At 72.5% G+C, this 57671-nt stretch carries 47 protein-coding genes, 1 pseudogene and 1 riboswitch (2 of these 49 running past the window's edge); of the genes and pseudogenes, 28 read left to right on the forward strand and 20 right to left on the reverse strand.

What is annotated here, in order from left to right; translation table 11 throughout:
• Window positions 1-813 carry the 5' portion of a glycosyltransferase gene (locus tag ACQPYA_RS10165; RefSeq protein ID WP_433532361.1) on the reverse strand. It extends 315 nt beyond the left edge of the window, so 813 of the gene's 1128 nt are visible here — the first part of the coding sequence; it begins with the start codon at window positions 811-813; its stop codon lies off the left edge, out of view.
• A gap of 262 nt (window positions 814-1075) precedes the next feature.
• Between ACQPYA_RS10165 and ACQPYA_RS10170 the strand changes: the two genes are divergently transcribed.
• From ACQPYA_RS10170 to ACQPYA_RS10190, 5 genes are all read left to right on the forward strand, one after another.
• Window positions 1076-1876, forward strand: a complete 801-nt coding sequence (locus tag ACQPYA_RS10170; RefSeq protein ID WP_433532362.1) for a S1 family peptidase — start codon at window positions 1076-1078, stop codon at window positions 1874-1876.
• A gap of 98 nt (window positions 1877-1974) precedes the next feature.
• Entirely contained in the window at window positions 1975-3138 is a 1164-nt protein-coding gene (locus ACQPYA_RS10175) for an acyltransferase family protein (protein ID WP_433532363.1), read from the forward strand.
• 90 nt (window positions 3139-3228) lie between these two features.
• Window positions 3229-3657 carry a hypothetical protein gene (locus ACQPYA_RS10180; protein WP_433532364.1) on the forward strand — a complete coding sequence of 143 codons (429 nt, stop codon included), beginning with the start codon at window positions 3229-3231 and terminating at the stop codon, window positions 3655-3657.
• A gap of 210 nt (window positions 3658-3867) precedes the next feature.
• Window positions 3868-4641: a hypothetical protein gene (locus tag ACQPYA_RS10185; RefSeq protein ID WP_433532365.1), complete on the forward strand. Its 774-nt coding sequence runs from the start codon at window positions 3868-3870 to the stop codon at window positions 4639-4641.
• A 300-nt stretch (window positions 4642-4941) separates the two neighbouring features.
• A riboswitch (cyclic di-AMP (ydaO/yuaA leader) is annotated at window positions 4942-5083 on the forward strand.
• A 225-nt stretch (window positions 5084-5308) separates the two neighbouring features.
• Window positions 5309-6187 (forward strand): C39 family peptidase, encoded by an 879-nt coding sequence (locus ACQPYA_RS10190; RefSeq protein WP_433532366.1) that lies wholly within the window; start codon window positions 5309-5311, stop codon window positions 6185-6187.
• A gap of 116 nt (window positions 6188-6303) precedes the next feature.
• Here the strand turns inward: ACQPYA_RS10190 and ACQPYA_RS10195 are convergent, their stop codons facing one another.
• The gene (locus ACQPYA_RS10195; RefSeq protein ID WP_433532367.1) at window positions 6304-7317 is read right to left on the reverse strand and encodes a hypothetical protein; all 1014 of its coding nucleotides are present in this window, start codon (window positions 7315-7317) and stop codon (window positions 6304-6306) included.
• Between the two features lie 241 nt (window positions 7318-7558).
• Here ACQPYA_RS10195 and ACQPYA_RS10200 point away from each other — a divergent pair, with 241 nt between their 5' ends.
• Entirely contained in the window at window positions 7559-8380 is an 822-nt protein-coding gene (locus ACQPYA_RS10200) for an alpha/beta fold hydrolase (protein WP_433532368.1), read from the forward strand.
• Here the strand turns inward: ACQPYA_RS10200 and ACQPYA_RS10205 are convergent.
• From ACQPYA_RS10205 to ACQPYA_RS10225, 5 genes are all read right to left on the reverse strand, one after another.
• Entirely contained in the window at window positions 8350-8892 is a 543-nt protein-coding gene (locus ACQPYA_RS10205; RefSeq protein WP_433532369.1) for a hypothetical protein, read from the reverse strand. The genes ACQPYA_RS10200 and ACQPYA_RS10205 overlap by 31 nt on opposite strands.
• Window positions 8893-8997: 105 nt before the next feature.
• Window positions 8998-10695: a CDP-glycerol glycerophosphotransferase family protein gene (locus tag ACQPYA_RS10210; protein WP_433532370.1), complete on the reverse strand. Its 1698-nt coding sequence runs from the start codon at window positions 10693-10695 to the stop codon at window positions 8998-9000.
• A gap of 35 nt (window positions 10696-10730) precedes the next feature.
• On the reverse strand, window positions 10731-12233 hold the full coding sequence (locus tag ACQPYA_RS10215) for a D-ribitol-5-phosphate cytidylyltransferase (protein WP_433532371.1): 1503 nt from the start codon (window positions 12231-12233) through the stop codon (window positions 10731-10733).
• A gap of 158 nt (window positions 12234-12391) precedes the next feature.
• Window positions 12392-13192 carry an ABC transporter ATP-binding protein gene (locus ACQPYA_RS10220; RefSeq protein ID WP_433533451.1) on the reverse strand — a complete coding sequence of 267 codons (801 nt, stop codon included), beginning with the start codon at window positions 13190-13192 and terminating at the stop codon, window positions 12392-12394.
• Between the two features lie 10 nt (window positions 13193-13202).
• A complete protein-coding gene (locus ACQPYA_RS10225) occupies window positions 13203-14102 on the reverse strand; it encodes an ABC transporter permease (protein ID WP_433532372.1) in 900 nt (299 codons plus the stop codon).
• Window positions 14103-14319: 217 nt separating this feature from the next.
• On the opposite strand from ACQPYA_RS10225, the gene ACQPYA_RS10230 reads away from it, so the two are divergent.
• The 8 genes from ACQPYA_RS10230 (at window position 14320) to ACQPYA_RS10265 (ending at window position 22313) form a co-directional block, all read left to right on the forward strand.
• Window positions 14320-14919 carry a TetR/AcrR family transcriptional regulator gene (locus ACQPYA_RS10230; RefSeq protein WP_433533452.1) on the forward strand — a complete coding sequence of 200 codons (600 nt, stop codon included), beginning with the start codon at window positions 14320-14322 and terminating at the stop codon, window positions 14917-14919.
• Window positions 14920-15123: 204 nt separating this feature from the next.
• Window positions 15124-17481: a DUF6077 domain-containing protein gene (locus ACQPYA_RS10235; RefSeq protein WP_433532373.1), complete on the forward strand. Its 2358-nt coding sequence runs from the start codon at window positions 15124-15126 to the stop codon at window positions 17479-17481.
• 148 nt (window positions 17482-17629) lie between these two features.
• Window positions 17630-17941, forward strand: a complete 312-nt coding sequence (locus tag ACQPYA_RS10240) for a hypothetical protein (protein WP_433532374.1) — start codon at window positions 17630-17632, stop codon at window positions 17939-17941.
• Between the two features lie 84 nt (window positions 17942-18025).
• Window positions 18026-18682 (forward strand): response regulator transcription factor, encoded by a 657-nt coding sequence (locus ACQPYA_RS10245; protein WP_433532375.1) that lies wholly within the window; start codon window positions 18026-18028, stop codon window positions 18680-18682.
• Window positions 18683-18692: 10 nt separating this feature from the next.
• Window positions 18693-20120, forward strand: coding sequence for a sensor histidine kinase (locus ACQPYA_RS10250; RefSeq protein ID WP_433532376.1), 1428 nt, complete (start codon window positions 18693-18695; stop codon window positions 20118-20120).
• 184 nt (window positions 20121-20304) lie between these two features.
• Window positions 20305-21189 carry an ABC transporter ATP-binding protein gene (locus tag ACQPYA_RS10255; RefSeq protein ID WP_433533453.1) on the forward strand — a complete coding sequence of 295 codons (885 nt, stop codon included), beginning with the start codon at window positions 20305-20307 and terminating at the stop codon, window positions 21187-21189.
• Window positions 21186-22049 carry an ABC transporter permease gene (locus ACQPYA_RS10260; RefSeq protein WP_433532377.1) on the forward strand — a complete coding sequence of 288 codons (864 nt, stop codon included), beginning with the start codon at window positions 21186-21188 and terminating at the stop codon, window positions 22047-22049. The genes ACQPYA_RS10255 and ACQPYA_RS10260 overlap by 4 nt, the downstream gene beginning before the upstream one ends.
• A 9-nt stretch (window positions 22050-22058) precedes the next feature.
• Window positions 22059-22313, forward strand: a complete 255-nt coding sequence (locus ACQPYA_RS10265; protein WP_433532378.1) for a helix-turn-helix transcriptional regulator — start codon at window positions 22059-22061, stop codon at window positions 22311-22313.
• A 64-nt stretch (window positions 22314-22377) separates the two neighbouring features.
• On the opposite strand, the gene ACQPYA_RS10270 is transcribed toward ACQPYA_RS10265, so the two are convergent.
• From ACQPYA_RS10270 to ACQPYA_RS10285, 4 genes are all read right to left on the reverse strand, one after another.
• Window positions 22378-23340: a TAXI family TRAP transporter solute-binding subunit gene (locus ACQPYA_RS10270; protein ID WP_433532379.1), complete on the reverse strand. Its 963-nt coding sequence runs from the start codon at window positions 23338-23340 to the stop codon at window positions 22378-22380.
• Window positions 23341-23441: 101 nt separating this feature from the next.
• Window positions 23442-24152 carry a hypothetical protein gene (locus tag ACQPYA_RS10275; RefSeq protein WP_433532380.1) on the reverse strand — a complete coding sequence of 237 codons (711 nt, stop codon included), beginning with the start codon at window positions 24150-24152 and terminating at the stop codon, window positions 23442-23444.
• A gap of 98 nt (window positions 24153-24250) precedes the next feature.
• Window positions 24251-25045, reverse strand: coding sequence for a peroxide stress protein YaaA (gene yaaA / locus ACQPYA_RS10280; protein ID WP_433532381.1), 795 nt, complete (start codon window positions 25043-25045; stop codon window positions 24251-24253).
• 64 nt (window positions 25046-25109) lie between these two features.
• A complete protein-coding gene (locus tag ACQPYA_RS10285) occupies window positions 25110-26732 on the reverse strand; it encodes a hypothetical protein (RefSeq protein ID WP_433532382.1) in 1623 nt (540 codons plus the stop codon).
• 198 nt (window positions 26733-26930) lie between these two features.
• Between ACQPYA_RS10285 and ACQPYA_RS10290 the strand changes: the two genes are divergently transcribed.
• Window positions 26931-27971, forward strand: a complete 1041-nt coding sequence (locus ACQPYA_RS10290) for an App1 family protein (RefSeq protein ID WP_433532383.1) — start codon at window positions 26931-26933, stop codon at window positions 27969-27971.
• 15 nt (window positions 27972-27986) lie between these two features.
• On the opposite strand, the gene ACQPYA_RS10295 is transcribed toward ACQPYA_RS10290, so the two are convergent.
• The 5 genes from ACQPYA_RS10295 to glgA all read right to left on the reverse strand — a co-directional run bounded on the left by ACQPYA_RS10295 (window position 27987) and on the right by glgA (window position 35679).
• Entirely contained in the window at window positions 27987-29300 is a 1314-nt protein-coding gene (locus tag ACQPYA_RS10295) for an MFS transporter (RefSeq protein ID WP_433532384.1), read from the reverse strand.
• A gap of 145 nt (window positions 29301-29445) precedes the next feature.
• Window positions 29446-29982 (reverse strand): hypothetical protein, encoded by a 537-nt coding sequence (locus ACQPYA_RS10300; protein WP_433532385.1) that lies wholly within the window; start codon window positions 29980-29982, stop codon window positions 29446-29448.
• 157 nt (window positions 29983-30139) lie between these two features.
• Complete coding sequence (gene glgB / locus ACQPYA_RS10305; protein WP_433532386.1) at window positions 30140-32242, reverse strand: 1,4-alpha-glucan branching protein GlgB; 2103 nt, start codon at window positions 32240-32242, stop codon at window positions 30140-30142.
• Complete coding sequence (locus ACQPYA_RS10310) at window positions 32230-34260, reverse strand: maltotransferase domain-containing protein (protein ID WP_433532387.1); 2031 nt, start codon at window positions 34258-34260, stop codon at window positions 32230-32232. Before ACQPYA_RS10310 ends, glgB begins: the two co-directional genes overlap by 13 nt.
• A 189-nt stretch (window positions 34261-34449) precedes the next feature.
• The gene (gene glgA, locus ACQPYA_RS10315) at window positions 34450-35679 is read right to left on the reverse strand and encodes a glycogen synthase (protein ID WP_433532388.1); all 1230 of its coding nucleotides are present in this window, start codon (window positions 35677-35679) and stop codon (window positions 34450-34452) included.
• Window positions 35680-35750: 71 nt separating this feature from the next.
• Here glgA and glgC point away from each other — a divergent pair, with 71 nt between their 5' ends.
• Window positions 35751-36983 (forward strand): glucose-1-phosphate adenylyltransferase, encoded by a 1233-nt coding sequence (glgC, locus tag ACQPYA_RS10320; RefSeq protein ID WP_433532389.1) that lies wholly within the window; start codon window positions 35751-35753, stop codon window positions 36981-36983.
• Window positions 36984-37091: 108 nt separating this feature from the next.
• Complete coding sequence (gene pgm / locus ACQPYA_RS10325; protein WP_433532390.1) at window positions 37092-38738, forward strand: phosphoglucomutase (alpha-D-glucose-1,6-bisphosphate-dependent); 1647 nt, start codon at window positions 37092-37094, stop codon at window positions 38736-38738.
• A 150-nt stretch (window positions 38739-38888) separates the two neighbouring features.
• On the opposite strand, the gene ACQPYA_RS10330 is transcribed toward pgm, so the two are convergent.
• Window positions 38889-39455, reverse strand: coding sequence for a hypothetical protein (locus ACQPYA_RS10330; RefSeq protein WP_433532391.1), 567 nt, complete (start codon window positions 39453-39455; stop codon window positions 38889-38891).
• A 237-nt stretch (window positions 39456-39692) separates the two neighbouring features.
• Here ACQPYA_RS10330 and ACQPYA_RS10335 point away from each other — a divergent pair, with 237 nt between their 5' ends.
• From ACQPYA_RS10335 to ACQPYA_RS10365, 7 genes and pseudogenes are all read left to right on the forward strand, one after another.
• The gene (locus tag ACQPYA_RS10335; protein ID WP_433532392.1) at window positions 39693-40991 is read left to right on the forward strand and encodes an efflux RND transporter periplasmic adaptor subunit; all 1299 of its coding nucleotides are present in this window, start codon (window positions 39693-39695) and stop codon (window positions 40989-40991) included.
• A gap of 97 nt (window positions 40992-41088) precedes the next feature.
• Window positions 41089-41817 (forward strand): response regulator transcription factor, encoded by a 729-nt coding sequence (locus ACQPYA_RS10340; protein WP_433532393.1) that lies wholly within the window; start codon window positions 41089-41091, stop codon window positions 41815-41817.
• A 239-nt stretch (window positions 41818-42056) separates the two neighbouring features.
• Window positions 42057-42963, forward strand: a pseudogene (locus ACQPYA_RS10345) (sensor histidine kinase); the annotation flags it as partial.
• Window positions 42923-44134: an efflux RND transporter periplasmic adaptor subunit gene (locus ACQPYA_RS10350; RefSeq protein WP_433532394.1), complete on the forward strand. Its 1212-nt coding sequence runs from the start codon at window positions 42923-42925 to the stop codon at window positions 44132-44134. The pseudogene ACQPYA_RS10345 and the gene ACQPYA_RS10350, both read left to right, overlap by 41 nt.
• Window positions 44131-44949 (forward strand): ABC transporter ATP-binding protein, encoded by an 819-nt coding sequence (locus tag ACQPYA_RS10355; protein ID WP_433532395.1) that lies wholly within the window; start codon window positions 44131-44133, stop codon window positions 44947-44949. Before ACQPYA_RS10350 ends, ACQPYA_RS10355 begins: the two co-directional genes overlap by 4 nt.
• Window positions 44946-46148: an ABC transporter permease gene (locus tag ACQPYA_RS10360; RefSeq protein WP_433532396.1), complete on the forward strand. Its 1203-nt coding sequence runs from the start codon at window positions 44946-44948 to the stop codon at window positions 46146-46148. The genes ACQPYA_RS10355 and ACQPYA_RS10360 overlap by 4 nt, the downstream gene beginning before the upstream one ends.
• A gap of 14 nt (window positions 46149-46162) precedes the next feature.
• Window positions 46163-46720, forward strand: a complete 558-nt coding sequence (locus ACQPYA_RS10365; RefSeq protein WP_433532397.1) for a hypothetical protein — start codon at window positions 46163-46165, stop codon at window positions 46718-46720.
• 80 nt (window positions 46721-46800) lie between these two features.
• On the opposite strand, the gene ACQPYA_RS10370 is transcribed toward ACQPYA_RS10365, so the two are convergent.
• From ACQPYA_RS10370 to ACQPYA_RS10380, 3 genes are all read right to left on the reverse strand, one after another.
• Window positions 46801-47730, reverse strand: a complete 930-nt coding sequence (locus ACQPYA_RS10370) for an NAD(+)/NADH kinase (RefSeq protein ID WP_433532398.1) — start codon at window positions 47728-47730, stop codon at window positions 46801-46803.
• Window positions 47731-47838: 108 nt separating this feature from the next.
• Window positions 47839-49716, reverse strand: a complete 1878-nt coding sequence (locus ACQPYA_RS10375) for a polysaccharide biosynthesis protein (protein ID WP_433532399.1) — start codon at window positions 49714-49716, stop codon at window positions 47839-47841.
• Between the two features lie 266 nt (window positions 49717-49982).
• Window positions 49983-53087, reverse strand: coding sequence for a M14 family zinc carboxypeptidase (locus ACQPYA_RS10380; protein WP_433532400.1), 3105 nt, complete (start codon window positions 53085-53087; stop codon window positions 49983-49985).
• Between the two features lie 345 nt (window positions 53088-53432).
• Here ACQPYA_RS10380 and ACQPYA_RS10385 point away from each other — a divergent pair, with 345 nt between their 5' ends.
• The 4 genes from ACQPYA_RS10385 to ACQPYA_RS10400 all read left to right on the forward strand — a co-directional run.
• Window positions 53433-54626, forward strand: a complete 1194-nt coding sequence (locus ACQPYA_RS10385; RefSeq protein WP_433532401.1) for a glycosyltransferase family 4 protein — start codon at window positions 53433-53435, stop codon at window positions 54624-54626.
• A 23-nt stretch (window positions 54627-54649) separates the two neighbouring features.
• Window positions 54650-55921 (forward strand): hypothetical protein, encoded by a 1272-nt coding sequence (locus tag ACQPYA_RS10390; RefSeq protein WP_433532402.1) that lies wholly within the window; start codon window positions 54650-54652, stop codon window positions 55919-55921.
• Between the two features lie 86 nt (window positions 55922-56007).
• Window positions 56008-57180 (forward strand): oligosaccharide flippase family protein, encoded by a 1173-nt coding sequence (locus tag ACQPYA_RS10395; RefSeq protein ID WP_433532403.1) that lies wholly within the window; start codon window positions 56008-56010, stop codon window positions 57178-57180.
• Window positions 57177-57671: the 5' portion of a polysaccharide pyruvyl transferase family protein gene (locus ACQPYA_RS10400; protein WP_433532404.1), read on the forward strand. Its footprint extends 687 nt past the window's final position; 495 of the gene's 1182 nt are visible here — the first part of the coding sequence; its start codon is at window positions 57177-57179; the stop codon falls past the right edge of the window. The genes ACQPYA_RS10395 and ACQPYA_RS10400 overlap by 4 nt, the downstream gene beginning before the upstream one ends.

Below are 57671 nucleotides of genomic sequence, written 5' to 3' on the forward strand. Positions count from 1 at the left end.
CACCAGGAAGTGGTTCACCATCAGGTCGAACAGCTCGCTGTGCCAGCGCCCGTCCGGGTAGCGCTCGCGCAGCCAGGCGAAGAGTCGGTCGTACTGCTCGAAGGCGTCGAAGTGCCGGCCGCTGCGGGTCGAGGTGATGGCGCCCTGACGGCCCTGGCGGTACAGGTAGCAGACCTGGTCCAGCACCGAGATCCGCTCCGCGCCGATCAGCAGCGGATGACTGAACGGGATGTCCTCGTACCAGCCGGGGTGGAAGCGCAGGCCCAACTCGGCCATGAACTCCCGCCGTACCACCTTGTTCCAGGCGGTGTGCTGCACGCGGAGCAGCTGCGGTCGGTCGACCAGCCGGACCATCCCGGGGGTGTCGCGCAGCAGCCAGCTGCTGGCGTCCACCTCCTGGCGTCCGCCCTCGTGCACCCGCAGGTGGTCGATCATCATCACGTCGGGCTGGTCCACGCGCAGCCGGTCGAGCACCGCCGGGATCGTCCCCGGCGGCAGCCAGTCGTCGCTGTCGACGAACCACACGTACCGGCCGGTGGCCGCGTCCAGGCCGGCGTTGCGGGCCAGCCCGAGGCCGACGTTGGCATCCAGGCGCAGCACCCGTACGCCCGGGTGGCGGCCGGCGTGCTCGCGCAGCAACTGCCCGCACCGGTCCGGCGAGGCGTCGTCCACGGCGACCACCTCCACCGCCGCCGCCTCGCCCGCCGGCACGTCGGCGTGGATCGACTCCAGGCACTGCGGCAGGTACGCCTCGACGCCGTACACCGGCACGACGATGCTCAGCAGCGGCGCTCCCGTCGGCTGATTGACCACCCAAGAACCTTGGGCCGCGCGGATGGACGGGCCTCGAACCTGATGTGGCCAGGTGCGGTGAAGTGTTTGAACAGCCGGTAAGTGCCCGGTTAACGACGGACGCCTCCGTTCTCGCTATTCGGGAAGGCGGCGAATCTTGATCGGCGCAGGTGGTGGCCGATCTCGCTGGCGGCTGGCGGGATCGGTGCGGAGAGTGGGGCGGCGGGAACTGGGGGTGACGAGAGACGATCTTCAACACTTGTCCCGAACGATGGAGGGGTTCATGAGGTTGACGGCAGTTCTCGCGGCCAACGGGGGAGCAGGAAAGGTCCGAGGCGTCGCCGCACGCCTGGCCGCCGTGCTCACCGCGCTGTTGGTCACCATCTCGCTGGCGGCGAATCCGGCGGCGGCCCAGCCGGACACCGAGCCGGACATCACGCCGATGATCGTCGGTGGTGAGCTCCAGACCGATGCCGACGGCCTCGCGGCGGTGCTCATCAACGGCAACTACAACTGTTCCGGGTCGATCGTCGACAACTACTGGGTCCTCACCGCCCGGCACTGCATCGAGGATGCCAACGGCAACCGGCACCCCAACACGGCCATCAGTGTCCGGGTCAAGAGCATCTACTGGAACTCGGGCGGGGGTGTGGTGCAGGTCGCCACCTCCCGGGTGCGCACGAGCCACGACATCGCGATGCTCAAGCTCAACCGCTCGGCCAACGCGCAGCCGGTCCGGCTGCCGTCGGCCACCACCACGGTGGGCGCCACCACCTACGCCTTCGGCTGGGGGCGGACGTGCTCCGGATGCAACCCCTCGACCACGCTGCGCCGGGCAACCCAGGACGTCCTCGCCATCAACGGGTACGTCGACTACTTCGGCGGGCGGGCGATCCGCACCAACGGCCTGAACGGCAACGCCTGTTTCGGCGACTCCGGCGGACCGCTGTTCAAGCTCGTGGACGGGCTGCGCTACCAGGTGGGCGTCCTCTCCACGATCAGTTCGGGCTGCACCGGCCTCGCGTACTGGGCGACGGTCCCGGACAGCCGGGACTGGATCCTGGACGTCATGGCGACGGTCTAGTCGCCGGGCCGGCCCGTGCGTCCGGGCCGGCCCCTCCCGTCCGTTCCGACGTCCGGGCTCGCCCGGCAGGGTGATCTTCGAGCGGGTAGGGTGCCCGGATGACCAGCTCCACCGTTGTCGATCGACCGGCACCCACTACCGGACGCGGCGACGCGAGTAGGTTGCCGTCGCTGACCGGGCTGCGGTGGGTTGCCGCGCTGCTGGTCTTCGGTTTCCACGCCGGCACCATGCGGATCATCGCCGAGCCGGGCCACCAGGCGGTGGTCAGCGAGATCTTCACGCTGGGCCTCTCCGGGGTCCAGTTCTTCTTCATCCTCAGTGGCTTCGTGCTGGTCTGGTCGGCCCGGACGGGCGCCTCGAAGCGGCGGTTCTGGCGTCGCCGGCTCGCCAAGATCTACCCGAACCACCTGCTGATGTGGGCGCTGGCCATGCTGGCGGCGCTCTGGTTCGCCGACCCGATCAACCCGGTCGCCGCGCTGGAGAACCTCCTCCTGTTGCAGGCCTGGGACCCCCGGCCCGGGTACTTCTACAGCGTCAACAACGTGAGCTGGTCGCTCTCCTGCGAGCTGTTCTTCTACCTCTGCCTGCCGCTGGCGCTGCCGCTGGTGCGGCGGGCCCGGCCGTGGATGCTCTGGGCGGTGGTGATCGCGGTGCCGCTGCTGATCCTGGCGCTCTGGCCGGGGCAGGCGCTGGTGCCGGAGCAGAGCCGGTGGTGGTTCACCCAGGTGTTCCCGCTGGTCCGGTCGCTGGAGTTCTGGATGGGCGTGGCCGCCGCGGAGCTCATGCTGCGCGGTCGTTGGCGGGGCCCACGGCTGCCCGTGGCCGGCCTGATCTTCGTGGCGACCTGGGTGGCAGCCTCCCAGTGGATCCGGGCCGAGCTCTGGGCGGCGCTGCTCTCCGTGGCGTACGTCCTGGTCATCGCCGCGGCGGCGGACGCCGACGTGCACGGGCGTCGCTCGCCGCTGCGGTCCCGGCCGATGGTCTGGCTCGGCGAGGTCTCGTTCGCCTTCTACCTGGTGCACGTCTTCGTGATCATGACGATCCTGCGACTCACCGGCGACTGGGGAACGGGGCTGCCCGGTTGGTGGGGCCCGACCGCGGTGATCGGCTTCCTGCTGCTCACCCTCGGCCTGGCCGCGCTGCTGCACCGCTATGTGGAGCAGCCGATGATGCGCGTACTGGCACCACGTCCGGCGGCGTCCGGCGGGTCGTCGCCCGCCGCGCCGGCGTCCAATCAGGACGGCCTGACGAATCGGCGGTGACCTGGGCAGCGGGGTGCCGTCCGGCGGTTGGCCGGACGCGACACGCCCGGCGCCGATGCGGTCCGGCGGCCCCGGCGGTAGCGTGATGGGGTGCTTCCCGTCGCGCCCGCCCGTTCACTGTGGTGGCTCGCGCGCTGGGCGGCGCGGCTGCTGACCGGGTTCGCGGTCGCCGCCGCGTTCACCGTCGGGGCCTGGGCGATGCCCGCCTCGGCAGGGCCCGCCGGGCAGCCCGACACAGCGGCCTCCGGCCGGTTCGACGCGGCCTCCGGCCGACCGGCCGTTACCGTCGCGCCGCAGGCGCACACCGGGTGGCAGCCGGCCGCGCTTTACGCGCCGGTCGATCACCTGGCGCAGGGCGTGACCGCCGGCACCGACCTGGACGTCGCGATCGCGGTGCCCCCCGCGGTGCCCACCCCGCTCCGGCCATCCACCACCGGCGGCCCCGCCGCCCCGGTCGCGTCGGCGTTTCCGGTGCTCGCCCCGGGCGCCGACCCCGCACGCGGCCCGCCCCGCTCCTGATCCCGTCGCCTCTCCGGCGGCGGTGACCGGCCGTCCAGCGCGGTTGTCCTGGTGACCACCACCGTCCGGCCGGACGCCTTGGAGACGGGCCACCGTGACCGGGACCCATCCCTTCCGATGCATCGCCCCACCGCTGTACCCGAACCCCGTGGCGCGGCCACGAGACGGTCCGGGTCCGCACGAGTCGTCGTCACCCGTACCAACCGGCCGATGAGGTACGCCATGGAGAGCGCAGTCGTCTACCAGTTCCTGATCGAGGTGCCACGGGCCGCCGCCATCTGGTCGGTCCTGCTCGTGCTCGCGCTCGGCGTACTCGCCGCCCTGGTCGCCCGGCCCGAGTCGGCCCGGCCGGACGACGGCGAGCCCGCCGACCCGGTCGAGGACCCCGCCGCGACCGCCGCGGCCGACCTGCGTCGCTACGCCGGTGAGGTGGCGGTGGCGGCGGCCGGCGCCGGGCAGAATGCCGCCCGGCGGCGGGACGCGTGGCGGGCCGCCCAGGCCGAGCTCGACCGCGCCTGGGCCGGGTACGACGAGGCGGAGTCCACGGCCCGGAGGCTCTCCGCCGTCGCCGCGCTGCCCGCCCCCCGCACGCCCCACACCCCCGCCGAGTACGCCGCCCGGGAGCGTTGGCTGCACCGGGCCGCGATGGTCGCCCACTGGCGCGGAGACCTGTCGGCCCGTCAGCTCAGCGACGTGCTCGCCCGCCGGGCCGGCTGGGATCCCCGCCGGCACCCGGCCGAGCAGGAGATCCTCCTCGCCCGGGTGGTACGCGACGGCCGCCTGGCCGTCTATCGGGCCGCCGCCGAACGGGAGCGCGCCGCGTGGCGAGCTGCCGAGGTCGCCGCCGACGCGGCCCGCGTCCTCTCCGCCGAGGCGTACGCCGCCGCGGAGCAGCTCCGGCCGAACCGGTTGCCGGCGCTGCGCCGGGTCGCCGTCGGCCGCCCGGCCGCGATCCTGCGCTGGCGACCGGCCCGGGTCGGTTGAGCGCACGCGCCGGGGCTGCCGGGGATTCGGTGAGCCCGGTCACAGGGCCGGGAAAAACGGTCATCTGGTGTAAGTCGGCGGATGCTTGCCGCAATTTCCGGACAATTGTTTACGGCCGGTCCGGTTGTCGCCTCAAGGTGCCCGGATGGCCGCGCATCCCATTGAGCGACGACAGTTCCCGAACGCCCGAAAAAAACTCTTCTGGATCATGTTTAAGCAGCTCACGCCGGGTTGGCAGGGTCATGACCGGCCAGTAGTGTCGGCCCGTCCGGTGCGGTAACCGATCGCAAGAGGCGACGCCGCATCGACCCGCTCAATCGTGATCTCACGAACCGGGGACCCACTGCACCACTGGGGTGAATCCGCGAGCCTCGGCCCGCGGTAGGGCGATCTTCCCGCCCGAATCCGTCAGCTAACCCGGTCGGCGGTGTCGGAAGGAGTGCTTACTTCGTGCAGCACATTTCGATCCCCCCATTGTTCCCCTGCCTCCACGGCACCGCGGTGCCCGCGCTCGCCGGCCCAGTGGTCGCGAGCTGATACCGGCCCACCGCCGCCGCCCGGTAGCCCGGGCGCACCCCGTTGAACGGCCCATCCGCGTACTCGGGTGGTCGTCGGTGACCCTGCCGACTCGACCGCCGGAGCCGGTGCGCCGCTCACCCCGAGCCCCGTGGAGGATTCCGTGAAGCACACCTTCAAGCGTCAGCTCCGTCGGCTGGCCACCGAACGTCCGTACCAGGTCGTCGCCGCGTCGGCGGCGGCACTGGTCGTCGCCTCCGGCGCTGGTGCCCTGCTCGCCAGCACCGAGGACGCCCCGGCCACCGCGCAGACCACGACCGCCGTCGCCGAGCTGCGAAGCGACACCGCAGCGTCCCGCGGGGACGCCCGGGTCGTGGCGGCCCCGTCGACCGCTGCGCCGAGCAGCGCGGCTCCGGCCAGCTCCGCAGCACCGGCCAGCGCCGCCGCCTCGCCGTCGGCGCAGGCCAGCTCGGCCGCGCCGGACCCGGACGTGACCAGTAAGAAGGCGGCGTCGAAGCCGCCGACGTCGAAGGTCCTCGACTACGACTACCAGGCCCAGACGACCGGCTACTACTGCGGCCCGGCCGCGGTGCGCAACGCGCTCAGCGCCGCTGGCATCGATCGTGACCAGGACACCCTGGCCGGCCAGCTCGGCACCACGTACGCCGGCACCAACTCGGCCGAGGACACCACCCGCGTGCTGAACGCCACGGTCAAGGGCAGCCCCTACAAGACCACGATGATCCGTGGTGGCTCCGCCACCTCGGCCCAGATGGACCAGCTCCAGGCCGACGTCGTGGCCGCCCTCAGCGCCGGGCGGGCTGTCGTGGTCAACGTCGCCGGCAGCGCCACCGACACCGACGGCGGCTGGCACTCCTTCCCCGGCGGCCACTACATCGCCGTGGTGGGCTACGACGACGAGGGCCGGCAGGTGAAGATCGCCGACTCGGCCGACCCGTCGTACTACTCGTACTGGATGAGCACCATCGATCTGGCGAACTGGGCGGCCACCCGCGGTTACTCCGCCTGATCGACTCGTCCTGTTCGACGACGGCGGGGCGTCCGGACCTTTCGGTCCGGGCGCCCCGGTCGGTGCGGTGCCCCTGATCGGTGTGCTGGCCCCGATCGGTGTGCTGGCCGGCGTGGTCAGTAGTTGATGAAGCCGTAGAGCGCCATGTGGTTCGACCTGGTGCCGGCCACGGTGTGGTCGATGCTGGACGGCTGCACGTCGCCCCTGATGAAGATGTAATCGATCTTGCTGGAGCCGCTGGTCGCCTTCGACCCGTAGCCGGTCATGCCGGAGCCGCCCAGGGTGTTCGCGGCGATGCCCGTCCGGTTCGCGTCGATGCCGACGATCCGGATCGTCGAGTTGTTCATCAGGCTGGTCGCGTCCGCGCCGATGTGGATGCCCGTGTTGCTGATGCCGGTGGTGCCGTCCCCGGCACAGGCGTTCTGCCGGTTCTGCTCCGGCAGGTGCATGGTGGCGGCGAAGACGCTGGTCCCGGTCGATTTGATGGTGAACCGGGCGGCGATGGCGCTGGTGCGCTTCCACTTGTGGGCGTTGGTGGCGCCGTCGTCGTTGTTCGGCGGCTTGTAGAGCGTGCAGCCGGCGCCGCTGTTGTAGGCCGTGCCCGGCTTCAGCCAGCCCGCGCTCCAGTATTTCGAGATGTCACCCGAGGCGAGGTCCAGCGTACGGCTGTTCCAGATGATGGCGTTGGTCTGCTTCTTCTTCAGGTCGCCGAGGGACTGGTCGCTGCACTTGTGCGTGCTGCCCCACGGCTCCGGGTCGGTCCAGGCCACGATCGCGCGATAGGTGCCGGCCGGGTAGCCGAACTTCGTGCCCAGTTGGTTCGCGTACGCCTCGGCCTGACCGGTGCCGCGCACCTGCTGCACGATCAGCAGGTCGGGGGCGGCCACTCCGGAGGTGCCCTTCTGCCCGTTGTCGTCCACCAGCATCGAGGTGAGCTGGTCCGGCCCGGAGACGCGCGTGCAGGTCCCGTCGGAGTTGTTCACCACCAGGTTCTCGATGTTGTTGTTGTAGACCCGGAGGACCCGATCCGCAGCCGCGGCGGTGCCCGCGCTCTCGTCCACTCTCACGGCGGCGGCGGAGGAGGTCGGCGCGGCAAGCGCGAGCAGCGTTACGGCCACCGTGGCAGTCATCCAGCCCGACCGATTCCTGAGATGCAACGCGTACTCCTGTCGATGGTGGGATGGCGTCCCCGCGCCACCGCTCGGGCACACTGTATATTCATCCTGATCATGGTGAGGCCCTGACGGGACAATCAGGACGGTTGCCGCGAGGCCGACATCCCGGCGGCGGACCGGTCGCCGAAGCGTCGCCCGGTGTCGGGTGCCGGTCGCCGGTATCGCCGCTGCTCTCGGGCGCTGGCAGACTGCGTACATGATCGAAGAATCGCCGGGCCGGGACGGCCGCCCCGTACTACTGCTGCTGCACGGCATGGGCGCGACCGGCGACGTGTGGCTGCCCGGGGCGTCGCTGCTGGAACAGCAGTGGCCCGGCCGGTGGTCGGCACCGGACCTGGCCGGTCACGGCGGCGCGTCCGCGCTGCCGGAATACTCGTTCGCCGGGCTCGCCGGCCGGGTCGCCGGTGGCCTGGGCGCCGGCGACCGGGTCGTGGTGCTGGGGCACTCGCTCGGCGGAGTGGTCGGCCTGGCGCTCGCCGCCGCCAGCCAGGGTGTGCCGGTCGACGCGGTGGTCGGGCTCGGCATCAAGGCGGTGTGGTCCCCGGAGGAGCTGGCCCGCGCCGGTGATCTTGCCACCCGCCCGGTCACCTGGTTCGCCACCCGGGGCGAGGCGGCCCGACGGTACCTGCGCGTCTCCGGCCTGGCCGGCCTTGTCGCTCCCGACCATCCGATGGTCGACGCCGGGCTGCGGCAGGCCGACGGGCGATGGCGGCTGGCCATGGACCCGGCCGCGTTCGCCGTCGGGGAGCCCGACCTGACCGCGCTGCTGGCCGCGATCGACGTACCGGTCCTGCTGGCTCGCGGCGAGCACGACCCGATGGTGTCCGACGCCCAGCTCAAGGAGTACGGCGTGCCGGTGGCCACCCTGCCCGGCCTCGGCCACAACGCCCACGTGGAGGACCCGGCAGCCGTGCTCGCCCTGCTCGACACCGTGCGCCCGCACCCGAAGACGTCCCGGGCTGCCCCGCCGAGGTCAGGCGAGGGCGCTCACGGCGTCGGGGCGGACGGACCCGCCTGACGGCGCTCACGGCGTCGTCGCAGTCGCCTGGCCAGCATCAGGGGCAGCAGGTGGAGCAGGACGACGAGCGCGACCGCCAACGGGGCGATCTGCGCCGTCGAAAGCCCGTGCAGCGCCAGCACCAGCGCCCCGCACGCGCCGGTGAGCAGCGCGTTGAGCGCAACACGCAGCGAGGTCGATCGAGTCGACTCGTCCAACTCGGCCTCGTCGGCCCGCCGCCGCAGCGCCGTGACCATCGCCGTGACCGCCATCAGCACGGCGAATTGCAGCGCCCACCAGGCGGCCGTGCCGACGCTGGCCCCGTCGGTCGCCGACGGCGCGACGACGGTCGTGACCGCGAAGAGGACGAACGCCGGCAGCCCGGTGAAGACCAGGGCGGGAATCGCGGTCAACGCAAGCCTTCTCGCCATGCTGACCTGCGGCTGGACCTGCTGCGCGAGGTGGGCGCGAAGGTCGTCGGAGGCCCACGTCAGCTTGCCGGACGAGCGCGCGTCGGGTGTCGGGCGTGACATGCGGGCAAGCCTAGTGCGCCGGCTCCACTTTGCACCGTCGGACGGGCGACGCCCGCAATGCGGCGGTGTGGCCTTTTCCCGGCCGGCAGATGCCGCCGGAGCCGGTCAGGGGGTGGGGGAGAGCGGCGTCGTGGTCGCGACGCGCGGTGCCGGCGGGGTCCAGGCCGGGTCGAGTTCGCGCCGGGCGGCGGTCAGGAATGCCTCGGCGTACGACTCGGCGGGGAAATCGCCCAGGTAGCGCCGTCGGGTCGCCCAGCGTGCCTCGGCGAGCGGGTCGGTGTCGAGCAGCCGGGTCAGCACGTCGTCCAGGTCGGCCATGTCCCGGCGCAGCACGTAGCCGGACGCGGCCAGGGGGAAACGCTCGGTGAACCGGGCGCCGTCGGCGCCCATGTCGGTCACCGTGTACGGCTTGCCCGAGTACAGCCAGTCGGAGACGACCCCGGAGACGTCGGAAACCAGCGCGTCCGCCCGGTTGACCGACTCGGCCAGGGTCAGCCGGCTCGCCGCGGCGCCGAACAGGTGCTGCCGGCCGGTGCGGGCCCGGTCGGCGGCGAGGAGTTCGTGCAGTCGCCCCAGTTGCCGGGCCGAGGCCGGGTTCTGCGCGGTGTACGGGTGGGCCCGCAGGATCACCGTGGCGCCCCGGTCGAGCAGCCGCCGCAGCAGCGTCTCGGCCACCGGCAGCGAGCAGTAGTCGGTGTCGGCGTGGTGCCCGGTCCAGGTGGGGGTGTAGAGCACGGTCGGGTTCGCCAGCCCACGGGCCGGCTGGCTGCGTACCTCGATCGCCTCGACCTGCGGACGGCCGACCACCACGAACTTCTCGGCCGGGATCTCCACCCCGGCGCGGGCGTACCGGTCGACGGCCGCCGGGCCGGCGACGAAGATCCGGTCGAAGATCGCCGAGACCGGGTTGGCGCTGGGCGCCTTGTCGCTGTCGCCGTGGTGCAACTGCACGTGGGTGAGCTGGGTGAAGCGGATGCAGTGGCTGTTCTTCGCGCCGTGGTTGACGTAGAACGCCACCCGCAGGCTCGGCACCAGCACCTCGTCCATGTTCCGCAGCGTCGGGCAGTAGACCACCGGGGCGGTGGTGGCCGCCGCGATGGCCGGCAGGGCCTCGGGCTCGCGCACCATCACCACGAACGGCCGGCCGATCCGTTCCAGGTACGGCAGCCACATGGTGACCTGGTACTCCGAGCCGGGCGGGGCGGAGAAGTGCAGCACGAACTCGGGCTGGTGCCGGCGTAGCGCCCGGGTGACCGCCGAGCCGCCGGCGGCGGGTCGGAACCGCCGCCGGGCCAGGTCGAGGGCGACCGCACCGGCGGCGGCACCCACCAGCAGGCTCGCCGCCAGGGCGACGGCGGCCGGCAGGCCCGCCAGGGCGGCCAGGGCCAGCACGGCGAGCAGCCCCGCCACGGCATCGGGGAGGCCGGCGGTGACCTGCGGCACCCAGGTGCGTACCGGCAGGTTGGCGGCGCGGATCTCCAGGTTTCCGGCCTGCCGCAGCGGGCCGGTGAGCAGCACCACACCCAGCAGCACCAGGGCGGTGGCGGCCAGGGCCGGGTCGAACCCGGCGTCGAGCTGCCGGGCGTAGCCGACCAGGACCCCGGCCGCGATCAGCGTGGTCTCCGCGACCGCGTCGGCACCGGGGCGTACCCGCCGTTCCCAGACCACGGCGGCGAGCGCGACCACCGCCAGCCCGAGCCCCCAGGCGGTCGCGCCGGTGAGCGCGACCACCAGGAATGCCAGGACCGCCCCGCCGGTGGCGAGGCCCCGGGCGGCCAACTTGCGGACCAGGTCACCACGCATCTCGGTGTCGCTTCCTCGCGCTCGTTGCCGGTGGGTCAGCCGACGGTGGTGCCGCTTGCCGAACGGGCGGCCTGGGCGGGCACCACGGCGGCCGGGGCCTCGCCGGGCGGCCGGCGCACGTCGATCACCTGGCCGGTGAGATCCGAGATCAGCACGTCCAGCGACGCCTGGGCGACGGTCTCGGCGGCGAGCAGGGTGTGCTCGGGCTCCGTGCCGAACGCCTTGGTCCGCATCGGGGTGGCGGTCCGCTCCGGGTTGATGATGTTCACCCGTACGCCGAACTCCGCCCACTCGTCCGAGAGCGCCTGGGTGAGGTTGACCAGGGCGGCCTTGGTGGCCGAGTAGAGCGCGTAGTCCGCCCGGCCGCGGGTGTACGAGCTGGAGGTGTAGAGGAGCAGCTGGCCCTTGGTGTGCTGGAGGTAGGGCAGGGACTGCCGGGCGACCGTCACCGGGCCGACGAAGTTGACCTGGAGCACCCGGTCGATGGTCTCCTGGTCCATCTCGGCCAGCGCGCCCTTCTCCAGGATCCCGGCGGTGACCACCACGTGGTCGATCCGGCCGGTGGCCTCGAAGGCGGTCTTCAGCGCGGCCTCGACGTCCTCGGGCCGTTCGACGTGGGTGCCGGTGCTGGAGCGGCTGAACGGGAAGACCTGGGCGCCGTGCCGGCGGGCCAGCTCGGTCAGGTCGTGACCGATCCCGTAGCTGCCGCCGAAGACGACGATCGTGCGGCCGGTGACCTCCTCGCTGTAGGCGCGGTGGTCGGTCAGCCGGGGCACCTGGGCGGCGGCCAGCTGGAACAGCTTGTCCGCCAGGTGCACGTCGACCGGGTGGGTGACCTTGATGTTCTCGTCCGAGCCGTCGATCACCTTGATCGGCGTGTCGGGCAGGTAACGGAGCACCACGCCGCAGTCGTCGGTGGCGGCGAAGTTCGGGTCGCCCTCGGCCCGCCGGTACGCCTCGCGGATGGTGCCGGAGCGGAACGCCTGCGGGGTCTGGCCCCGGCGCAGCGTGGCGCGCACCGGGATGTCGGTGATGCACTCGTTCTCGTCGACCTGGATGATCGTGTCGGCCGACGGGATAGCCACGTCGACCGCCGCGTACGTCCAGAGCGCGTTCACGCACTCCCGGACGATCCGGCCGCTGAGCAGGGGCCGCACCGCGTCGTGGAAGAGGATGTTGCAGTCCTCGTCGCCCACCGCGTCCAGCGCGATGCGGGTGGTGGCGTTGCGGGTGTCGCCGCCCTCGGTCACCTTGGTGACCTTGCGGAAGCCGGCCTTGTCGACGATCTGCTGCGCCTCGGCGACGTGGCCGGTGGCCATCAGCACGATGATCTCGTCGATCTCCGGTGCGGCCTCGAAGACGGCCAGCGTGTGCTCGATGATCGGCTTACCGGCGATCTTCAGCAGCTGCTTGGGGATACCGAGGCCCAGCCGGGTGCCGGTGCCGCCGGCGAGCACCACGGCCACCGTCCGCGAGGGCCGCCACGGCGCCGGGTTCTCCGGTGTGGTGCCCGGGTCGGTGGTGTGGTCCTGCGTCATTGCGGGTCCTCGCTCTCGGATGGCCTCAGGAACGGGTGGTGAACGGAAGGTGCCGCCGACACGGCGACGGGTTGAACCTTAACGCGCCGACCGCGTCACCCCAACGGGACGACGCGGTCGGCGCGGCACCGCCGGGGTGCCGTACGTTCACCCGAATTCTACTTGGTGTTGGTGAATGCCTCGTAGGCCCGTAGTACCTCTGCGGTCGGCCCGTCCATCCGGATCTCACCTGATTCCAGCCAGATTGTCCGTTCACACGTGTCCCGCACCGAGGAGAGCTGGTGGCTCACCAGGAACACCGTGCCGGCCCCCTCCCGCAGCTCCCGCACCCGCTTCTCGCTGCGCTTGCGGAACGCCTTGTCGCCGGTGGCGAGGGCCTCGTCGATCAGCAGCACGTCGTGCTGCTTGGCCGCGGCGATGGAGAAGCGCAGCCGGGCCGACATGCCGGAGGAGTAGGTGCGCATCGGCAGCGAGGCGAAATCGCCGCGCTGGTTGATCCCGGAGAACTCGATGATCTCGGGGAGCTTGCGCTGCACCTCGGCCGGGGACATGCCCATGGCCAGGCAGCCGAGCGTGACGTTGCGCTCGCCGGGCAGGTCGTTGAGCAGGGCGGCGTTCACCCCGAGCAGCGACGGCTGGCCCTGCGTGTAGACCGCGCCCCGCTCCACCGGCAGCAGCCCGGCGATGGCCCGCAGCAGCGTCGACTTGCCGGAGCCGTTGGTGCCGATCAGCCCGATCGCCTCACCGCGGTACGCGGTGAAGGTGACGCCGCGGACCGCGTGCACCTCCCGGACGTTCGGCGCGGAGGTGCGGGTCACCATCCGCTTGAGCGCGGCCACCGGGCTGGTGTTGCCGGCGGCGCCCTTGTGCACCCGGTAGACGACGTGCGCGTCGTCCACCACCACGGTCGGGACCCGTTCCTGGACCCGGGGCAGGGTCAGCGTCACGTCGTTGGACATCGCGAGGTGATCAACCACGGCCGTACTCCTGTTCGCCGCGCCAGAAGTAGAGGTAGCCCCCGAGGCCCATCACGACCGCCCAGCCCACCGCGACCAGCCAGGTCAGGGGCAGGGAGTCGTTGAGCAGGGGCGCGTTCTCCAGCAGGGAGACCCGGGCCAGCTCGATGTAGACCAGCATGGGGTTGAACTGCACCAGGGCGGTGGCCCAGCCGGGCAGGTTCTCGGAGAACAGCTTGACGCTGTAGAGCACCCCGGAGCCGTACATCCAGGCCCGCAGGACGAAGGGCATGACCTGCTTCAGGTCGGTGGCCTTGGCGCCGAGCCGGGCCACCACCATGGTCAGCCCGGCGTTGAAGACGGCCTGGAGCAGCACCGCCGGCACCAGCATTAACCACGCCAGGGTGATCGGCTCCCCGGTGGCCAGCACGATGCCGACCAGCACCAGCAGCGAGCCGAGCAACTGCTGGAACTGGGTGGCGGTGATGGCGAGCGGCAGGCAGGCCCGGGGGAAGTGCAGGGCCCGGATCAGCCCGAGGTTGCCGCTGATCGCCTGGGTGCCCTGCTGGACGGTGGTCTGGGTGAAGTTGAAGATGAACAGCCCGGTGGTGAGGTAGGCGATGAAGTTGTCCATCCCCCGGCTCTGTTCGAGCACCAGCCCGAAGATCAGGTAGTAGACCGCCGCGTTGGTCAGCGGGGTGAGCACCTGCCAGAGCTGGCCCAGCCGGGCGTTGCTGAACGAGGCGGTCAGCTTGGCGTTGGAGTACGCGGCGATGAAGTGCCGGTACTTCCAGAGTTGGCCGCTGTAGCGACCCAGCGAGGGCCGCTGGCCGGCCACCCGCAGCCCGTGCCGGGCGGCCAGCTGGGCTGGAGAGAGGCCGGAGTCGGGGTCGGCCAGCGCGGTGTTGGCCATGGGGATGGGCGCTCCGATCTGTCGTGCCGGGCGGGTTCTTCGCGACGATGAATCTAGCGTGGCCGTTGCGTGGAGCGCCGCCTCGCCGCTGCGTGGACAGTAGTCCGAAACACGTCGGGACGCAACCGTACCGTCGTTGCGGTACATTGTCCTGCGTGACAGCCGAGAAGAGCCCGAGGTGACGACCGGGAAGAGGCGCGCACCCGCCGGCGCGGCGGTGCTCCGTGGTGAGATCACCACGGCCATCCGTCGCGCCCTCATGCAGGAACTCGCCGCGGTCGGCTACGGCCGGCTCTCCATCGAGGCGGTGGCCCGCCGGGCCGGCGTCAGCAAGACTGCGATCTATCGTAGGTGGAGCTCGAAACTCGACCTCGTCCTGGAGGTGGTCGCCACCGCCGCCGGGGGTCGCCTGCCCGCGCTGGATACCGGCAGCCTGCGCGGCGACCTCGCGCTGCTGTTCCAGGTGGTGGCGCACGCGCTGCGGCACCCGCTGGCCTCGCAGATCATTCCCGACCTGCTGGCCGAGGCGGCCCGCAACCCGACCATCGGCGAGACGCTCCAGCAGGTGCTGCGGGCCCGGCAGCAGGAGGTCGCCGGCCGGCTGATCAGCCGGGCGGTGCAGCGCGGCGAACTGCCCGCCGCCACCGACCCGGAGGCGGCGGTCGACCTGATCGTGGGGCCGCTGTACTGGCGGCTCGCCATCGCCCGCACCCCGCTCACCGACAGCTACCTGGAGAACCTGGTCGAGTCGGTGGCGCTCGGGCTCGGCGCACAGGACGCGCTGCCCCGCCAGCGCGAGGCGCCCGTCACTGGTTGAGCCGGGTCCGCCCGGGGTACCGCTGGCGGGGTCGACCGGCAACCCGGACCGCAGCGGCGTCGTCCCGCGCGTCGGCTCGACCCGGCAGCCCGGGACCGACTACTACTCTCGGTGTGGTTTTGTGCGGCACGAGGGCCGCCCGGGCGCTCGGAACGAACCAGCGCGCCGCACCTGCCCGTTCTACGACAAGGACGCTCCGTGTCGATGACCGACCAAACCGTCGCCGCCGCGCCCACGCCGGCAGCGGCCGACGGGCCGACCGGTCCAGATTCCACCCGGTTCACCCGTACCCGCGCGGTGTCGGGTCGCATCCGGGCGGGGATCGCCGCCATTCCCGCCGTGCTGACCGACGGTGCCGTGCTGGCGTTCGCGCTCTGGACGCTGCTCTACCACGCCGCCCTGCCGCTGGGCCTCGCACCGTCGCTGACGCTCCGGATCTGGCTGGTCGCCGGCCCGGCGTTGGCGCTGCTCGCCCTGGTGATCCGGGTCGCCGTGCGGTGGTGGCGCGGGCGCGCCGCCGGGAACCCGGCGACCGACCCGGAGCCCGAGTCCACCCCGGCCCAGGAGCGGGCGGAGCCCGATCCGGCCGTCAGCCCGGACGCGGTTGCCGCCGTCAGCCCGGACGCGGTTGCCGCCGTCAGCCCGGACGCGGTTGCCGCCGTCAGCCCGGACGCGGCGGCCGTCAGCGGCGGGGACGCCGACGTGGCGCGGCGGCCGGACCGGCCGGACGCCGAGTCGCTGGCCGGCCGCCCGGCGGCGGACCGGGCCGGCCGGATGCCGGTCGCCCAGCGCTGGTGGACCGCGCTGGTCCTGCTGGTCGGCGCCGGCGCGGCGATCACCGCCGGCCTGGCCGGCACCCCGGCCGGCGCCGGCCTGTCCTGGTGGGTGCCGGCCTCCGCCGGGGCGGTGGCCGCCGCCGGGGCGGTGCTGCTGACCTGGCGGAGCTGGCGGGCCCTCCCGGCGAGCCGGCCGGCCGCGCCGGCAACCACCGCCGGGCAGTCGGTGTACGCGCTGCTGATCGCGGGGGTGGCCGCGGTCGCCTCGCTCCGTTTCGCCCGCAGCACCCCGGACGACGTCTACTACCTGGGCCGGGCGGCGTGGGTGGCCGACCGGGACCTCGTCCCGCTCAACGACTTCCTGTTCAGCGAGAACGTCCTGCCGGCGATGGCCTCCCAGCCCCCGATCGCCAGCATCGAGGTCCTCGCCGGTGCGCTCGGTCGTTTCCTCGGCATCTCCGGCGCCGAGGCCACCTGGTACGTGCTGCTGCCGGCGATGGCGGTGCTCGCCGTGCTGGCGCTCTGGCGGCTGGTGCAACGCTGGGCGCCACGCCGGCCGGTGCTCGCCTTCACCGTGGCCGCCGCCTTCCTCGCGCTGGTCGCCGGGCCGGACGCGGCCCTGGGCACCTTCCATCTGCCCCGGCTCTACCAGGGCAAGGGGATGTTCGTCTCCGCGGTCGTGCCGTTGATGTGGCTCTACCTGACCCGCTGGTTCGACGACCGCGCCAAGCGCGGGCTGGTGCTGATCGTCGCGCTCTCGGTCGCCGCGATCGGGCTGACCACCACCGCCGCGATCATCCTGCCGCTGCTGGTCGGCGGGGCGGCCCTGATGATGCTGCTGGTGGGGCGCTGGAAGTCGGCGCTGGCCGCCGGCGTGGCCGCCCTGGCGTATCCGGTCGGGGCGGTGCTCGCCACCCAGCTGATCCTCGGCACGTCGGCCAACGAGGCCGCGGCGGACGTCAACTTCTACGACGCCGCGCACACCTACCGGCGTACCTTCGAGATCGGCATCGTGGGCGTGATCGGCGGGCTCGCCCTCTGGTGCGGGCCGTTGCTGGCCCGCCGCCGTACCCCGGCGCTGCTCGCGGCCGGCGGCGCCCTGACGCTGAGCGTGCTGCTGGTGCCCGGGGTGCTGGAGTGGCTCAGCGCGCTCACCGGCATCTCGGTGGTGCTCTGGCGGGTGCCGTGGCTGCTCGCCCTGCCGGCGCTGATCGGGCTGCTGTGCACCGTCTGGCTGCCCACCCGGCTGCGTACCGTGCGCGCCCTGGCCGGCGTGGTGCTGGCCGGGGCGATGGTGGCCTCGTTCGCCGTCTACGCCACCCCGATGTGGTCCGAGCGCAGCGGGGTGGAGGTGTACGACCAGCCCACCCTCAAGCTCCGGCCGCCGCGGCAGGCCATCGCGGAGTGGATCGAGGGTCTCGACCGCCCGGACGGGCTGGTGCTCGCGCCGGCGAGCATCATGCGGACCATCCCGATCCTGACCAGCCAGGTGCGGGTGGTGCTGCCGCGCGACCTCTTCCTGGTCGAGTACGACCTGAACTCGCAGTTCGCCCGGGACCGGCTGGTGCTGACCCGGTTCGCCAACGGCGGCCCGGCTGCGGAGCGGCCGACCCGCGACGAGGTGGCCGCGGCACTGGAGCGGGTGGACGTCGGCACGATCTGCGTCTACAGCCAGAACCGCTTCGCCCGCCGGACCGCCGCGCGGCTCGGCTACACCGAGTTCGCCGAGCGTCCCGCCGATCCGCCCGTCCACCCGAACGCGGTGACCTGCCTGCGCCGGGAGTGACCCCGCCGGCCCGGCTCGGGTCGCCGCCCCGACGACCGGCCGGCGGGCGACCGGCCGGCGGGCGGCGGTTTTGTCCGGTACCGGCCCGGTCCGTCGCGCCGGCGGGCATGCTCGACAGGGGCAGGCCGTCGCAGAGGGGGTTTGGGCTATGGAGAGCTACCACGAGGACTGGACCGACAGCCAGCGCGCCCTCTACGACGAGTGCTACCGGGCCGGCGCCGACTGGGCCGACGACCCCGCCACCCCGTCCGAGGACGTGCAGCACGTGATCAACCTCGGCGAGGCCGACGACGACACCCTGGCCGACTCGGAGATCGACTTCCCGCCGCTGGTCGACGCGGTCGCCGAGGCCACCGGCGAACTCGTCGCCACCGTGCCGGCCAGCCACGACGATCCCGGCTTCAAGGGCTTCCTGGACGGGGTGCGGGACACCACCGCCGACGAGGTCTTCGGGCTCTAGGGGCCGCCCACCGGCCCCGGGCCTGTCACCTCGGCCGATTGTCTGCGACCATCTTCAGCGGAGCAGACCGAACGGGGAGGCCGGGTGCGCATCCTGCTGGTCGAGGACGACCGTCGGGTGGCCGCCGCGTTGTCGTCCGCGCTGACCCGGCGTGGGTACGAGGTGGAACACGCCGCCACCGTCGCCGCCGCCATCTCCGCGGCCCCCTGCGACCTGGTGCTGCTCGACCTGACCCTGCCCGACGGCGACGGCACCGACCTGTGCCGCGAGCTGCGCCGGCGCAGCAGCCAACTCGGCATCATCGCGGTGACCGCCCGGGGCGAGGAGCGGGACCGGGTGCTCGGCCTGCGGCTCGGCGCCGACGACTACGTGGTCAAGCCCTTCTCGATGGTGGAGTTGCAGGCCCGCATCGAGGCGGTGCTCCGTCGCGCCTCGCACGCGGCGCCGGCCCGCAACCTGATCGAGGTCGGGCCGGTACGCATCGACGTGGCCGCCCGCACGGTCACCGTGGCCGACCGGCCGGTCTCGCTGACCCGAAAGGAGTTCGACGTCCTGCTCTCGTTGGCCCGGCAGCCCGGGGTCGCGGTGCCCAGGGACCGGATCCTGCTCGACGCCTGGGGGACCACCTTCGCCGACCGGCACACCGTGGAGGTGCACGTCGGCTCGCTGCGCGGCAAGCTCGGCGACCCGCGCCTGGTGGAAACCGTCCGCGGCGTCGGGTACCGGCTGCGGAACGAGTGAGGGGCCTGCGGTGCGGCGGCGCCTGGTGATCAGCTACCTGCTGCTGATGGTGCTGGTGCTGGTGGCGTTGGGCACGCCGCTGGCGGCGACCCTGACCACCTGGGAGACCGACCGGGTCCGGGCCGACCGGCTCGCCGACGCCACCCGGTTCGCCTCGCTGGCCGGGCCGGCGCTGCGCGGTGGCGCGCCCGGCCCGCTCGACAACGAACTGGACAGCTACGACGAGCTGTACGGCATCGGCGCCGCGGTGCTCGATCGGGACCGCCGGATCGTGGCGGCCTCGGCGAGTTGGCGGCCGGCCCTGGGCACCCGGGAGGCGCTGGACGTCGCGTTGTCCGGCCAGCAGATCAGCGGGCCGGACTCGGTGTGGCCCTGGCTGACCGGGCCGATCGTGGTGGCGGTGCCCATCAACGACGGTGGCGAGGTGCTTGGGGCGGTGGTCACCGCGACGCCGACCGACGGGGTGCGCCGTACGGTGGCCACCTGGTGGTTGCTGCTCACCGCGATCGGTCTGCTCGCCGTGCTGGCCTGCGTGCTCACCGCGTTCGGGCTGGCCGGCTGGGTGCTGCGCCCGGTCACCGAACTGGACGCGGTCACCCACGAGATCGCCGAGGGCGACCGGAGCGCCCGGGTGCAACACCGGCTGGGCCCGCCGGAGCTGCGCCGCCTGGCGGCGAGCTTCAACCACATGGCCGACGTCGTCTCCGACGTGATGGACCGGCAGCGGGCCTTCGTCGCGCACGCCAGCCACCAGCTGCGCAACCCGTTGACCGCGCTGCGGCTGCGGGTGGAGGAGCTGGGGCCGAACCTCACCGATCCGCAGGGCCGCGCCGAGCACCGGCTGGCGTTGGAGGAGACCGACCGGCTGGCCCTGCTCCTCGACGCGCTGCTCACCCTGGCCCGTGCCGAGCGCCGGGAGAACCAGCAGGTGATCGTCGACGCGACGGCGACGGCCGCGTCCCGGGTGGCGGCCTGGGAGCCGCTGGCCCGGCACCGGTCGATCGCCCTGCGCCTGGCGGCCGACCCGACCCCGGTGTACGCCCGGACCGTGCCGACCGCCATCGACCAGGCGCTCGACGCGCTGATCGACAACGCGGTGAAGTTCAGCGCGGCGGGCGGCGAGGTGACGGTCTCCGTCGCGGCCCGCGACGGCGGGATCGCGCTGGAGGTACGCGACACCGGCCCGGGCATGACCCGCAGCCAGCTCGGCCAGGCCACCGAGCGGTTCTGGCGGGCGCCGGAGGTGCAGAACGTGGACGGCGCCGGGTTGGGGCTGACCATCGCCGCGGTGCTGGTCGACGCCTCCGACGGTCGGCTGACCATGCACTCGAACCACCCGCGCGGCCTGGTCGCCGCCCTCTGGTTCCCGGCTCCCGCCGCACCGGCCGGTCCCGCCGAACCGTCCGCGCCGGTGCCGCCCGCGCCGGTGGTGGCCTGAGCCGGGCATCAGCACGGAAGCCAGAAGCATAGGCTTGCGGCGAAATGTAGTAGGAGTGCTATCGTTCCGCGCAGGAATAGTACGGGGAGGAGAGGTCATGGCCGTTGACGCCGGGGTGGGCACCCCGACCGGCAGCGGGTCGTCCACCGACCGGGGCGTCGCCCTGGAAGTGCACGACCTGCGGATGCGGTACGGCTCCACCGATGTGCTCTCCGGGGTCTCGTTCACCGCCCGGCAGGGCGAGGTGCTGGCGCTGCTCGGCCCCAACGGTGCGGGCAAGACGACCACCATCGAGATCCTGGAGGGTTTCCGGATGCGCTCCGGCGGCCAGATCGGGGTGCTGGGGGTCGACCCCGCGCAGGGCGACGAGCGGTGGCGGGCCCGGCTCGGCGTGGTGCTCCAGTCCTGGCGCGACCACGGCCGGTGGCGGGTGCGGGAGCTGCTGCAACACCTCGGCACCTACTACGGGCCCTACTCGACCGAGACGATCCGCCGGCCGTGGCACGTCGACGAGCTGATCGAGGTGGTCGGCCTGACCGAGCACGCCGACAAGAAGGTCGGGCAACTCTCCGGCGGTCAGCGCCGCCGGGTCGACGTGGCGATCGGCATCGTCGGCCGGCCGGAGGTGCTCTTCCTCGACGAGCCGACCGCCGGCTTCGACCCGGCCGCCCGGCGCGAGTTCCACGACCTGGTGCACCGGCTGAGCGACATCGACGACACCACGATCCTGCTCACCACCCACGACCTGGACGAGGCGGAGAAGCTGGCCGACCGGATCCTCATCCTGGCCGGCGGCCGGATCATCGCCAGCGGGTCGGCCGACGAGCTGTCCCGACGGATCTCCGTCGAGGCCGAGGTGCGGTGGAGCCGGGGCAAGGGGCGGTTCGTGCACTCCACCAGCGACGCGACCGGGTTCGTCCGGGAGTTGTTCGCCCAGTACGGCGAGGAGATCGCCGACCTTGAGGTGCGGCGGGCCAGCCTGGAGGACACCTACATGGCGTTGGTCCGCGAGTACGAGTCCGGGCGTGCCGACCGCGCGGCCCGCGTCTTCGAGGAGGTGGCCCGATGAGTCCGACGGTCCGTCCGCTGTTCGTGGCGGCCCGGGCGGGTCTGTCCCGTGGCCGGATCGAGTTGCGGCAGAGCTTCACCAACGCCGAGACCCTCTGGGGCTACTTCTTCCCCACGGCCATCCTGCTGGTGGTGATGTTCTTCCTGCGGGGCGCGGAGGTGCCGGGCACCAACTTCTCGCTGGGCGCGCAGACCCTGCCCAGCACCCTCGGCATGACGGTGGCGTTCGGCGGCCTGGTCAGCGTCGCCTCGATCCTCACCATCGAGCGCGAGGACGGCACCCTGCTGCGGGCCAAGGCCACGCCGAACGGGATGCTCGGCTATCTCATCAGCAAGATCACCCTGGTCGCCGGGATGACGCTGGTCAGCGTCGCCCTGCTGCTCCTCCCGGGGATCTTCCTCTTCGACGGGCTGATGCTGGGCAGCGTCGGCGCCTGGGTGACGCTGGCCTGGGTGCTGCTGATCGGGATGGTGGCGACCATGCCGATCGGGGCGGTCTTCGGGTCGCTGCTGTCGAACCCGCGCAACCTCGGGCTGATCATGTTGCCGATCATGGGCCTCATCGCCACCTCCGGCATCTTCTACCCGATCACCGCCCTGCCGGGCTGGGTGCAGGGCCTCGCACACGTCTTCCCGATCTACTGGCTCGGCCTCGGCATGCGGTCGGCGCTGCTGCCCGACGCCATGGCCGCCGTCGAGATCGGCCAGTCCTGGCGACACCTGGAGACGCTGCTGGCGCTCGGTGCCTGGGCGGTCGTCGGGCTCGTCCTGGCGCCGGTGGTGCTGCGCCGGATGGCGCGTCGGGAGTCCGGGTCCAGCGTCGCCGCCCGCCGGGAGAAGGCGCTACAGCGGGTGACGTGAGGACGAGCCATGAATGAGGTCGTGTACAACCGCATCGCCATGCTGCGGGCGGAGCGCGGGATCTCCCGCCGGCAACTGGCCGAGGCGCTGGGCGTCCACTACCAGACGGTCGGCTACCTGGAGCGGGGGGAGTTCAGCCCCAGCCTGCACCTGGCGTTGCGGATCGCCCGGCACTTCGAGGTGCCGGTGGAGGTGGTCTTCTCCACCGAGGCGTTCCCCCGCCTCGGCGACACCGTCGCCACACCCGTCCCCCGCTCCGCCTGACCGAGCGTCCGGGAGACCGGCGGAAGCTGCTCGGGGTTTCCCGGCGGTCGCTGACCCGTCCGGGTCAGGGTTTGCTGGCCCGGTACCAGGCCGCCGCGCCGGGGTGCAGGGGCAGCGGCGAGGTGGCGATCGCCGCCCGGGGGCTCATCCGCCCGGCTGCCGGGTGCGCGGCAGCCAGCTCGGAGCGCCGCTCCATCAGCAGCCGGGTCACCTCGCGGACCAGCGCCTCCGGCAGGTCGGCCCGGACCAGCAGATAGTTGGGGTTGGCCACGGTGGTGACCGGGTCGATGCCGTACACCGAGCGGAGGATGTCCCGGGGCACGTACACCTCCGGGTTGCCCTGGCGCAGCGGCGCGACCCACTCGCCGAGGTCGACGATGCGGGTGGGGTTGTCCCGGGCGAACTGGGCGACGGCGCGCACCGGGAGTCCACCGGAGAAGAAAAAGGCGTCGATCTGCCCGGCCCGCAGGGCGGCCACCGAGTCGTCCAGGCCGAGCCGTTCCCGGTGCACCTGCGCGCCGTCCAGCCCCGCCACGGTGAGCAGCCGGCGGACCGTGATCTCGGTCCCCGACCCCGGCGCGCCGACCGATACCCGGCGTCCGCGCAGGTCGGTCAGGGTGTGCACCGGGCTGTCGGCGGAGGTGACCAGGTGCAGCAGGTCGTCGTAGACCCGGGCGACCGCCATCACCGGTGAGTCCGGATCCGGATCGGCGGGCAGCACGTCGGCCTGGGTGAAGCCGAGTTCGGCCTCGCCGGCACCGAGCAGCCGGACGTTCTCCGCCGAGGCGGCGGTGACCATCACCTCGGCGTGCACGTTGGGCAGCTCCCGGTTGAGGATGGTGGCCAGCGACTCGCCGAAGGCGTGGTAGACGGCGGTCGGGCTGCCGGTGGCGATGCGGATGCGTACCGACTCGGCGGGGGAGTCCCGGCAACCGCCGAGGCCGGGCAGGGCCAGCAGCACGGCGAGCGCCAGCGTCGCGTGGGCGCCGCGCCGCCGGGCTCGGGCGGCATACCGGGTACGGCTCACGGGCAGCACTGTGCGCCGCCGAACCCCCGTGGCGCAAGCCCGCAGGTGGGGATGTCGTGGATGCTGGGCGCGTCGGGGCGCGGCGATGGCCGCTCCGGTTGTCAGGCGACCGGGCGCTGCGCCGTCTGCGCCCCGGCGTGCTGGAGGATCCGGTCCCGGTCCCGGCCGTGGGCGACGCTGACCAGGTAACAGCCGGTGCCGGCGCGCAGCATCGCCGGCACGTCGAGCAGCGCCGCGCCGCGAACCAGCACGGCGGCGAGTTCCCGGTCGGTGATCCGCACCCCGAGGATGTGCCGGCGGACATGCCGCCCACCGGCCAGCAGCGCGGCCCGCCAGGCGGCGGCGGCCAGCCCGGTGCGCCGCAGCCGGCGTACCGTCGAGGCGCCGGGCAGCGGCCCACCGAGCAGCTCCCGCCGGCCGCGGTGCCAGCCGTTCTCCACCAGCGTCAGGTACGCCGCCCGGTGCTCCCGGGGCACGTCCAGGCGGTGTAGCTCGTAGCGGCGGCGCAGCCCGCCGACGGCCCGTTCGTGCCGGACCGGAATGCCGAGGCGGTCGAGCAGCTGGCGGGTCCGCCGGGCCGCCTCCTCCCGGTTGAACTCGATCGTCGCCGCCCGGCCCGTCTGGGCCGGTAGGCGGGCCAGCCGCTGGCCGGGCGCTGCCGGGGGCGGCATGCACCGCAGCAGGCAGGCCGTCTCGAACGCGTCGGCCAGAGTCGTCCAGTCCAGTAGCGGAAGGACCGGCGGCGGCTGGGCCGGCGGCGGCTGGGTCGGCGGCGGACGGTGTCGGTCGAGCAGGATCGGTTCGGCAACCACCGGAGGGCCTCCTTGTGGCGTCGGGTTTCCTTACGGTGACCCGTGACGCCGGTGGGTGGTACCGATCCGGCCCAGCCTTGAGGAAATCTTGCGCCTCGTTACAGCTCGGAAACCACGACGTCCAGCTGACGGGCGCGCCCCGGGGGCGTGGGCTGCTCGCAGACCGTGTACTTCAGGTCCCGCAGGGCGCTCACCAGGGCATCGGCGGTACCCGGCCGGGCGCCCGCGAGCAGCAGGTCACGGACCAGCCGGCCCTTGGTGGCCTTGTTGAAGTGGCTGACCACCGAGCGCACCGGCACGCCGTCGACCTCCCGCTCGTGCAGCACCCGCACGGTTACGGTGCGCGCGGCCAGCTCGCCGCGGGGCGTCCAGGCGGCGGCGTACGCGCCGGAGCGCAGATCCAGCACCGGGCCGGTGCCGGCCGCCGCGGTCAGCGCGGACGCCAGCACCCGCCGCCACAGCGCCGGCAACGCACCGAGGCCGGGCAGTCGGGCCCCGATCGGGCAGCGGTACGGCGGGATCCGGTCGGTCAGCCGTACCGCCCCCCACAGGCCGGAGCTGACCAGCACCTGCCGCCCGGCCGCCCGCTGCGCTGCCGGCGGAAGCGTGGCCAGGTCGAGGGCCTCGTAGAGCACGCCGGTGTAGATCCGGCCGGCCGGTGCGGTGGCGGCCTGCTCCAGCCGCGCGTTGCGCCGCAGCTCTCCGTGCTGGGTCGGGCCGAGCCCGAGCGCGGCCAGCGCCACCTCCGGTGGCCCGGCGCCGAGCGCGACCAGCGCGGCCAGCACCTGCGCCCGGACGGGGTTCAACTCCGGCAGGGAGAGCCGGGCCAGGTCCAGCCGACGGCCCGTCCCGGCGTCGGCCTTGCCCTCGGAGGGCGGCAGCAGGATGAGCATCGGCGACTCCTCGGGCGGCCCCGGTTCGCACCACGCGCCGGGTCCGGCCAGCGTACGGCCCGCCCTACCGCCACGGTCGCACCGGCGTCCGCGGGTGGTACACCCGGTACTCGCCGACCTCGGCGAGCAGCGCCGGGTCGGCCTGGTCGCCGAGCAGTTCCCGCAGTCGCCGTTCGGCCGGCGTGCCGGTGGCCAGCACGTATCCGGGCCGCTCGGCGCGGGCCAGCCGCCACCAGTACGCCGGGTAGCGGTTCTGCCCGCGGTGCAGATCGCCGTCGAGCACCCCGCAGACCACCTCCTCGGCGGTGTTGAAGACCAGCCGGTTGCACGTCCAGTAGTCGCCGTACACCTCGCGCAGCCCGGCGGCGCGGACCGTGGCGGCAAGATCGCGGGCGTGCCGTTCCTGGGTGCGGCCCGGCGTCGCGCCGGCGGTGGCGAAGATCACGGTGACCACCAGCGAGATCGCCGCCAGGGCGGCCAGCACGGCGGTGGACAACGCGCCGGCCAGCCGGCCCGCCGCGCCGACCGTGCCGCGCCAGCAGGCCACCGCCGACACCCAGAGCGGCCAGAGCACCGCCGGCAGGGACAGTTGCAGCACCGACAAATAGCGGGCGTTGCTCAGCGGCTCCGTGGCGGCGAGCGGGCTGCGCACGTACGCCAGCAGGGTCAGCGCGGCACCGGCGAGCAGCGCGAGGTGCAGCACCGGGCCGACCCGGTCGGGCCGCCCGGTGCCCCGGCGGTACGCGACCACCGCGAGTGCCGCCGCGACGGCCAGCAGCACGGGGTAGAGCAGGCCGAACCACTCCTGCCAGCGGGCGCAGCCGTCGACCGGGCAGAGCCCGGCGGCCAGCGGCACCCCCTCCAGCAGCCCACCACCCAGCCGCTGCGACCACGGCGGCGCCGGCCCGCTCCCGCTGCTGATCGTGCGCAGCACCGACAGGGAGTCCTGGCCGGGCGGGGCGACCAGGTTGTCGCGGATCATCGGGGCGACCCCGACGGCGAACCCGGCGACCAGCAGCAGCCCCGCCCCGCCCAGCAACTCCCGGCGGAGGGCCCAGAGCAACGCCAGCCCGGCCACCGCCAGGTACGGCACGATCAGCCAGTCCGACCAGAGGGCCAGCCCGGCGAGCAGCCCGAAGCCGCCGACGGCCAGCCGGCGGTGCCGTACCGCCCGCCGGGCCAGCCCCACCACGACCAGGAGCATCGCCAGCACCGCGACCTTGACCTCCGCCCGGCCACCGACCGCCGTCACCTGGTCCCGGATCACCCGCTCGGAGCCCAGCGCCAACAGCCCGACGATCGCGGTGGCGAACCACGGCGAGCCGATCCGCCGGGTCAGCCGGTGGATCAGCCAGAGGAACAGCGCGTAGAGCGCCAGCAGCGGCAGCCGCAGCACCGGCCAGCTCGGCCCGGCCACCGCGATCAGGGGCGCGGCCAGGTAGGACTCCAGCATGCCCATGTAACGCTGGCCGTAGAGGAAGACCGGGTGTTCCCGACCCTGCGCGATGTGCAGCGCGGCCAGCCCGAAGGTCGCCTCGTCGCTGTTGGACACCGGCACGGTCTGCGCCGTGAGGAGCAGCCGGTAGCCGACCCCGAGCGCGCCGAGCAGCAGCGCGACGAGCGCCGGCCGGTCCAGCCGTGGACGCCATCGCCGGCGCTGCTGCCCCGGTAGCACTGCTGGTGGCACGACCATCGCCCCCGTCGTCGTCCCGACCGGAGTGTTTCACGCTCGGCGGGCCACCCGCGCGCCGTTGTCCTTGATCGTCTGCATTCCGGTGACTGCCGTCCCGGCGTCTCCGGTCAGCGAAATGCAGGCGATCAACGGGGCGGGGGCGCTGGCCGGCTCCGCGTGGCCGAGGTCGCAGGCGTGTGGCAGGGTTGCAGCGTGCCACCCACTCCCGCCGGCCAACTGGCCGTTCCGAACCTGCACCGGGCCGCGCGGATCGAGGACGCCGTGCACGCCCTGGTCGAGCGCCGGCTGCGGCGGACGGGCTGGCGGATCAACATCATCGCCTACACCGGCTACGGCGCGCCCGGTTGGGTACGCGTGATGTGCCGGGTGTTGCTGGGGCGGCCCGACAAGCGTGAACGGGGCCGGCTGGAGAAGGTCCGGGGTTGGCGCAGCTTCACCACCCTGCCGGCCAAGCACGTCACGGTGACCATCGAGACCGGCGGGGTGAGCCACGAGACGCAGGCGGACCGCAGCGGCTTCGTCGACACCGTGGTCGAGGCGGAGCTGCCGCCCGGCTGGGGCTCGGTGCGGCTCAGCACGCCGGACGCCGAGCCGGTCGAGGCGCCGGTACGCATCCTGGACCCGGAGGTCCGCTTCGGCATCCTCTCCGACATCGACGACACGGTCATGGTGACCGCGCTGCCCCGCCCACTGCTCGCCGCGTGGAACACCTTCGTCCTCGACGAGCACGCCCGCGCGGCGGTCCCCGGCATGGCGGTGCTCTACGAGCGGCTGGTCACCGCCCACCCCGGGGCCCCGGTGTTCTACCTGTCCACCGGCGCGTGGAACGTCGCCCCGACGTTGACCCGGTTCCTCTCCCGGCACCTCTACCCGGCCGGCCCGCTGCTGCTGACCGACTGGGGGCCCACCCACGACCGCTGGTTCCGCAGCGGCCGGGAGCACAAGCGGGCCACCCTGGCCCGGCTGGCCCGGGAGTTCCCCGACGTACGCTGGCTGCTCGTCGGCGACGACGGCCAGCACGACCAGGAGATCTACCGGGAGTTCGCCGCCGCCCACCCGGAGAACGTGGCGGGCGTGGCGATCCGTCGGCTCTCGCCCACCCAGGCGGTGCTCGCCGGCAGCCTGCCCGTCCCGCACGGCCGCGCGACGGAGGGGCCGGTGGGGCAGAAGTGGCTCTCCGCGCCCGACGGCGCCGGCCTCTGGACGCTGCTGCACGGCGCTGGCCTGGTCTGACTGCGACGTGGCGGGTCAGGCGGGTGACGCGCCGCGGTCTCGGAACCGCGGGTGGGCGAGGACGAAGAGCGTCACCCCGGCCATGACGGCGGCCCCGACGATCACCGGCAGCGGCGGCCAGAGCGAGTAGAGGGCGGTGCCGGCGGTGGGGGCGACCACGAAGGTCAGCGCGCTGTTCGCGCTGATCAGCCCGGCCAACCCGCCCTGTTCCTCGCGAGTGCTGGACAGCGTCGGGCCGGCGATGTAGCCGGGCATCGCGATACCGAGCCCGAGACCGATCAGCAGGATCGCGGCGATCAGGACGGCGACGGGGGCGGCCGGGAGGAGCAGGACGAAGCCGGCCAGGGCGACGCTGCCGCCGACCCGCAGCAGCGTCGGCGGTCGCCATTGGCTACGTGGGACGATGACGGCCTGCGCCACGACCATGCCCACCCCGGCCGCCAGCAACGCGCCCCCGGTGAGCAGCCCGGTCGCCTCCGCGTCCAGCCCGAAGCGATCCTGGACGATGAACCCGGTGACGATCTGGACGAAGCCGAGGGCGGTGAACATCCCGAAGCCCGCGAGCAGGTACGGCCACACCCGGGCGTCCCACGGACTGATCCGTACCGGCTTCTCGACGAGTTCGGCCACGCCCTGCCGGCGCAGCCGCAGCGCCACCAGGGCGAGCCCGACACCGAGCAGGACGGGGACCGCGACCAGCGGTGCCAGCAGCCCGAACGCGGCGAGCAGTCCGCCGACCACCGCGCCGCCGACCATCGCGATCCCCTGGGCGGTGCCGACGCCGGCCATGCCCCGGACCCGTTCGGGCTCGCTGCTGGTGATGTCGGCGATGTACGCCTGCGCGGTCGTCGGGACGGCGGCGATCGCGGCGCCGAAGGCGACGCCGCGCAGCAGGACGAAGAGCGTGAACAGCACCGTGCCGCTGACCAGCCCACCCATTCCGAGCGTGGCGACGAGTGCGAACAATGCCATCGACACGGTGGCGAGTGCGAACGCGGCGACGAGCACCGGCTTGCGTCCCCAGGACTGGGAGCGCCGCCCCCATGCCTGGCTGGTGGCGACGACCATGATCGCCGCGATGCTGATGGTCATGCCGATCTGCCATTCGGCCAGCCCGACCTCCCGGGAGAGCGGCGCGATGATCGGGTTCAGCGTCATCTGACCGAGGAAGACCAGGAAGACGGCGGTGAGCACCACTGGCACCTGGGCGTTTCCCGACCGGCCGGGCGCACTGGCGCCGGTCTCGGCCCGGTCGATCTGCTCGTCGGCGACGCCATCCGGCGTGCGACCGTCGACGGGTACGGCTGGTGTCATGATCACAGCCTTCATTCTTGGTTAGGTTAGCCTTACCTAAGGGCCAGGAATGACTATCACGTCGAGGCGATGCCGCACAAGGTGATGGGTGGGGCACCGGAAAGCCGAATGCCACCGGGACCTTGCGGGCCCCGATGGCATTCGGCTCGTGGAAGAGGTGTCAGCTCCCCGGCGTCAGCTCGACCTCACCGGTGCAGCCGGCCAGGGTACGACGCTGTTCGAGCAGGTCGATGACGGCCTGCCGGTTGGCGATCCGGGCCTCGGAAAGCGCGTCGGGGCTCTGCCGCTGCCCCGCGATGAAGGTGAGGTTGTTGCGGACCGCGGTGTCGAGGCCGTCGCAGTTCTCCGCCGCACCACCGTTGAGCGCCGCGTTCGGGTCCGCGTCCGGCACCTCGACCTCACCGGTGCAGCCGGCCGCCGCACGCCGCTGTTCGAGCTGGTCGACGACGGCCTGCCGGTTGGCGATCCGGGCCTCCGAGAGCGCGTCCGGGAACACCAGCTGATCCGCGATGAAGGCAAGGTTGTTGCCCACGGCCGTGTCGAGGCCCTCGCAGTTCTCGCTGGCCGAACTGGTTCCGGTCGCCACCGCGAAGGCCACCCCCAGGGTCACCCCGATCGCCGCGATCCCCGCGATCTTCCGTTGCCACGGTGGCGTCCCGCGCCTGCTGTTGCTGACCGTACGCCTGCTGCTCGCCATCGATCCTCCGCCTTCGTCGTCCACCTGCACGAGGAGGTACGGACGCGAGCGCCCAGACGTTCACCGCTCGACGATCTACTTGCCCGCCGGCTCGTTGCCGACGGTGTTAATAGGGGGCCCCTGCTCTACCGGAGGCGTTAACAGGGGGCCCTTCCTTTCACCTGGGGCGGAGCCAGAGGGCGGCTAAGGGGGGGATGCGGAGGGGGGCTGAGGCGGGTTGGCCGTGCCAGGGGAGATCCTGGGCGTGCACGGTGCCGAGGTTGCCGACGCCGGAGCCGCCGTAGTGGTGGGCGTCGGTGTTGAGCACCTCCGCCCAGGTGCCGGCGGCGGGTAGGCCGATGCGGTAGTCCTCCAGGGGCAGCGCGGAGAAGTTGGCCACGCAGACCAGGGTGGCGCCGTCGGGGGCGATCCGGACGAACGAGACGGTGTTGTTGGCGACGTCGTCCCCGGCGAGCCAGCGGAAGCCGGCGGGGGAGGTGTCCTGCGTCCAGAGCGCGGGGGTGTCCCGGTAGACCCGGTTGAGGTCGCCGACGAGGCGCTGCACGCCGGACCGGGCCGGGTCGTGCAGGAGATGCCAGTCGAGGCCGCGCTCCTCGCTCCACTCCCGGTCGTCGGCCAGCTCGCAGCCCATGAAGAGCAGTTGCTTGCCCGGGTGCGCCCACATGTAGGCCAGCAGCACGCGTACGTTGGCGAGCCGTTGCCACTGGTCGCCGGGCATCTTGCCGAGCAGGGAGCCCTTGCCGTGCACCACCTCGTCGTGGCTGATCGGCAGCACGAAGTTCTCGCTCCAGGCGTACGCCAGGGAGAAGGTGAGCTGATGGTGGTGGTGCTGCCGGTAGATCGGGTCCTTCGAGGTGTAGAGCAGGGTGTCGTGCATCCAGCCCATGTTCCACTTGAAGCCGAAGCCCAGCCCGCCGTCGCCGGTCGACCGGGTCACCCCGGGCCAGGCGGTCGACTCCTCGGCGATCATCGCCACCCCGGGATGGTGCTTGTAGACCGTCGCGTTGGCCTCCTGCATCAACGCGATGGCCTCCAGGTTCTCCCGGCCGCCGTACGCGTTCGGCGTCCACTGCCCGTCGGCGCGGGAGTAGTCCAGGTAGAGCATGGAGGCGACCGCGTCCACCCGGAGGCCGTCCACGTGGAACTGGTCCAGCCAGTAGAGCGCGTTGGCGACCAGGAAGTTGCGTACCTCCCGGCGGCCGAAGTCGAAGACGTACGTGCCCCAGTCGGGGTGCTCGCCGCGCCGCGGGTCGGGGTGCTCGTAGAGCGGGGTGCCGTCGAAGCGGGCCAGGGCCCACTCGTCCTTCGGGAAGTGCGCCGGCACCCAGTCCAGGATCACCCCGATCCCGGCGGCGTGCAGCCGGTCCACCAGGTGGCGGAAGTCGTCCGGGTCGCCGAACCGGGCGGTCGGGGCGTAGTAGCCGGTGACCTGGTAGCCCCACGAGCCGCCGAACGGGTGCTCCATCACCGGCAGGAACTCCACGTGCGTGAAGCCCAGCTCCACCACGTACGCGACCAGCTGCTCGGCCAGCTCCCGGTAGCCGAGGCCGGGCCGCCACGAGCCGAGGTGCACCTCGTAGACGCTCATCGGCTCCTGGTGCGGCTGCCGCTTAGCCCGCCGGGCCAGCCAGTCCGCGTCGCTCCACTGGTATGTCGAGTGGTGCACCACCGAGGCGGTGGCCGGCGGCACCTCCGCGTACGCGGCCAGGGGGTCGGCCTTGTCCCGCCAGTGCCCGTCGGCCCCGAGGACGCGGTACTTGTACCGGGCGCCGGCCGCCGCCCCCGGCACGAAGATCTCCCACACCCCGGTCGAGCCCAGCGAGCGCATCGGCCAGCCGTCGTCGGGCGCCCAGCCGGTGAAGTCGCCGACCACCCGCACGCCCCGGGCGTTCGGCGCCCAGACCGCGAACGCCACCCCGCCGTCGAGGACCCGCGCGCCGAGCGCCTCCCAGAGCCGCTCGTGCCGGCCCTCGCCGATCAGGTGCAGGTCCAGATCGCCGAGGGTCGGCGGATGGCGGTACGGGTCGTCGTGGCGCTGCCCGTCGACGTCGACCCGGTAGTCGAGCACCTCGCCCGGCACGGTCGCCTCGAAGACGCCCACGTCGTGCACCCGGGTCATCGGGTGCCGCTCGTCGCCGACCAGCACGCTCACCTCGGCCGCGCCCCGGCGGATGGTGCGGATCACCGTGCGCCCGCCGGCCGGATGCGCCCCCAGCACGGCGTGCGGGTCGTGGGTCTCCCCGGAGATCAGCTGGTCCATCGGGCGTCGTCCTTCGTCGCGGAGGCGGTGCCACCCCGGGGGCCGGCGGCAGAGGTGGGCGTGGGGACGGTGAACACGTGCGCGGGTTGCAGATACGGGTCGAGCCGGACCGCGTTGCGCTGCCCCCAGTCGTAGCTCGCGCCGGTCAGCTCGTCGTGCACGGTGAACCGGTCGTGCCAGTCCAGCCCCAGCGCCGGCATGTCCAGCGTGGTGTTGCCCCACTGCACGGTGTGCGAATCGAACGAGCAGACCACCAGCACGGTGTTGCCGGTGACCGGGTCGCGTTTGGACCAGCAGAGCAGCGCCGGGTTGTCGATGTCGTGGAAGACCAGGTTGCGCAGCCGGTGCAGGGCCGGATTGTCCCGGCGCACCCGGTTGAGCGTGGCGACGAAGGGCGCCAGGGAGCGCCCCTGCGCCAGCGCGCCGGCCCAGTCCCGGGGCCGTAGTTGGAACTTCTCGTTGTCCAGGTACTCCTCGGCGCCCGGGCGGGCCACGTGCTCGAACAGCTCGAAGCCGGCGTACATGCCCCAGGAGGGGGAGAGCAGCGACGCCAGCACCGCCCGGATCTTGAACATCGGCGGCCCGCCGTGCTGCAACGAGGAGTGCAGGATGTCGGGGGTGTTCGGCCAGAAGTTCGGCCGCATGTGGTCGGCCGCCGCCACCAGCTCCGCGCAGTACTCGCGCATCTCGGCGGCCGAGGTCCGCCAGGTGAAGTACGTGTACGACTGGGTGAAGCCGACCTTGGCCAGCCCGTGCATCATCGCCGGCCGGGTGAACGCCTCGGCGAGGAAGATCACGTCCGGGTCGACCCGCTTGACCTCCCCGATCAGCCAGTGCCAGAAGTCGACCGGCTTGGTGTGCGGGTTGTCCACCCGGAAGATCCGCACGCCCTCGCCGATCCAGTGCCGTACCACCCGCAGCACCTCGGCGCGGATGCCGTCGGGGTCGTTGTCGAAGTTCAGCGGGTAGATGTCCTGGTACTTCTTCGGCGGGTTCTCCGCGTACGCGATGCTGCCGTCGGCCCGGGTGGTGAACCACTCCGGGTGCTCGGTCACCCACGGGTGGTCCGGCGCGCACTGCAACGCCAGGTCCATCGCCACCTCCAGACCGTGCTCGGCGGCGGTGGCGACGAACTCGCGGAAGTCCTCCGGCGTGCCCAGGTCGGGGTGGATGGCGTCGTGCCCGCCCTCGGCGGCGCCGATCGCCCACGGCGAGCCGACGTCCGCCGGCCCGGCGACCAGGGTGTTGTTGGGGCCCTTGCGGTTGACCCGGCCGATCGGGTGGATCGGCGGCAGGTAGAGCACGTCGAAGCCCATCGCGGCGACCCCGGGCAGTCGCTCGGTGGCGGTGCCGAAGGTGCCCGAGCGGGCCGGCTCGTCGGCCGTGGCCGGGACCGCGCCCTCGGAGCGGGGAAAGAACTCGTACCAGGCGGAGAAGAGGGCCCGCTCGCGGTCCACCCAGATGCGGTACGTCTCGCCGGTGGTGACCAGTTCGCGTACCGGATGCGCCCAGAGCAGGCCGGCCAGCCCCAGCGCCGGCTCCGCCCGCCGGGCCAGCGGCAGCGTCGGGTCGCCCAGCGCGACGATCGCCTCTCCGACCCGGGCCTGCTCGGCCGCGGGGACCAGCCCGGCGGCGGCGCGCAGCACGCGTACCCCCTCGGCCAGGTCGTTGGCGAGTTCCACCGCGTCCTGGCCGGCGGCGGTCTTCTTGGTCACCGCGCTGTGCCAGGTCAGGTACGGGTCGTGGAACGCCTCCACGGTGAACATCCACTCGCCGACCGCGTCCGGCACGATGGTGGCGTGCCAGCGGTCCCGGCCGGGCTCGCCGGGGTCCATCCGGGTGAACGGGCGGGCCCGGCCGTCCGGTCCGAGCCAGACCACGTTGCAGCCGAGCGCGTCGTGCCCCTCGCGGTAGGCGAGCGCCGACACCGGCACCAACTCGCCGACGACCGCCTTGGCCGGGTAGCGACCGCAGGAGACGACGGGGGAGACGTCTTCGATCGGGAACCGTCCACTCACCGCCTCAACCTACTGTGGCAACCTGCCGCGCGCTCGTCCGACCATGAAACAAGATCTTGGTACGCGGCCACCCTCGCCGGGACATCGCCGCCCCGGCTTCCCGGCCGCTGCACCGTGATCCGCTCAACATCAGGGATGTTGCTGTATCAACCCGGCCGGGAGGCGGCAACATCCCCGAAGCTGAGTCGATCAACCGATCCGACGGATCGCGGCGAGCGAGGGGCGGGCCAGGGAGCGGTAGAGGTCGAGCGTCTGTCGGGCGATGGCGTCCCAGGAGAAGCGCTGGACCGCGCGGCGGCGACCGGCGCGGCCCAGCGTGGCGGCCCGCTCGGGGTCGGCGAGCAGCGTGTTCAGCCGGGCCGCCAGGTCGGCCTCGAAGCGGGCCGGGTCCACCGGCGCGCCGTCGAGACCGGCCTGCTCGATCGGGACCAGCAGGCCGGTCTCGCCGTCGGCGACCACCTCCGGGATGCCGCCGGTGGCGGTGGCGACCACGGCCGTCTCGCAGGCCATCGCCTCCAGGTTGACGATGCCCATCGGCTCGTACACCGACGGGCAGACGAAGATCGTGGCGTGGGTGAGCACCTGGATCACCTCGGACTTGGGCAGCATCTCGGCCACCCAGACGATCCCGGACCGGCTCGCCCGCAGCTCGGCCACCAGGCCCTCCACCTCGGCGGCGATCTCCGGGGTGTCCGGTGCGCCGGCCAGCAGCACCAGTTGGGTGTCGGGCGGCAGGTCACGGGCGGCGCGCAGCAGGTGCGGCAGGCCCTTCTGACGGGTGATCCGGCCGACGTAGACCACGCTGGGCAGGGCCGGGTCGATGCCGAGGCGCGCCAGCACGTCGGTGCCCGGGTCGGGGGCGTACTGCGCGGTGTCGATGCCGTTGTAGATCACCCGGACCCGGTCCGGGTCCACCGACGGGTAGGCGGCCAGCACGTCCCGGCGCATCCCCGCGCTGACCGCGATGATCGCGTCGGCCGACTCGTACGCCGTCCGCTCGCACCACGAGGAGAGCGCGTAGCCGCCGCCGAGCTGTTCGGCCTTCCACGGTCGCAGCGGCTCCAGGCTGTGCGCCGTCACCACGTGCGGCACCCCGTGCAGCAGCTTCGCGGTGTGCCCGGCCAGGTTGGCGTACCAGGTGTGGCTGTGCGCCACGTCCGCGCCGGCGCACCCGGCGGCCATCTCCAGGTCCACCCCCATGGTCCGCAGCGCGGCGTTCGCGCCGGCCAGGGCCGCCGGTTCGGGGTACGCCCGCACACCCGGCTCGGTACGCGGCGCGCCGAAGCAGTGCACCCGCACCTCGGCGATCCGGCGCAGCTCCCGGGCCAGGTACTCCACGTGGACCCCCGCCCCGCCGTAGACCTCCGGCGGGTACTCGCGGGTGAGCAGGTCGACGCGCAGCCGGGCGGAGTCGGTCATGACCGGCACCCTAGTGCAGAAGTGTGCCCGTACGAGTGGTGAAGCGGCACCGGGATGGATAGCGTCTGGTCATGGCTGCCAAGGTGCTCGCGATCGTCCTGGCCGGCGGAGAGGGCAAGCGCCTGATGCCGCTGACCACGGACCGGGCCAAGCCGGCCGTCCCGTTCGGCGGGATGTACCGCATGGTCGACTTCGTCCTCTCCAACCTGGCCAACGCCGGCTATCTGAAGATCGTCGTGCTGACCCAGTACAAGTCCCACTCCCTGGACCGGCACATCACCAAGACCTGGCGGATGTCGACCCTGCTGGGCAACTACGTCACCCCGGTGCCCGCGCAGCAGCGCCGCGGCCCGTGGTGGTTCGCCGGCTCGGCGGACGCGATCTACCAGAGCTTCAACCTGATCTACGACGAGCAGCCCGACTACGTGATCGTCTTCGGCGCCGACCACATCTACCGGATGGACCCGCGGCAGATGGTGGAGGACCACATCGCCTCCGGCGCGAGCGTGACCGTGGCCGGCATCCGGCAGCCGCTCAGCACGGCCGACCAGTTCGGCGTGATCGAGGTCGGCGAGGACGGCCGGCGGATCCGGGCCTTCCGGGAGAAGCCCACCGACGCCGTCGGGCTGCCCGACGCGCCCGACCAGATCTACGCCTCGATGGGCAACTACGTCTTCACCACCCGGGCCCTGGTCGACGTGGTCGAGCGCGACGCGGACGAGAAGGCCAGCAAGCACGACATGGGCGGCAGCATCATCCCGATGCTGGTCGAGCGGGGCGAGGCGAACGTCTACGACTTCCGCGACAACGAGGTGCCGGGCAGCACCGACCGGGATCGCGGCTACTGGCGGGACGTGGGGACCCTCGACTCCTTCTACGACGCCCACATGGATCTGATCAACGTCCACCCGGTGTTCAACCTCTACAACTTCGACTGGCCGATCTACACCGAGCAGCCGCCGTACCCGCCGGCCAAGTTCGTCCACCAGTGGGGCGAGCGGGTCGGCCGGGCGGTCGCCTCGATGGTCTCGCCCGGCGCGGTGGTCTCCGGGTCGCTGGTGGAGAACTCGATCGTGTCGCCCAAGGTGAAGGTGCACTCCTGGGCGCACGTGGACGGCGCGGTGCTGATGGAGGGTGTCGAGATCGGCCGGCACGCCGTGGTGCGCCGGGCCATCCTGGACAAGAACGTCTACGTTCCCGAGGGCGCCGAGATCGGCGTGGACCTGGAACGCGACCGGCAGCGCTACACCGTCTCCGACAACGGCATCGTGGTCATCGGCAAAGGGCAGAAGGTGGAACCGTGAGCGCGAGGAGTGAGCTTGCGAGCCCCGCAGTCGCGAACGAAAGGCAGGCAACGTGAGCGCGAGGAGTGAGCTTGCAAGCCCCGCAGTCGCGAACGAAAGGCAGGCACCGTGAGCAGTCACCCCCGGGCCGGTCAGCCTGCCGAGCCCGCCGACCTGGTCGACGTGCCGCGGCTGGTGACCGCCTACTACGCCGAGCATCCCGACCCGGCCGACCCGGCCCAGCAGGTCTCCTTCGGCACCTCCGGGCACCGGGGATCGAGCCTGCGCAACGCCTTCAACTCCGACCACATCCTCGCGGTCACCCAGGCGCTCTGCGACTACCGCCGGGAGCAGGGCGTGGACGGCCCGCTCTTCCTCGGCCGGGACACCCACGCGCTCTCCACGCCGGCGACCGTGGACGCCCTGGAGGTGCTCGCCGCCAACGAGGTGACGGTGCTGCTGGACAGCCGGGACGGCTACACCCCCACCCCGGCGGTGTCGCACGCCATCCTCGGCCACAACCGGGGCCGCACCGCCGGGCTCGCCGACGGCATCGTGATCACCCCGTCGCACAACCCGCCGGACGACGGCGGGTTCAAGTACAACCCCACCCACGGCGGGCCGGCCGGCTCCGAGGCCACCGGGTGGATCCAGGACCGCGCGAACGCGATCCTCGCCGCCGGGCTCAAGGAGGTGCAGCGCATCCCGTACGCGCGGGCCCGCGCCGCCGACACCACCGGCACGTACGACTTCCTCGGCGCCTACGTGGACGACCTGCCGGCGGCGATCGACATCGACGCGATCCGGGCGGCCGGGGTCCGCATCGGCGCCGACCCGCTGGGGGGCGCGAGCGTGGCCTACTGGGGTGAGATCGCCCAGCGGCACCGGCTGGAGCTGACCGTGGTCAACCCGACGGTCGACCCGACCTGGCGGTTCATGACCCTGGACGGCGACGGCAAGATCCGGATGGACTGCTCCTCGCCGAACGCGATGGCCTCGTTGATCGCCATGCGCGCCGACTACCAGGTCGCCACCGGCAACGACGCGGACGCCGACCGGCACGGCATCGTCACCCCCGACGGCGGGCTGATGAACCCGAACCACTACCTGGCGGTGGCGATCGCCCACCTGTTCCGCACCCGCAGCGAGTGGGGCCCGGACGCCGCGGTCGGCAAGACCCTGGTCTCCTCCTCCATGATCGACCGGGTGGCCGCCGATCTCGGCCGCCCGCTGCTGGAGGTCCCGGTGGGCTTCAAGTGGTTCGTGCCGGGGCTGCTCGACGGCACGGTCGGCTTCGGCGGCGAGGAGAGCGCGGGCGCCTCCTTCCTGCGCCGCGACGGCAGGACGTGGACCACCGACAAGGACGGCATCCTGCTCTGCCTGCTCGCCTCCGAGATCATCGCCAGCACCGGCCGCACGCCCAGCGAACACTGGGCCGAGCTGGCCGAGCGCTTCGGCGCGCCCGCGTACGCCCGGATCGACGCCCCCGCCACCCGGGAGCAGAAGGCCGTGCTCGGCAAGCTCGCCCCGGAGCAGGTACGCGCCACCGAGCTGGCCGGCGAACCGATCACCGCCACCCTCACCACCGCCCCCGGCAACGGCGCGCCGATCGGCGGGCTCAAGGTGACCACCGCCTCCGGCTGGTTCGCCGCCCGCCCGTCGGGCACCGAGGACGTCTACAAGATCTACGCCGAGTCCTTCCAGGGCCCCGAACACCTGGCCCGGGTGCAGCGGGAGGCGCAGGACCTGGTGTCCGAGGTCCTCGCCACGGGCTGAGGGACTGCCGGGAAACCGCGCGGCGGCTACGGAAGGTGACCGTTGCGCCGGTTGAGGCAGAGCAGAGGACGCGGCAGGGCGGTGTCGTGGCCGGGCGGGCCACCACGGCAGTGACGCTCGGGAACTGCCACCCGCCCGGTCGCGCTTGGGTCAACCGGCCGACGGGGAGGGGCTGAGCGGCTGGCAGGCGGCAAGCGCCTCGGTGACCCTGGTATCCGTGGCGTCCAGATCCGCCCCGAGCTGGACGTCGCGGTCGGCGAGACAGTTCGCGTACGCGGCGTCGCTGCCCCGCCCCGCACCGTCCTGCCCGCCGCCGTTCTGGCCCCGGCCGGGCCCGCCGGTGGGCAGCAGGGACTGGCACGCCTCCTGGGCCTGCTGCCAGGTCTCGTCGTCGACGCCTTCCGGCCGGAGGTTGCCGAAGCCGCCGCGACCGCCCGGCCCGCCGGAGGCACCCGGCGACGGCATGCCGGAGGGCCGGTCCGTGGGCATCCCGGAGGGCATCCCCGTGGGCATCCCCGAGGGCCGGCCGGAGCCGTCGGGGCGGGGGCCGCCGCTCGGCATGGTGTCGGGAACGTCGATGCCCTGTTCCCGTAGACAGTTCACGTACGCGGAGAGGGCGGCGAACGGCTCGTTGCCCTCGGCGGAGCTGGTGTTCTCGGCCGAGTCCGACCCGCCACAGGCGGCAGCCGCGAAGAGGACCAGTGTCCCGCTCGTCACGGCCAGACCCAACCGCATACCTCGGTTGCGCATCGTTACCGGAACCTCCGAAGGTCGACGCCCACCGCACCGGCCGGTGCGGCGTCCCATACAACCGGTGGCACCTGCACGCCAGGTCGGACGAACCTCAAAACCAGCTCGGAACCGGGCCGGCACGGCGGGTCCCGCCGGGTTTCCCAGCGAACTTCGAGGTGCGGCCGAGTGAACTGCGAGGGGGCTTGCGGACACTCACTGCCCATGGGTGTTGGCCTGAAGGCGCTGCGCCGGCTCGGTGCTGGTCGGCGCGGGTGGTGGGTGGTGAGTGGTATCGCCGTGGCGGCACTGCTCGGATCGTCGGGGTACGCCTTCACCCGAACGGCGGAGTCACCGGCGGCGGCGACCGCGACCGCCACGGCCGACCGGGGCGAGGTCAGCGTGGCCGTGGCGACCACCGGAACACTGCGGCCCGCGCAGAGTCGCAGCCTCAGCTTCAGCACCTCGGGCACCATTGTCGAGGTGAAGGTCCGGCCCGGCGACGACGTACGGTCCGGAGAGCTGCTGGCGGCGATCGACGACGCCGACGCCCAGGATCGGGTGGAGTCCGCCGAGGCGGCGCTCGACAAGGCCGAGGAGGCCCTCGCCACGGCGACCTCGGGGCAGAGCGGCAGCACCTGCCTGACCGCCGGCTCCGTCGCCGCCGGCCAGGTGCGGCTGGTGACACTCGACCCGACATCGAGCCCCACCCCTGACGCCTCGACCGCCAGCCCGACCGCCACCCCGACCCCCGACTCGTCGACCACCCCCACCCCCACGCCCGGCGCGTCGAGCCTCCCGCCGACCGCCGTGCCGACGCCAGGCCGGTCCGGCTCGTCGGCGCAGCCCGGCCCGGCGGCATCCTCCGGCGGCAGCTGCACCAGCCGGGGCGGCCAGTCCGGCGGCGGCAGCGATCCCGTGCTCCGCGCCCAGCAGCAGGTCAACAACGCGCAGGCAAGCCTGGCCGAGGCGAAGACCGCGCTCACCGGCGCCAGGATCACCGCGCCGATCGCCGGCAAGGTGCTGGCGGTCACCGGCACGGTCGGCACCAAGGTCAGCGGCGGCAGCACCGTCATCACCCTCGCCGATGTCGCGGGCATGGAGGTGTCCGCACGGTTCCCCGAGGCGGACGCGGGCCGGCTGGTAACCGGCCTCTCCGCGACCGTCACCCTGGCCGACCGCACCGGCGAGGAGTTCGCTGCCACGGTCACCCAGGTCGATCCGGTGGGCACGGCCAGCGGTCAGATGGTCACCTACGGTGTGTCGATCAGCTTCGCCGAGGTGCCGACGGGCGCGCTGGTCGGACAGAGCGCGAGTGTCCGCGTCACCGTCGCGTCGGTTCCGGACGGGCTCCGGGTGCCGTCCACCGCGGTGCGCGCGGTCGATGCCGCGACCGGGACGGTGCTGCTGCGTACGGCCACCGGCGACGAGAGCCGGCAGGTGACCCTCGGGTTGCGCGGTGACCAGCACACCGAGATCCGTTCCGGGCTGGCCGAGGGGGATGTGGTGGTCGCCGCCGGGTGAGGAGTGGCCTCACAAAGGGTGGACACAGCTGGTTCTAGTGTGATCTTCAGCCAGCCCTGCTGAGCTTCGGCCGCAAGGTCGAGTCGAGGGGGCGGTTGTGCGTCAACCATCTGGGGAATCAGTTGGCCGGTCGGCGAGGGTTCTCGTGGTGGACGACGAGTCCAACATCCGTTCCCTGCTCTCGGCCACCCTGCGCCTGGTCGACTTCGACGTACGCAGCGCCGAGGGCGGGCACGAGGCGTTGGCCGTCGCCGCCGAGTTCGAGCCGGATCTCGTCGTGCTCGACGTGATGATGCCCGACCTCGACGGCCTCCAGGTGGCGCAACGGATGCGTGCCATGCCCACCGGGCCGGAGGTGCCCGTGCTGTTCCTGACCGGACGGGACCGCGTCGAGGACCGCATCTCGGGACTCATCGCCGGCGCCGACGACTACGTCACCAAGCCGTTCAGCCTGGAGGAGGTGGTGCTGCGGATCCGGGCGATCCTGCGCCGCAGCCGGGCCGAACGGGCCGACTCGACCCTGCGCTATGCCGACCTTGAGCTGGATGACAACGCCCATGAGGTACGCCGGGGCGGGCGGCTGATCGACCTCTCACCGACCGAGTTCAACCTGCTGCGCTACCTGATGGTCAACGCCGGTCGGGTGGTCAGCAAGGCGCAGATCCTGGACCGGGTGTGGAGCTACGACTTCGGCGGCGACGGCCGCATCGTCGAGTCGTACGTCTACTACCTGCGTAAGAAGATCGATCGACGGGATCCGCCGCTGATCCACACCGTACGCGGTGTCGGGTACGCGCTCCGGCTGCCCCGGACGGCGAACGGGTGATCCGGCCGAGGCGCCGGGCGGCGCGTCGCCCGGCGCGCTGGAGCCGGCGGTCCCGGCTGGTCGTGGTCTCCGCCCTGCTCTCGGTGGTCGCGCTGCTGGTGGCGAACACCGCCGGGTTGCTGCTGCTGCGCGGTCGTCTCGTCGATCCGGTGGACGGGCAGTTGACGCGCACCGTCGAGGGTCTGCTCTTCGTCGACGGGGTGGTGATGGCGCTGGCGTTGAGCGTGACGTCGGCGGTCGCGTTGACGACCACGCTCGACCGGATCGGCGCGGAGGTGGTGGCCCGCGACGCCGCCGAGCAGCGGCTGCGCCAGTTCGTCGCGGACGCCTCGCACGAGCTGCGGACCCCGCTCACCTCCATCCGAGGGTTCGCGGAGCTGTATCGCCGCGGTGGTGTCCCACCCGGTCCGGCGCTGGACGAAACGATGAGCCGGATCGAGGACGAGGCGGCCCGGATGGGACTGCTCGTCGACGATCTGTTGCTGCTGGCCCGGCTGGACATCGAGCGACCGATGCGGCGTCAGCGGGTGGACCTGCTGGCGATCGCCGCCGACACCGTCCGGGACGCGTACGCGCGCGTGCCGGACCGGCCGGTCCGGCTGGAGGCGCTCGGCGGGGACCGGGCGGGCCTCGAACCGGTCGGGGTGCAGGGAGACGAGCACCAGCTGCGTCAGGTCGCCACCAACCTGGTCGCGAACGCGTTGCGGCACACCCCGGCCGGGACCGACGTGGCGATACGGGTGGGTCGGCTGGGGACGGGTGCGGGCCGGCAGGCGGTGCTTGAGGTGGCCGACAACGGGCCGGGGATCCCGGCCGAGCACGTGCCGCACATCTTCGAGCGGCGCTACCGGGTCGATGCGGGTCGGGCCCGCGGCACCGAGGTCGGCTCCGGGTTGGGGCTGGCCATCGTGGCGACGATCGTGCAACGGCACGGCGGCCGGGTGGAGGTGGTCACCGACGTGGGACGGGGAGCGGTCTTCCGGGTGTTGCTGCCGACCGGCCCGGCCTTTCCGACCGTCGCCGAGCCCGGCGACTGACCACGTTCCCAGCGTGCTCCGAGGAAACACCGGGTCCGCTCCGAGGCGTACGGTCCAGGCTGTTCCGCATGCCAGTGGGACGCCTGGCCCGGCTACGCCGCCCTTCGCTGCTTGTCAACGCCGCACTCGGCGTGCTGGTGCTCGGTGGCGGAGTCTGGGTCTACACAATCTTCCGGGACGACACGCCGGCTGGGGCGGACAGCGGCACGGCGACCCGGACCGTCGAGGTCGCCCAGGGCACGGTGACCGCCACCGTCTCCTCGTCCGGCACCGTGCAGAGCGCCTCGACCGCCAATGCCGAGTTCGCCACCTCCGGCACGGTCACGGAGATCCGGGTCAAGGTCGGTGATCTGGTCAAGAAGGGCCAGGTGCTGGCCGTGGTGGACGACGCCGCGGCGAAGCGGGCCCGCACCGCTGCCAAGGCCAACCTGACCGCGGCGGAGGCGGCCCTCGACCGCGCCGAGGAGGCCGGCGACGACACGACGACGGCCGAGACCGAGGTCACCAGCGCCGAACTGGCCGTCGAGGAGGCCGAGGAGGCGGTGGCGGGGACGGTGCTGAAGGCACCCATGGCCGGTACGGTCGTGGCGGTCAACGGCAGCGTCGGCGGCTCCTCGGGCGGCGGTTCCTCGGGCGGCGGCTCCAGCTCGGGCGGGTCGGGCTCCGGGTCGACGAGCGGTGGCAGTTCCGGCAGCTCGTCGAGCTTCGTCGACATCGCCGATCTGACCAAGCTGGAGGTCTCCGCCGCCGTGGCCGAGGCCGATGCCACCAAGCTCAAGGCCGGCCAACCGGCGACCGTCACCTGGAACGTGCTCACCGACGTCACCGCCACGGCCACCCTGGCCTCCATCGACCCGAACGCGAGCAGCAGCAACGACGTGGTGACGTACGGGGTGGTGTTCAGCCTGGAGAACCTGCCTGAGGGGGTCCGCGCCGGACAGACCGTCGAGGTGTCGGTCGAGGTCGGCCGGGCCGAGAACGTGATCTACGTGAACTCGGTCGCGCTGACCACGGTGGGCAGCCGGCACACCGTCACGGTGCTGGAGAACGGCCAACAGGTGACCCGCCCGGTCGAGGTCGGTCTGGCCGGAGACCAGGCGGTGGAGATCACTTCGGGCGTGTCGGTCGGCGAGCAGGTCGTGGTCAGGACGTCGACCAGTGACAGCGGCGGCAGCCCGCAGGGTGGTTTTCCGGGCGGCGGGCCGGGCGGGGCCAACGGCGGCGGCTTCCCGGGCGGCGGCGTCAACAGCGGCGGCACCAGGTCCGGAGGACGAGGATGACCGGCGGGCGTCCGCCCGGCCCGACGGTGGCCGCCGGACATCCGCCCGGCCCGACGGTGGCGCGCGGCCCGCGTCCGGTGCTCGACGTGCGGCGGCTGACCAAGGTGTACGGCGAGGGCGAGGCGACGGTGCATGCGCTGCGCGGCGTCTCGATGGTCGTCGAACGCGGCGACTATGTGGCGATCATGGGATCGTCCGGTTCCGGCAAGTCGACCTTGATGAACATCGTGGGCTGTCTCGACGTGCCGAGCACCGGGAGCTACCTGCTCGACGGGGTGGACGTCAGCCGGCTCAACGACCGGCAGCTCGCCCTGGTCCGCAACCGGCGGATCGGCTTCGTCTTCCAGTCGTTCAACCTGATTCCCCGGACCAGCGCGGTGGCCAACGTCGAGCTGCCGTTGGCGTACGCCGGGGTGAAGGCGGCGCAACGGCGACGGCGCTCGCTGGCCGCGCTGGAGCTGGTGGGGCTCGGCGGCCGGGCCGACCACGGACCGAACCAGCTCTCCGGTGGCCAGCAGCAGCGGGTGGCGGTGGCCCGCGCGCTGGTCACCGAGCCGGCCCTGATCCTGGCCGACGAGCCGACCGGAAACCTGGACAGCAAGTCCACCGAGGACATCCTGGCGGTCTTCGACGAGCTGAACGCGGCCGGTCGCACCATCGTGCTGATCACCCATGAGCCGGAGGTCGGCGCGCGGGCCCGCCGGCTGGTCAAGCTCTTCGACGGGCAGATCTCCTCGGACGTGCGGCACCGTCCGATCGGCGTCGGGGCGTCCCGGACCGATCAACCGACCATCCGGATGGGGCGGCTGCGGTGAGCTTCTTCGAGATCCTGCGGTTCGCCGTCCGCGGGGTGACCGCCAACAAGCTCCGGTCGGCGCTGACCATGCTCGGCGTGTTGATCGGGGTCGGCGCGGTGATCCTGCTGGTCGCGGTCGGCAACGGCTCGGCCCGGCAGATCGCCGACCGGATCGCCGCCCTGGGCACCAACACGCTGACCGTGCAGAGCGCCGCGCGGGGCGGCAGCAGCAACACCGCCATCACCGTGCAGATCGCCGAGGCGTTGCAGGACCCGGTGCTGGCGCCGGACGTCAAGTCGGTCTCGCCGGTGGTCAGCACCTCCGCGACCATCACCTACCAGGGCAGCGACCACTCGGTGCAGCAGTTCGTCGGAACGTACCCGAGCTATTTCGCCGCCTCGAACACCCCGGTCGGCACCGGGGCCGCCTTCACCGCGGAGGATCTGGCGCAGGGCCGCCGGGTGGTGCTGATCGGTACGACCGTCGCCGAGGAGCTTTTCGCCGGCACCGACCCGCTCGGCGAGCAGGTCACCGTCGGCGGCGCGCTGTTCACCGTGATCGGGATCCTGGACGAGAAGAGTTCCGCCTCCGGGTTCCAGGACGTCAACGACGTCGCGGTGGCTCCGCTGACCGCCGTGCAGCAGGCCCTCACCGGGTACGGCGCGGTCAACTCGGTCATCGTGGAGGCGGCCGGCACGGACCGGGTCAACGACGTGCAGGCGCAGGTCGCCACCATCCTCGACCAGCGGCTGAAGGTCTCCGGCAACGACAGTTCGACGCCGTACCGGATCCAGAACGCCGCGCAGTTGCTGGAGACGCAGACCGAGACGGCGAACACCTTCACCGTGCTGCTCGGCGCGGTGGCCGGCATCAGCCTGCTGGTCGGCGGGATCGGCATCACGAACATCATGCTGGTGACGGTGACCGAGCGGACCCGGGAGATCGGCATCCGCAAGGCGTTGGGCGCGCCACGCCGGGTGATCCTGACCCAGTTCCTGGCCGAAGCGACCATGCTCAGCCTCATCGGTGGCGGCCTCGGCGTCGCGGCGGCCCTGATCGGCAGCCAGTTCAGCATCGTCGGCATCAAGCCGGTGATCGTGCCGAGTTCGATCGCGCTCGCGCTGGGCGTCTCGGTGGCCATCGGACTCTTCTTCGGCAGCGTCCCGGCGAGCCGCGCCGCCGGGCTACGGCCAATCGACGCCCTCCGTTACGAGTGACCTCGGGAAAACTGATGACAGACGTATCTGCCGGCCAGCGCCGTGCCGGCGAACACCGTGCCGATGCCGCGCCCGGCGGCCCCGACGACGATGGGCTCGCCACCGAACTGGTCGCGCTGGCCGGCCGCCGCTGGTGGAACCGGTGGACCGTCTACCTCGGCGCGGTGGCGCTGGCCATGGCCGGCTTCGCGGGCGGCGTCCTGGTGGAACGCGAGTACGGCACGCCGGCGTCCGGGAGCCCGGCCGGCGCCCGCCCCGGGCCGGCCGGGACCGCGGGCTTCCCCGGCGGCCGGCAGCAGGGCGACGGCGCGCCGGGCGGCGTCACGAACCCGGACGGCGCCACCGGCGCGGCAGCCACCACCGGCACGGTGAAGCTGGTGGACGGCACGACCCTCTACGTGCAGAGCGCGGACGGCACGGTGATCACCGTACGGACCACCGACGACACCGCCGTGCGGGTCGCGGAGGCCGGCGTGCTGACGGACCTGAAGGTCGGCGACCCGGTGACCGTGCAGGGTGCCGACTCCGCCGGCACGGTCACCGCCACCACCATCACCGCCACCCCCGAGTAGCGCCGACCCGTCGACTCCGGTTGCGCCGTCGGCCTGCACCGCAGCGGCCGGGGCCGCTGACCGACCGGGCCGCCCACCGGTCAGCGCGGCGGTGGTAGGTCGCGGAGGTCGAGCCGGCGGCGCAGGTCCGCGGGGAGCAGTTCGCGGAGCTGCTCGGGCAGCAGCGGCAGGTCCAGCAGGCTCAGCTTGAGCTGGCTGCGTTCCTGGTAGCGGCCCGGGTCCAGGCGGACCACCTGGCCGGCGTCGGGGCGGTAGCGGATGTGCACCGCGCCCTCCGTCGACCCGCCGCGGATCACCACCCCGTCCACCTCGACGGCGACCGGACCGGACCCGGGGCGCAGCTCCAGATGGACCACCTCGGTCGGCGAGAGCACCACCGCCCGGGTGATGCCGGCCATCGGCGCGCTCGGGGTGACGACCACCGCCTGGGTCGCCGGGGAGACCAGCGGTCCGCCGGCGGCGTAGCTGTAGGCGGTCGAACCGGTCGGGGTGCTGACCACCAGCGCGTCGCAGCGGTAGTAGCCGTAGCGCTGGCCGTCGACGGCCAGGGTGGCCGTGACGAAGCCCTGTCCGGGCTGGCGGACCAGCGCGATGTCGTTGAACGCGACCACGTCGTCGCCGCACACGTCGCAGGCCAGGCAGCTGTGCGCCTCGATGGTGAAGTCTCCGGCCAGCAGCCGGTCCAGCGCCGTCGACAGCTCCGGTGGCTCCACCTCCACCAGGAACCCCACCCTGCCCAGGTGCACGCCGAGCACCGGCGTCGGATCATGCACGGCCAGCCGCAGCGCGCCCAGCATGGTGCCGTCCCCGCCGATGCTGACCAGCACGTCCGACCGGGCGACGAGGTCCTCCTCCGGCATCGCCCGGACGGGCTCGGGCACCCGGTGCCGGTCCTCGGCGCGTACCGCCAGAACGGCCTCGTGGTGGGTGGCCCAGGCCGCGATGGTGTCCACCACCGGGGACACGTCCCGGGTGGGATGGAGCACCAACCCGAGCCGGATCCGGTCCATACCCACAGCTCACCACAGCCCGGCGGGTTCCACGGCGGTACGCGCGAGGCGCGCCGGCGGTGTCCCGACCGCCGGCGCGCCCTGGACCGCGGTGGTCGCCCGGCGGGCTCAGCGGGCCAGCGGAATTCCCGGCTGGCGCTCGTGGAGCGGACCGGGAAGGCTGCCACAGAGCCGGGCGAGCTGGTCGACGACCTTGTCCGGCTCGTCGAACGGATCCAGTCCACTCACTTCCAGGGGATCCAGGACGGGGACGGTCACGTGCGAGATCAGCGGATGGAGGGGCCGGTGGTCGACCTCCCCCTGACCGAGCAGGTCCTCGTGCAGCTTCTCACCGGGGCGCAGGCCGGTATAGACGATCTCGACCGGGCTGGCCGCCTGGGCGACCATCCGGCGGGCGAGGTCGTCGATGCGCACCGGCTCGCCCATGTCGAGGACCAGGGCCTCGCCGTCGCGGCCGATGCTCGCCGCCTGGAGCACCAGGTGCACCGCCTCCTGCACGGTCATCAGGTACCGCGTCACCTCCGGGTGGGTGACGGTCAACGGCTGACCTGCCTCGATCTGCCGCTGGAAGGCGGTCACCACGGAGCCCCGACTGCTCAGGACGTTGCCGAACCGGACGCTGAGGAAGGTGCCCGGGTGGGCCGCCGCGGCGTGTGCGGTCAGCATCTCCGTGATGCGCTTCGAGTAGCCGAGCACGCAGATCGGGTTGGCGGCCTTGTCGGTGGAGATGTTGACGAAGCGCGCGACATCGCGGCAGGCGTCCAGGACGGTGAGGGTTCCCCAGACGTTGGTCTTGACCGCTTCGCCGGGATGCCGCTCCAACAGGGTCAGGTGCTTCAGCGCCGCGGCGTGGAAGACGATCTCGGGTTGGCGTTCCCGCATGATGCGCCGAACCCCCTCGTCGTCCCGCAGGTCGGCGAGGATGAGTTCGGGACCGTCCAGCAACGCCCGTCCGGTGAGTGACATCTGAAGGCCGTGCAGCGCCGACTCGTCCCGGTCGAGCATCATGAGCTCACCCGGATTGGCGCGCATGATCTGCCGGCACAGTTCCGAGCCGATCGAGCCGCCGGCGCCGGTGACCAGCACCCGCCGGCCCGAGAGCCCGTTGTCGTCCAGGGCCAGGTCACCGACGACCTGGCGTCGCCCGAGCAGATCGCTGATCTGGACGTCGCGCACGTCCCTGACGGTGATCCGGTGGTCCACCAGCTCCCGGACGGGTGGCAGGACCTTGAACGCGGCGCCCGTCCGGAGGGTGGCCTCCCGGATCTCGCGGATCAGCGTGGCGTCGGCGTTCGCCACGGAGAAGATCACGGTCGTCGCCCCGGTACGGCGGAGGGCGTCGGCGAGCTGGCCCCGGCCGCCCAGCACCGGGACCCCGGCGATGCGCAGGTCACGCCGGTCCGGGTCGTCGTCGAGGGCTCCGACGGGGAGGTAGCGGCCGTTCGGATCGCTGAGCATCGCGCGTACCAGCCCCTGCCCGGCCTCGCCGAGACCGAAGAGGAGGACCGGCGTGGCCGAGCGGGCGTCGGGGCGCATGGCGCGGTCGCGCCGGTGCCGGTGCAGCAGGCGGGAGCAGAGCATCAGGAGCAGCGCCAGCGCGCCACCGACCACGGGGGTGCTGGCGGGCACCGGACGCTCGCCGAGCGCGAGCAGGGCGACCAGCACCAGCGTGGCCGTGGTGGCGGTGGTGCCGGCGAGCCCGCGGACCTCCTCGATGCTGCCGAGCGGCTGCCGGCCCGAGTAGATCCGGCGCAGCGCGCTGATGCCGACGTGGAGCACGGCGGCGGCGCCGCCGATCAGCATCACGCTGGCCGCCTGTTCGCTGGTGAGCACCTGCTCGTACCGGGTCCAGCCGGCGACGGTGAAGCCACCGACCCAGGCGAGGGCGTCGGCGGCCAGGAAGATGGCGGTACGACGACGGTTCACCCTGGCGCGGTTCGTGGTTGTCGAAGCCGACCGCTGAACAGGCTGTATCTCGGGTGGCATGCACAAACTCCCTGTCCTGTCCGTGGCCGGCGATGACCTACGGCAGGTCAGGGGCCACGCACGTCCCCTAACTGCTTAGCCGAAGTAAAGCGTTTCGTTTCCGTTTTCACGTTTCTGTGGCCGGATGTCTGGTTCCCCATCCGAATAATCGCTGAGCGGCGCGGTAATCGGGGGATGTTTCATTTTTGCCAGCCCGGCGGGATGCCACGGCGGCACGCAAAGGCGCGCCGGCGGTCTGCTGACCGTCGGCGCGCCCTGGACCGCGATTACCGGCGCGGCCGGCCGGTCAGGTGGGTCAGCGACCGGGCGACCAACTCGTCGCGGGCGGCCGGCGCCAGCCCTTCGAGCCCGAAGCCGAGGTAGACGGTGTCCCTGGTGACCACCACCGAGCCCTCCTCGAACGCCTGCTGGCTCCGCGACCAGTCGTTGGCCCCCGGGCTGGAGCCGGCCGGCGGCCCGGCCACCGTCCAGCCACCCAGGTCCGTCTCGAACGAGGTCTCCGCGACGGTGGCCCCGTCGACGATCACCCGGGCGTCGTCCAGGAACACTCCGAGGTTCTGGGTGGCCCAGTCGGTCACGTAGGTGATGGAGACCTCCACCTGCCGGCCCGCGTACGCCGACAGGTCGACCACGAACTCCTTCCACCCGTTGGACGTGCCGGTGGCCGCGTGCCACTCGCCGGTGGTGCCGGTCGGCGAGCAGTCCGCGCCCTGGTAGTGCGCGAGGAACGGGTGGATCTGCTGCACCCAGCCGGAGGCGCAGCTGTTCCCGGTCTCCGGCGCGGTCAGGCCGCCGGCGTCCGGCAACGTGGTCCACTCGTCGCTGCCCACCTCGTGCGCCTCGACGATCATGAAGTCCCAGTCCGTCTCGATGTCGAACGAGGTGTGGAAGCGCAACTCGCCGCTGCCGGCCCCGGTCAGGTCGACGGTCCGGGTCAGCCGCTTGTACGACTCGTCGGACTGCCCGCTGAACAGGTACCAGTCGCCCGTACGCGGATCGAACGGCGCGCCGCCCGGCCGCGTCCAGCCCACCGGCGCGGAGCTGGCGAACTGCGGGAACTGCTCGACCGGCAGGAAGCCCGACGTGGTCAGGAACGACGCGGTGTGGTCCTGGTTGCCCGCGGACCCCTCGGCGTTGAGCGTGCCGGTGAAGCCGGCGAACGCCCCGGCGTCACCCTGGACCGGGTACGGCTCCCCGTCGGGCGAGGTGCCGCCGTCGCTGACGTAGTTGTACGCCCCCAGCCAGTACTGCTGGAAGTCGTTCAACAGTGGCAGGCAGGTCGGGTCGCCGGCATCGGTGCACTCCGGTGGCGCGTCCGGCTGGTAGCCGTACAGGCCGTTGGCCGCCTGGGCGTAGAGCGCGTACTTGCCGCTGACCAGCAGCTTGCCGCCCTCGTTGAGGTAGTCCCGGACGGAGAGCTCGATGTCCAGCGCGGCCTTTGCCACGGTGCCGGGCACCTGGCCGGCGGAGCGCAGGATGATGTCGTCGCCGGTCTCCCAGACCACCGCCTTGTAGTGCGACAGCACGCCCAGGTGGTGCGGGGCGGCGCGGCCCATCGCGTCGAAGTCGTACACGTCGCTGCTGCGCCCGGCGGCGCGCAGCGAGGCGGCGATGCCGTCGGCGTACTTGGCGGTGCCGGTGTTCTGGACCGGGCTCAGCCCGGTGACGTCCTCCACCGCCAGCACCAGCACGTCGCCGCCGATGTCGTGGTGCACCCGGTAGGTGAAGCGCTCGCTGGTCACTGTGCCCTTCCCGGGCCGGGCGCCGGTGAACCAGACCCGCACCCGGTCGCCGGGCTTGGCGCCGGTGACCTTTCCGCGCAGCTCGGCGTAGTAGTCGTTGTGGGTGTCGCCGTAGCGCTTACCGCCGCGCCACTCGGTGACCCTGGTGGACTTCGCCCTGCCCCCGTTGATCGTGTAGTTCAGCTTCACGTTCTTCAGCGACCGCCGGGTGATCGCGGCGACCTGCTGGTCCCGACCGTACGAGACGTCGAAGGAGTCGACCACGAAGTCCGGCGTGCTGCGGCCGACCACCGAGACCGGCTCGTCCGGCCGCTGCGCCGACTTCGCCACGGCGAGTGCGAACGGCAGGTTCTTGGCCACCTCGGCGGCGATCAGCTTCTCGTCGTCGGGGAAGGTGAAGATGCTGACGCAGTCCTCCGGGTGCCACTGGTCGTTCGGGTCGGAGGCGGCGGCCGTCTGGCAGGTGGACATCTCCGGGGTGAATCCGAGCGTGCCGTAGCGCACCGTCGCGTGGGTGTCGGTGTCGCCGTTGGTGGTGTACAGCTCGGCGGAGAGATCCGGGTCGTAGCCGGGGATCGCCGGATTGGCGTCGTCACCGGCCAGCGCCTCGTAGATGACGTCGTCGGGCGACGGCGTGGAGACCTGCCAGCCGATGCCGTAGAGCAGCAGCTGGGCGGCGGAGTGGTAGTTCACGAAGAACGTGAACCTGAGCCGCTTGAAGAGCGCGTCCAGCGCCTTGGTCTCCGGCTCCGAGTTGGGCCCGGGGCCGCGGTAGGTCTCGCTGGTCGGGTCCGGCGAGGAACCCTCGTTGTCGTAGCCCCACTTGTAGCTGAAGTTACGGTTCAGGTCGACGCCGTCAACGCCGGTGATCTTCCCGTCGCCGTCGTTGTCGCGCAGGTTCTTGCGCCACAGCCGGTTGCCCGCGGTGAAGGTGTGGTCGTATCCGTCCGGGTTGAGCACCGGGATGAACCACAGCTCGGTCGAGTCGACCAGCCGGGTGATCTCCCGGTCGGAGCCGTACCTGCTCAGGACGTGGTGCATCAGCCGGCGGGTCATCTCCGGCGTGATCCACTCGCGGGCGTGCTGGGCGCCGGCGTAGAGCACCGCCGGGCGCTTGCCGTCCTTCGTGGTCTTCGCGTTCTTGGTGACCTTGATGGCGAGGATCGGCTTGCCCTGCGCCGAACGGCCGATGGTCTGCACCTGGGTCAGCTTCGGGTAGCGGGCCGCCGTCGCGGTGATCTCGTCGCGGATGCCGCCGGGCTCGCTGTACGAGCGGAACGCCCGCCAGCCCGTCGCCGCCTGCTCCCGCAGCACCTGCGAGGCGTTCTTGCCCCGGACCTGCTTGACCGACAGCCGCACGCCCTTGCGGGCCAACCGGTCGGCCTGGCCGCGGCTGAGCACCGTCTCGATGCGCGTGTTGCCGGCCTGGTCGGTGCTGGTCTCGTGTCCGATGTCGACACCGGCCTCGCGCAGTTGGTGCAGTTGCGTCGGGCCGACCGTGCCGACGTACACCTCCAGGCCGTCACGGCCGCCCGGGTCCGACTGCGGCCGTGCGCTCGCCGGTGCGGTCAGCGCGAGCGCGCCGACCAGAGTGAACACGCCGGCGATCGCCAGCGGTGTGCGCCTCATCCTGCCCCCTTCGTAAGAGCCTGGGGTGAGCTTCGCGGTTACCCCTGATCTATGTCAATCAATTGGTTCGGATTGTGGGGCGGATGGCCAATGAATTGTCAATGCGATAGGAATTCACGAGAATGTCTCGCTATGTGTTGCATGTTCGCTAATGGTGGTGCGCGATGTTAGTTTGATTTGTCTGCCCGGCCTTGATCGGATACAGCGGAGGCCCCTCATATGAGAAATGAGTCAAGCCAGGTTCGCGTTCGAGAGGCGACTCGTTCGCTGCTCGACGAGCGGCCGGCGAACCACGGTCCCGAACGGCATTCCGCCGCGACGCCGCCGGTTCGCCGGATTGCCCTGGTGACGCACGGGCTGCACCGCAACGGCGGCGTGGGGTCGGTGGTCAACTGGCTGTACGAGGGGCTCGTCGCCTCCGGGCGGTACACAGTGGACGTACATGACCTGGCGACGTCCGTCCGGGACACCTCCAGCCGGCGATTGCTCGCACCCCGGTCGTGGCGGCGGGCGAGCCTGCTCGGGCCACCGGGCGGGGTGCCGCACGAACGGTACTGGGGCGCCAACGCGGTCGAACTGGAGTTCATGAGATACCGGCCCCGGCCTGAGCTGACCGCGGCGCTGTCGGGATACGACTGCATCCAGGTCGTCGGCGGCTCGCCCGCCTGGGCGGCCCCGGTGCTCGCCGCCGGCCCGCCGGTCGTGGTGCAGATGGCCACGCTGGTCGAGTGGGAGCGGGCCTGCGGCCTCCCGTCCCGCTGGCGTCCGTCGGGGCTGTGGCGCGCGGCGATGACCCGGCTCACCAGCCGGATCGAGCGGTCCGTGCTGACCGCGGCCGACGCGGTGCTGGTGGAGAACCAGGTGGTCTTCGACTGGATCGAGGCGCTCGGGCAGCCGAACGTGATGCTCGCGCCGCCCGGCGTCGACACCGAGCGCTTCTCGCCGCCGCCCACCGGCTGGCGCGCTGACGGGTACCTCCTCTCGGTCTGCCGGTTGGGCGATCCCCGCAAGGGGCTCGACCGGATGGTCCGGGCCTATGCCGAGGCCCTGCGGACACGGCCCGACCTGCCACCGCTCATCCTGGCCGGCAAGGGGCGGCCCGAGCCGGAAACGACGGCGCTCATCGCGGAACTCGGCCTCGGCCCGCGGATCCGGATACGAAGCGACGTGCCGGCCGACAAGCTGGTGGAGCTGTACCGGGGCGCGTCCGTCTTTCTCCAGACCTCCCACGAGGAGGGCCTCGGCCTCGCGGCCGTGGAGGCGATGGCCTGCGGTGTCCCCACCGTGCTCACGGCCACCCACGGCGCGCGCGAGTGCGTGGTCGACGGGCGGACCGGCTGGTTGGTCCCGCTGGCACCGGCGGCCGAGGTGGGCCGGTCCGTCGCGGCGCGGCTCCTCGACGTTCTCCACCACTCCGGCCCGGCGATGGCTGCGGCGGCCCGTGACCGCTGCGAGGAGCGCTTCTCCCGCCGGGTGGCGCTGCGCCGCTTCACCGACACGTACGATCGGCTGCTGGCGGGCCCGGCGGGCAGCAGGTGACGTCCGCGACGTCCTACCGTGTCGTGGACCCTGAGCGGACGCCGACACGATCGCCCCTCAAGACCCGGGCGGTGCGCGGCCGGCGGCGCAAGGTGCCCCGGCTGACCTGGCTGCTGCAACTCTTTCCGGTGAGCATGGTGGTGCTCGCCCCGTACGCCGTGCTCATCGTCCCGATGGCGGTGCTGAACGGCAACCCGGACGTCGGCTTCATCATCATGCTGCTGGCCCTGGCGCTGCCCGGGTGCCTGGCGGTGGAGCTGGCCTTTCTCCGGCGGGTGGGCCGGCGGGGCGAATGGCACCGCGCGCTGACCCAGGCCAGCGCCGGCTATCCGCGCCTGTTCACGATCGCCCGGGTGGTCGCCATGGTCAGCATCACCGCCGATCTCGTCGGCGCCTGGGCCGGCCGGGGAACGATTTTCACGCAGGTCACGGGCGAGATCGCCGGATCACCGGCGGCCGTGGCCAGTTCGCTCTTCATGGGTTGGCGGTACCTCGCCTTCGCCCTGCTGGCCGCGAGCCTGCTCGCCGGCCAGTGCAGCCGGGCGGCCTGCCTGCGCTGGACGGCCTACCTGGTCGGCACGCAGGTGGCGGTCGCCATGACCACGGCGTTGACCGCGCCGCTGATGGGTTACCTGTCCTTCGTCGTGACGGTGGCGGCCATCTGCGGGCTGCTGCACACCCGCTTCGTGGTCATCGCCATCGCGACGCTGCTCCTGATCTGGCCGACGATCTACGCCCAGCGCAACGAGGTCCGGTCGCAGGGGGGCGTGGCGGTCGACGAGACGGTGAGCTCCGCCGACCGGTTGCGCTTCGACCTCCAGGTGACGCGGGCCAGCAAGTACGACGTACCGGTCGACATCGAGCACCCCGGTCTGCAGCAGATCGTCCGTTACGGCCTCGTGCCCCGGATCCTGGACCCGGATCGGCCGAGCCTGTCGACCGGCGCGCGGATCAACGAGTACCTCGGCGGAACCTCCACCTCCGCCTACACCTTCCTCTCCCTCGGCACGATCTACTTCATGAAGGGGCCATGGGGAGTGGTCCTGTACTACGCCGGGTGGGCGCTCGTCGCCCTGCTGCTGCTGCGCGTCGGTGGCGCGCCCGGGCCCGCGCGGCTCGCGATCTTCAGCTTCGTGGTGGCGGGTCCGCTCCTGTGGTCCAAGGTCTATCCGGAGTCGATGATCGCGTTCGTGCAGTTCACCGTCGCCGCGCTGCCGGCCCTGCTGATCCTGCGGCTCACCCGGCAACGGGCGGCGTCGCGGGCACGACCCGAGAACAGCTGGTCCGGATCGTGACCACGGCGGCGTCGCCGAGGCCCGGTGCGGTTGTCGGACGGGACCCGGGCCGCCGGGGGGCCCGGAAGTTCGGCCGGCGTGCCGTGGTGGCGTTGTCGGTGAACGGGTTGTCGAGCGTCGGCAACCTGATGGTCTCGGTGTCCGTCGCGCGGGGCGAGTCACTGTCCCGGCTGGGCCAGTACGCCCTGGCCTTCTCGATCTACGTGCTGGTCGTCGGCCTGGTGCGTACGGCGGTCACCGAGTCGGTGCTCGCCGCGCGAACCGGGCCGGCGCCGAAGACGATCGCGGACGGGGCGCGGCGGGCCTGCGCCATCGCCGTGGTGACCGGGGTGGCGGCGGCGGGCGCCGGCGTCGTGGTCGGCTCCTCGTACCTCACGATCGCCGGGCTGGCCCTCCCCGGCCTGGCGCTCTACGACTACGCCAAGGCCATCAGCATCGGTGTCGGTGGGACGCGGGTCGCCGTGGTGCAGGAGTGCGTATGGACCGCCTGCACGGCGGTGGCCGTCGGGGCGGCCTTCGTCACCGCCGTCCCGCCGGTCATGATCTTCGCCGGCTGGGCCGGGTCCGGCGCCCTCACCGGCTACGTGGTTGCCCTGTGGCAGCGGCACGGCGCGTTGCCCGGGTGGGGGCTCGACCGTCGTGACACTCGCGTCGCGGCCACCTTCGCCGCGCAGTTTCTGGTCACCACCGGCTCCGCCCAACTGGCCCTGAGCGGCCTGGCCGCCACGGCCGGGGTGGCCGTCGTCGGCGCCCTCGGTGCGGCCCGGACGGTCTTCGGGCCGGTGACCCTGCTGATGACGACGCTCTCCTCGCTGATCGTCCCGTACCTGGCACAGATGCGTCCGGACACCCCGCGAGCCCGGGTGCGGATCGCCGGCACGGTCGTCGCGCTCGCCGTCGGCCTGATGTTTCCCCTGGTGATCGCCGTGTGTCTGCTGCCCGACGAGGTCGGCCGGGCCGTGCTCGGCGAGAACTGGCACGCCGCCCAGCCGCTGCTGCCGCTGCTGTCCATCGAGGCGTTGCTGGCCCCGGTCGCCCTCGTCGCCTTCGCCGGGCACCGGGTGCAGTCCGCCAGCGGCCGGGCGCTGGCGATCGGCGTGGGCCTCGGGCCGCTGCGGGTGGCGGTGATCGTCGCGGGCGGTGTCCTGTTCGGAGCCGGCGGCGCGGCCGGAGCGTTGGCTGCGCTGGCCCTGCTCAGCGCCGCCTGTTGGTGGTTCAGCTATCTGTCTCTGGGTTCGGAGAAGGGATCCTTGCGTTGACTTCCTCGGTCGGACTGGTCTGCCTCGGCGAGGCCGGCAACTTCGGTGATGACCTGATACTGATCGCCGGGGTCAGTACCGCAGCCGCGGTTTCGGACGGGGACGTCCGATACCTCAGCTTCGGCCGGAGCATCGACTGGTCCGCGATCTCGACCCGGCTCCGGACCCCGCTCAACCCCCGGCCGGTCCGTGCGGGCCGCGACCTGCCCGGCTCACGGCGCAGCGAACTGAGCTTCCAGGGCTGCTCCGCGGTGCTGTTCGGCGGTGGTGGGCTGCTCCAGACCAGTCACCATCCGCACACCCCCTACCGGTGGCTGAGTTTCCTGCCCCGACACCTGCCGGCGGTGCCGGTGCTCGCCGTCGGGCTCGGTCTGGGTCCGATCAGCGCCGACTGGGAACGCCGGCTGCGGGAACTCGGCTCCCCGTTCGACGAGTGCTACCTGCGTGACGACGACTCGGTGACCCTGGCCGAGCAGCGGCTGGGGTGGCGC

The sequence above is a fragment of the Micromonospora sp. CA-263727 genome (assembly GCF_050942455.1).
Taxonomy (GTDB): Bacteria; Actinomycetota; Actinomycetes; order Mycobacteriales; family Micromonosporaceae; genus Micromonospora.

Bases quoted from the DNA above. Each gene is read 5' to 3' on its own strand.
- ACQPYA_RS10380 (WP_433532400.1), bottom strand. From the start codon at position 53,087: ATGAGGCGCACACCGCTGGCGATCGCCGGCGTGTTCACTCTGGTCGGC.
- ACQPYA_RS10205 (WP_433532369.1), bottom strand. From the start codon at position 8,892: ATGTCACGCCCGACACCCGACGCGCGCTCGTCCGGCAAGCTGACGTGG.
- glgC (WP_433532389.1), top strand. From the start codon at position 35,751: ATGGCTGCCAAGGTGCTCGCGATCGTCCTGGCCGGCGGAGAGGGCAAG.
- ACQPYA_RS10265 (WP_433532378.1), top strand. From the start codon at position 22,059: ATGAATGAGGTCGTGTACAACCGCATCGCCATGCTGCGGGCGGAGCGC.
- glgA (WP_433532388.1), bottom strand. From the start codon at position 35,679: ATGACCGACTCCGCCCGGCTGCGCGTCGACCTGCTCACCCGCGAGTAC.
- ACQPYA_RS10240 (WP_433532374.1), top strand. From the start codon at position 17,630: ATGGAGAGCTACCACGAGGACTGGACCGACAGCCAGCGCGCCCTCTAC.
- ACQPYA_RS10295 (WP_433532384.1), bottom strand. From the start codon at position 29,300: ATGAAGGCTGTGATCATGACACCAGCCGTACCCGTCGACGGTCGCACG.
- ACQPYA_RS10370 (WP_433532398.1), bottom strand. From the start codon at position 47,730: ATGGACCGGATCCGGCTCGGGTTGGTGCTCCATCCCACCCGGGACGTG.
- ACQPYA_RS10365 (WP_433532397.1), top strand. From the start codon at position 46,163: ATGACAGACGTATCTGCCGGCCAGCGCCGTGCCGGCGAACACCGTGCC.
- ACQPYA_RS10335 (WP_433532392.1), top strand. From the start codon at position 39,693: ATGGGTGTTGGCCTGAAGGCGCTGCGCCGGCTCGGTGCTGGTCGGCGC.
- ACQPYA_RS10200 (WP_433532368.1), top strand. From the start codon at position 7,559: ATGATCGAAGAATCGCCGGGCCGGGACGGCCGCCCCGTACTACTGCTG.
- ACQPYA_RS10185 (WP_433532365.1), top strand. From the start codon at position 3,868: ATGAGGTACGCCATGGAGAGCGCAGTCGTCTACCAGTTCCTGATCGAG.
- ACQPYA_RS10195 (WP_433532367.1), bottom strand. From the start codon at position 7,317: ATGACTGCCACGGTGGCCGTAACGCTGCTCGCGCTTGCCGCGCCGACC.
- ACQPYA_RS10225 (WP_433532372.1), bottom strand. From the start codon at position 14,102: ATGGCCAACACCGCGCTGGCCGACCCCGACTCCGGCCTCTCTCCAGCC.
- ACQPYA_RS10170 (WP_433532362.1), top strand. From the start codon at position 1,076: ATGAGGTTGACGGCAGTTCTCGCGGCCAACGGGGGAGCAGGAAAGGTC.
- ACQPYA_RS10255 (WP_433533453.1), top strand. From the start codon at position 20,305: ATGCGGTACGGCTCCACCGATGTGCTCTCCGGGGTCTCGTTCACCGCC.
- ACQPYA_RS10355 (WP_433532395.1), top strand. From the start codon at position 44,131: ATGACCGGCGGGCGTCCGCCCGGCCCGACGGTGGCCGCCGGACATCCG.
- ACQPYA_RS10350 (WP_433532394.1), top strand. From the start codon at position 42,923: ATGCCAGTGGGACGCCTGGCCCGGCTACGCCGCCCTTCGCTGCTTGTC.
- ACQPYA_RS10220 (WP_433533451.1), bottom strand. From the start codon at position 13,192: ATGTCCAACGACGTGACGCTGACCCTGCCCCGGGTCCAGGAACGGGTC.
- ACQPYA_RS10175 (WP_433532363.1), top strand. From the start codon at position 1,975: ATGACCAGCTCCACCGTTGTCGATCGACCGGCACCCACTACCGGACGC.
- yaaA (WP_433532381.1), bottom strand. From the start codon at position 25,045: ATGCTCATCCTGCTGCCGCCCTCCGAGGGCAAGGCCGACGCCGGGACG.
- ACQPYA_RS10300 (WP_433532385.1), bottom strand. From the start codon at position 29,982: ATGGCGAGCAGCAGGCGTACGGTCAGCAACAGCAGGCGCGGGACGCCA.
- ACQPYA_RS10260 (WP_433532377.1), top strand. From the start codon at position 21,186: ATGAGTCCGACGGTCCGTCCGCTGTTCGTGGCGGCCCGGGCGGGTCTG.
- glgB (WP_433532386.1), bottom strand. From the start codon at position 32,242: ATGGACCAGCTGATCTCCGGGGAGACCCACGACCCGCACGCCGTGCTG.
- ACQPYA_RS10375 (WP_433532399.1), bottom strand. From the start codon at position 49,716: ATGCCACCCGAGATACAGCCTGTTCAGCGGTCGGCTTCGACAACCACG.
- ACQPYA_RS10235 (WP_433532373.1), top strand. From the start codon at position 15,124: ATGACCGACCAAACCGTCGCCGCCGCGCCCACGCCGGCAGCGGCCGAC.
- ACQPYA_RS10215 (WP_433532371.1), bottom strand. From the start codon at position 12,233: ATGACGCAGGACCACACCACCGACCCGGGCACCACACCGGAGAACCCG.
- ACQPYA_RS10210 (WP_433532370.1), bottom strand. From the start codon at position 10,695: ATGCGTGGTGACCTGGTCCGCAAGTTGGCCGCCCGGGGCCTCGCCACC.